This window comes from Streptomyces sp. JH34 (genome assembly GCF_029428875.1).
GTDB lineage: Bacteria > Actinomycetota > Actinomycetes > Streptomycetales > Streptomycetaceae > Streptomyces.
This window is the reverse complement of record NZ_JAJSOO010000001.1, coordinates 6,774,741-6,831,356: the sequence shown is the minus strand read 5'-3', so window position 1 is coordinate 6,831,356 and position 56,616 is coordinate 6,774,741. Positions and strand designations below refer to the sequence as shown.

Annotated in this window: 52 protein-coding genes and 1 pseudogene (2 of these 53 running past the window's edge); 21 read left to right on the top strand and 32 right to left on the bottom strand. The window is 71.4% G+C overall.

What is annotated here, in order from left to right; genetic code table 11:
• On the bottom strand, positions 1-1,207 hold the beginning of the coding sequence (locus LWJ43_RS30720; RefSeq protein WP_277335434.1) for a GH92 family glycosyl hydrolase. 1,229 nt of this gene lie to the left of the window's left edge; the window shows 1,207 of its 2,436 coding nt (coding positions 1-1,207); the start codon lies at positions 1,205-1,207; its stop codon lies off the left edge, out of view.
• Positions 1,208-1,496: 289 nt separating this feature from the next.
• On the opposite strand from LWJ43_RS30720, the gene LWJ43_RS30715 reads away from it, so the two are divergent.
• Positions 1,497-2,228, top strand: a complete 732-nt coding sequence (locus LWJ43_RS30715) for a VOC family protein (RefSeq protein WP_277335433.1) — start codon at positions 1,497-1,499, stop codon at positions 2,226-2,228.
• Between the two features lie 127 nt (positions 2,229-2,355).
• Here LWJ43_RS30715 and LWJ43_RS30710 read toward each other — a convergent pair whose 3' ends face one another.
• From LWJ43_RS30710 to LWJ43_RS30695, 4 genes are all read right to left on the bottom strand, one after another.
• On the bottom strand, positions 2,356-4,257 hold the full coding sequence (locus tag LWJ43_RS30710; protein WP_277335432.1) for a rhamnogalacturonan lyase: 1,902 nt from the start codon (positions 4,255-4,257) through the stop codon (positions 2,356-2,358).
• A 37-nt stretch (positions 4,258-4,294) separates the two neighbouring features.
• Positions 4,295-4,633 carry a YkvA family protein gene (locus tag LWJ43_RS30705; protein ID WP_277335431.1) on the bottom strand — a complete coding sequence of 113 codons (339 nt, stop codon included), beginning with the start codon at positions 4,631-4,633 and terminating at the stop codon, positions 4,295-4,297.
• Between the two features lie 41 nt (positions 4,634-4,674).
• Entirely contained in the window at positions 4,675-4,932 is a 258-nt protein-coding gene (locus tag LWJ43_RS30700; RefSeq protein ID WP_277335430.1) for a WhiB family transcriptional regulator, read from the bottom strand.
• A gap of 149 nt (positions 4,933-5,081) precedes the next feature.
• Positions 5,082-5,909 carry a helix-turn-helix domain-containing protein gene (locus LWJ43_RS30695; RefSeq protein ID WP_277335429.1) on the bottom strand — a complete coding sequence of 276 codons (828 nt, stop codon included), beginning with the start codon at positions 5,907-5,909 and terminating at the stop codon, positions 5,082-5,084.
• A gap of 191 nt (positions 5,910-6,100) precedes the next feature.
• On the opposite strand from LWJ43_RS30695, the gene LWJ43_RS30690 reads away from it, so the two are divergent.
• Entirely contained in the window at positions 6,101-6,559 is a 459-nt protein-coding gene (locus LWJ43_RS30690; RefSeq protein ID WP_277336037.1) for an ATP-binding protein, read from the top strand.
• Between the two features lie 15 nt (positions 6,560-6,574).
• Here the strand turns inward: LWJ43_RS30690 and LWJ43_RS30685 are convergent, their stop codons facing one another.
• From LWJ43_RS30685 to LWJ43_RS30625, 13 genes and pseudogenes are all read right to left on the bottom strand, one after another.
• On the bottom strand, positions 6,575-7,282 hold the full coding sequence (locus LWJ43_RS30685; RefSeq protein ID WP_277335428.1) for a ribonuclease H family protein: 708 nt from the start codon (positions 7,280-7,282) through the stop codon (positions 6,575-6,577).
• 25 nt (positions 7,283-7,307) lie between these two features.
• Positions 7,308-8,102 carry an SDR family NAD(P)-dependent oxidoreductase gene (locus tag LWJ43_RS30680; RefSeq protein WP_277335427.1) on the bottom strand — a complete coding sequence of 265 codons (795 nt, stop codon included), beginning with the start codon at positions 8,100-8,102 and terminating at the stop codon, positions 7,308-7,310.
• A gap of 147 nt (positions 8,103-8,249) precedes the next feature.
• Positions 8,250-8,747, bottom strand: a complete 498-nt coding sequence (locus LWJ43_RS30675; RefSeq protein WP_277335426.1) for a peptidylprolyl isomerase — start codon at positions 8,745-8,747, stop codon at positions 8,250-8,252.
• A 148-nt stretch (positions 8,748-8,895) separates the two neighbouring features.
• On the bottom strand, positions 8,896-9,504 hold the full coding sequence (locus LWJ43_RS30670) for a lamin tail domain-containing protein (RefSeq protein WP_277335425.1): 609 nt from the start codon (positions 9,502-9,504) through the stop codon (positions 8,896-8,898).
• 341 nt (positions 9,505-9,845) lie between these two features.
• A complete protein-coding gene (locus LWJ43_RS30665; protein ID WP_277335424.1) occupies positions 9,846-10,079 on the bottom strand; it encodes a hypothetical protein in 234 nt (77 codons plus the stop codon).
• A 99-nt stretch (positions 10,080-10,178) separates the two neighbouring features.
• Positions 10,179-10,598, bottom strand: coding sequence for a DUF6221 family protein (locus LWJ43_RS30660; RefSeq protein WP_277335423.1), 420 nt, complete (start codon positions 10,596-10,598; stop codon positions 10,179-10,181).
• 179 nt (positions 10,599-10,777) lie between these two features.
• Positions 10,778-11,786 (bottom strand): annotated as a pseudogene (locus LWJ43_RS30655) (PP2C family protein-serine/threonine phosphatase); the annotation flags it as partial.
• 154 nt (positions 11,787-11,940) lie between these two features.
• A complete protein-coding gene (locus LWJ43_RS30650) occupies positions 11,941-12,855 on the bottom strand; it encodes a PfkB family carbohydrate kinase (RefSeq protein WP_277335422.1) in 915 nt (304 codons plus the stop codon).
• Positions 12,852-13,841: a zinc-dependent alcohol dehydrogenase family protein gene (locus tag LWJ43_RS30645; RefSeq protein WP_277335421.1), complete on the bottom strand. Its 990-nt coding sequence runs from the start codon at positions 13,839-13,841 to the stop codon at positions 12,852-12,854. The genes LWJ43_RS30650 and LWJ43_RS30645 overlap by 4 nt, the downstream gene beginning before the upstream one ends.
• The gene (locus LWJ43_RS30640) at positions 13,841-14,713 is read right to left on the bottom strand and encodes a carbohydrate ABC transporter permease (RefSeq protein WP_277335420.1); all 873 of its coding nucleotides are present in this window, start codon (positions 14,711-14,713) and stop codon (positions 13,841-13,843) included. The genes LWJ43_RS30645 and LWJ43_RS30640 overlap by 1 nt, the downstream gene beginning before the upstream one ends.
• Positions 14,710-15,675, bottom strand: a complete 966-nt coding sequence (locus LWJ43_RS30635; protein WP_277335419.1) for a carbohydrate ABC transporter permease — start codon at positions 15,673-15,675, stop codon at positions 14,710-14,712. The genes LWJ43_RS30640 and LWJ43_RS30635 overlap by 4 nt, the downstream gene beginning before the upstream one ends.
• Entirely contained in the window at positions 15,672-17,030 is a 1,359-nt protein-coding gene (locus LWJ43_RS30630; RefSeq protein ID WP_277335418.1) for an ABC transporter substrate-binding protein, read from the bottom strand. The genes LWJ43_RS30635 and LWJ43_RS30630 overlap by 4 nt, the downstream gene beginning before the upstream one ends.
• Positions 17,031-17,163: 133 nt before the next feature.
• Positions 17,164-17,925, bottom strand: a complete 762-nt coding sequence (locus tag LWJ43_RS30625; protein WP_277335417.1) for a DeoR/GlpR family DNA-binding transcription regulator — start codon at positions 17,923-17,925, stop codon at positions 17,164-17,166.
• 441 nt (positions 17,926-18,366) lie between these two features.
• Here LWJ43_RS30625 and LWJ43_RS30620 point away from each other — a divergent pair, with 441 nt between their 5' ends.
• The 3 genes from LWJ43_RS30620 to LWJ43_RS30610 all read left to right on the top strand — a co-directional run bounded on the left by LWJ43_RS30620 (position 18,367) and on the right by LWJ43_RS30610 (position 21,688).
• Positions 18,367-20,082, top strand: coding sequence for a lysyl oxidase family protein (locus LWJ43_RS30620; RefSeq protein WP_277335416.1), 1,716 nt, complete (start codon positions 18,367-18,369; stop codon positions 20,080-20,082).
• A 144-nt stretch (positions 20,083-20,226) separates the two neighbouring features.
• Entirely contained in the window at positions 20,227-21,012 is a 786-nt protein-coding gene (locus tag LWJ43_RS30615; protein WP_277335415.1) for an SAM-dependent methyltransferase, read from the top strand.
• 25 nt (positions 21,013-21,037) lie between these two features.
• Positions 21,038-21,688 (top strand): class I SAM-dependent methyltransferase, encoded by a 651-nt coding sequence (locus LWJ43_RS30610; RefSeq protein WP_277335414.1) that lies wholly within the window; start codon positions 21,038-21,040, stop codon positions 21,686-21,688.
• A 15-nt stretch (positions 21,689-21,703) separates the two neighbouring features.
• Here LWJ43_RS30610 and LWJ43_RS30605 read toward each other — a convergent pair whose 3' ends face one another.
• The 6 genes from LWJ43_RS30605 to LWJ43_RS30580 all read right to left on the bottom strand — a co-directional run bounded on the left by LWJ43_RS30605 (position 21,704) and on the right by LWJ43_RS30580 (position 30,188).
• A complete protein-coding gene (locus tag LWJ43_RS30605; RefSeq protein WP_277335413.1) occupies positions 21,704-24,406 on the bottom strand; it encodes a SpoIIE family protein phosphatase in 2,703 nt (900 codons plus the stop codon).
• An 86-nt stretch (positions 24,407-24,492) separates the two neighbouring features.
• The gene (locus LWJ43_RS30600; RefSeq protein ID WP_277335412.1) at positions 24,493-26,607 is read right to left on the bottom strand and encodes an MMPL family transporter; all 2,115 of its coding nucleotides are present in this window, start codon (positions 26,605-26,607) and stop codon (positions 24,493-24,495) included.
• 180 nt (positions 26,608-26,787) lie between these two features.
• Positions 26,788-27,534, bottom strand: coding sequence for a YqjF family protein (locus tag LWJ43_RS30595; RefSeq protein ID WP_277335411.1), 747 nt, complete (start codon positions 27,532-27,534; stop codon positions 26,788-26,790).
• A 44-nt stretch (positions 27,535-27,578) separates the two neighbouring features.
• Complete coding sequence (locus LWJ43_RS30590; protein ID WP_277335410.1) at positions 27,579-28,592, bottom strand: NAD(P)/FAD-dependent oxidoreductase; 1,014 nt, start codon at positions 28,590-28,592, stop codon at positions 27,579-27,581.
• Positions 28,589-29,116: an isoprenylcysteine carboxyl methyltransferase family protein gene (locus tag LWJ43_RS30585; RefSeq protein ID WP_277335409.1), complete on the bottom strand. Its 528-nt coding sequence runs from the start codon at positions 29,114-29,116 to the stop codon at positions 28,589-28,591. The genes LWJ43_RS30590 and LWJ43_RS30585 overlap by 4 nt, the downstream gene beginning before the upstream one ends.
• A gap of 13 nt (positions 29,117-29,129) precedes the next feature.
• Positions 29,130-30,188 carry a type III polyketide synthase gene (locus tag LWJ43_RS30580; protein WP_277336036.1) on the bottom strand — a complete coding sequence of 353 codons (1,059 nt, stop codon included), beginning with the start codon at positions 30,186-30,188 and terminating at the stop codon, positions 29,130-29,132.
• Positions 30,189-30,307: 119 nt separating this feature from the next.
• Here LWJ43_RS30580 and LWJ43_RS30575 point away from each other — a divergent pair, with 119 nt between their 5' ends.
• On the top strand, positions 30,308-31,195 hold the full coding sequence (locus tag LWJ43_RS30575; protein WP_277335408.1) for a UbiA family prenyltransferase: 888 nt from the start codon (positions 30,308-30,310) through the stop codon (positions 31,193-31,195).
• Between the two features lie 39 nt (positions 31,196-31,234).
• Here LWJ43_RS30575 and LWJ43_RS30570 read toward each other — a convergent pair whose 3' ends face one another.
• Genes LWJ43_RS30570 through LWJ43_RS30560 form a run of 3 tightly spaced genes read right to left on the bottom strand, consistent with a single transcriptional unit; the run spans position 31,235 to position 34,430 of the window.
• On the bottom strand, positions 31,235-32,134 hold the full coding sequence (locus tag LWJ43_RS30570) for a carbohydrate ABC transporter permease (protein ID WP_277335407.1): 900 nt from the start codon (positions 32,132-32,134) through the stop codon (positions 31,235-31,237).
• Positions 32,131-33,093, bottom strand: coding sequence for a carbohydrate ABC transporter permease (locus LWJ43_RS30565; protein WP_277335406.1), 963 nt, complete (start codon positions 33,091-33,093; stop codon positions 32,131-32,133). Before LWJ43_RS30565 ends, LWJ43_RS30570 begins: the two co-directional genes overlap by 4 nt.
• Complete coding sequence (locus tag LWJ43_RS30560; RefSeq protein ID WP_277335405.1) at positions 33,090-34,430, bottom strand: extracellular solute-binding protein; 1,341 nt, start codon at positions 34,428-34,430, stop codon at positions 33,090-33,092. The genes LWJ43_RS30565 and LWJ43_RS30560 overlap by 4 nt, the downstream gene beginning before the upstream one ends.
• A 462-nt stretch (positions 34,431-34,892) precedes the next feature.
• Between LWJ43_RS30560 and LWJ43_RS30555 the strand changes: the two genes are divergently transcribed.
• From LWJ43_RS30555 to LWJ43_RS30535, 5 genes are all read left to right on the top strand, one after another.
• Positions 34,893-35,807, top strand: a complete 915-nt coding sequence (locus LWJ43_RS30555; RefSeq protein ID WP_277335404.1) for an AurF N-oxygenase family protein — start codon at positions 34,893-34,895, stop codon at positions 35,805-35,807.
• 9 nt (positions 35,808-35,816) lie between these two features.
• Positions 35,817-37,475: an FAD-dependent oxidoreductase gene (locus LWJ43_RS30550; RefSeq protein ID WP_277335403.1), complete on the top strand. Its 1,659-nt coding sequence runs from the start codon at positions 35,817-35,819 to the stop codon at positions 37,473-37,475.
• A 230-nt stretch (positions 37,476-37,705) separates the two neighbouring features.
• Complete coding sequence (locus tag LWJ43_RS30545; protein ID WP_277335402.1) at positions 37,706-38,218, top strand: MarR family winged helix-turn-helix transcriptional regulator; 513 nt, start codon at positions 37,706-37,708, stop codon at positions 38,216-38,218.
• Positions 38,219-38,450: 232 nt separating this feature from the next.
• A complete protein-coding gene (locus tag LWJ43_RS30540) occupies positions 38,451-39,896 on the top strand; it encodes a glyceraldehyde-3-phosphate dehydrogenase (RefSeq protein WP_277335401.1) in 1,446 nt (481 codons plus the stop codon).
• 186 nt (positions 39,897-40,082) lie between these two features.
• The gene (locus LWJ43_RS30535; RefSeq protein ID WP_277335400.1) at positions 40,083-41,120 is read left to right on the top strand and encodes a rhamnogalacturonan acetylesterase; all 1,038 of its coding nucleotides are present in this window, start codon (positions 40,083-40,085) and stop codon (positions 41,118-41,120) included.
• 136 nt (positions 41,121-41,256) lie between these two features.
• Here the strand turns inward: LWJ43_RS30535 and LWJ43_RS30530 are convergent, their stop codons facing one another.
• The 3 genes from LWJ43_RS30530 to LWJ43_RS30520 all read right to left on the bottom strand — a co-directional run bounded on the left by LWJ43_RS30530 (position 41,257) and on the right by LWJ43_RS30520 (position 45,362).
• Entirely contained in the window at positions 41,257-43,422 is a 2,166-nt protein-coding gene (locus LWJ43_RS30530) for a SpoIIE family protein phosphatase (RefSeq protein WP_277335399.1), read from the bottom strand.
• A gap of 92 nt (positions 43,423-43,514) precedes the next feature.
• The gene (locus tag LWJ43_RS30525; protein WP_277335398.1) at positions 43,515-44,735 is read right to left on the bottom strand and encodes a GDSL-type esterase/lipase family protein; all 1,221 of its coding nucleotides are present in this window, start codon (positions 44,733-44,735) and stop codon (positions 43,515-43,517) included.
• A gap of 27 nt (positions 44,736-44,762) precedes the next feature.
• Positions 44,763-45,362, bottom strand: coding sequence for a TetR/AcrR family transcriptional regulator (locus tag LWJ43_RS30520; protein WP_277335397.1), 600 nt, complete (start codon positions 45,360-45,362; stop codon positions 44,763-44,765).
• Between the two features lie 498 nt (positions 45,363-45,860).
• Between LWJ43_RS30520 and kdpF the strand changes: the two genes are divergently transcribed.
• The 8 genes from kdpF (at position 45,861) to LWJ43_RS30480 (ending at position 54,519) form a co-directional block, all read left to right on the top strand.
• A complete protein-coding gene (kdpF, locus tag LWJ43_RS30515; protein ID WP_037828142.1) occupies positions 45,861-45,950 on the top strand; it encodes a K(+)-transporting ATPase subunit F in 90 nt (29 codons plus the stop codon).
• 8 nt (positions 45,951-45,958) lie between these two features.
• On the top strand, positions 45,959-47,623 hold the full coding sequence (gene kdpA, locus LWJ43_RS30510) for a potassium-transporting ATPase subunit KdpA (RefSeq protein WP_277335396.1): 1,665 nt from the start codon (positions 45,959-45,961) through the stop codon (positions 47,621-47,623).
• Entirely contained in the window at positions 47,620-49,719 is a 2,100-nt protein-coding gene (gene kdpB, locus LWJ43_RS30505) for a potassium-transporting ATPase subunit KdpB (RefSeq protein WP_277335395.1), read from the top strand. The genes kdpA and kdpB overlap by 4 nt, the downstream gene beginning before the upstream one ends.
• Before the next feature lie 21 nt (positions 49,720-49,740).
• Complete coding sequence (locus LWJ43_RS30500) at positions 49,741-50,418, top strand: potassium-transporting ATPase subunit C (RefSeq protein ID WP_277335394.1); 678 nt, start codon at positions 49,741-49,743, stop codon at positions 50,416-50,418.
• Between the two features lie 540 nt (positions 50,419-50,958).
• Positions 50,959-51,948: a polysaccharide deacetylase family protein gene (locus LWJ43_RS30495; RefSeq protein ID WP_277335393.1), complete on the top strand. Its 990-nt coding sequence runs from the start codon at positions 50,959-50,961 to the stop codon at positions 51,946-51,948.
• 196 nt (positions 51,949-52,144) lie between these two features.
• Positions 52,145-52,960, top strand: a complete 816-nt coding sequence (locus LWJ43_RS30490) for an SAM-dependent methyltransferase (protein WP_277335392.1) — start codon at positions 52,145-52,147, stop codon at positions 52,958-52,960.
• Between the two features lie 141 nt (positions 52,961-53,101).
• Positions 53,102-54,295 carry a cytochrome P450 gene (locus LWJ43_RS30485; RefSeq protein WP_277335391.1) on the top strand — a complete coding sequence of 398 codons (1,194 nt, stop codon included), beginning with the start codon at positions 53,102-53,104 and terminating at the stop codon, positions 54,293-54,295.
• A complete protein-coding gene (locus LWJ43_RS30480) occupies positions 54,292-54,519 on the top strand; it encodes a ferredoxin (RefSeq protein ID WP_277336035.1) in 228 nt (75 codons plus the stop codon). Before LWJ43_RS30485 ends, LWJ43_RS30480 begins: the two co-directional genes overlap by 4 nt.
• A gap of 17 nt (positions 54,520-54,536) precedes the next feature.
• Here the strand turns inward: LWJ43_RS30480 and LWJ43_RS30475 are convergent, their stop codons facing one another.
• Complete coding sequence (locus LWJ43_RS30475; protein WP_277335390.1) at positions 54,537-55,205, bottom strand: DUF998 domain-containing protein; 669 nt, start codon at positions 55,203-55,205, stop codon at positions 54,537-54,539.
• Between the two features lie 195 nt (positions 55,206-55,400).
• Here LWJ43_RS30475 and LWJ43_RS30470 point away from each other — a divergent pair, with 195 nt between their 5' ends.
• Both LWJ43_RS30470 and LWJ43_RS30465 read left to right on the top strand, forming a co-directional pair.
• On the top strand, positions 55,401-55,664 hold the full coding sequence (locus LWJ43_RS30470; RefSeq protein WP_277335389.1) for a DUF5133 domain-containing protein: 264 nt from the start codon (positions 55,401-55,403) through the stop codon (positions 55,662-55,664).
• 102 nt (positions 55,665-55,766) lie between these two features.
• Positions 55,767-56,390, top strand: a complete 624-nt coding sequence (locus tag LWJ43_RS30465; RefSeq protein ID WP_277335388.1) for a TMEM175 family protein — start codon at positions 55,767-55,769, stop codon at positions 56,388-56,390.
• A 48-nt stretch (positions 56,391-56,438) separates the two neighbouring features.
• On the opposite strand, the gene LWJ43_RS30460 is transcribed toward LWJ43_RS30465, so the two are convergent.
• Positions 56,439-56,616: the 3' end of a hypothetical protein gene (locus LWJ43_RS30460; protein ID WP_277335387.1), read on the bottom strand. The gene runs 185 nt beyond the window's last position; 178 of the gene's 363 nt are visible here — the last part of the coding sequence; its start codon lies off the right edge, out of view; the stop codon is at positions 56,439-56,441.

The window sequence follows — 56,616 nt, the reverse complement described above, 5'->3', positions numbered from 1 at the left end:
ACCCGGAGAAGTTGCTGTACTGGGCCCTCTGGCCGCCCGTCACACGGTGCGGTCTCCCGTCCATGCCGGGGTACCGGCCGTCGGTGTCGCTGATCAGATTCGGCTGCGTCAGTGAGTGGTACAGCGCGGTGTAGAAGGTGGTGCGCTGCGCGTCACTTCCGCCACCGACGCGCGCGGAGGTGAGCTCGCGGTCCCAGGCGGCCGATCCGGCGCGGGCCACGTCGTCGACGCTCGCCCTCGGCGCGATCTCCTTGCGGAGGTTGGCCTCGGCGCCCGCCTGACTCACGTAGGAGATCCCGATCCGCATGCGCACGTCGTCGTCGGCCGCGGTGTCGAAGCGGACCCAGCCTCCGGATCCCCGGCCGGCGCGGTCCGCACCCGTGGCGTACCCCTCACCACCGCCTCCGCTCGTGGAACCGGGTGCGAGGGTGCCGTCGCGCCAGGTTCCCGTGGTGGCGAAGTCACGGTCGAAGGACGCGCTGAAGTAGAGGCGGTAGTAGCTCTTGCGGTTGTTGGTGCCGCCGTTGGCGCGCCGGCCGCAGAACGCCCCGGTGAGCACCGAACCGGTCACCTTGCGGTGCGCGGTGTCGATCTCGATCTCGGCGTCCTCGCTGCCGTTCAGGGAGTTGGACACGCGGAAGAGCAGGTTGGCGGGCTTGTCCGCCGGGAAGCTGAAGTCGGCCACGCCCGCGCGCTCGCTCACGGCCAGGTCGGCGGTGGCGCCCGAGTCCAGGCCGACGGTGTAACGACCGGGCACGGCACGCTCGTCGGCGTGCGAGAAGCCGGAGGCGTAGACCGCGTCCTTGGTGTCGGCGGACGGCGAGGAGGTGACGTCCCCGACGAAGGGCATGACGGGCACGTCACCCGCGGCACCGGGGTTGCATCCGGCTCCGTTGACATGGGTGAGGCTGAGGCCGCGCATGCGCGTCACACCGTACTCGTAGCCGTTGGCCGCCCCGGTGCTCGTCTGGTCGCCCGTGGTGCTGGTCGGCGACCAGGCGATCATGCCGTACGGGCGGACCGCTCCGGGATAGGTGTTGCCGCCGTTCGCCGTACCGATCATCGGGTCCACGTAGGCGGTGGGACGCGTGACGAGCGCATCGGCCTGGGCGGCCGGTGGCAGAACGGCGCCGGCGAGGGTGCCGGTGAGGACGATCGCGGCGGCCCGTGCGGCGAGACGCCGGGTCGCGGACGGTCTGGAGGGCATGTTCTCGGATACCTCCGACAGAGGGACAACGTTGTCAACAGTGCTCTGAACACGGTGCGGACGGCGTTGATCGGTGCGCCGCCGAGCGTAGGTCCCCACGGCGTGCGAGGGAATGCCGCGGACCGATCCGGCCGGTGAACGCGTCGTGAACGGGCCCGCGGAGCCCGGGCCCGCCGAGCGAGCGGGCCCCGTCGGCAGTCGTATCACGCCGCGGACTCCGTCCCCCTGACACCATGACAACTGCCGCGCACCAGCACCGCACCGCACCGCACCGCCACAGGGGAGCACCATGATCCGCTGGATGTACGCCTTCATCGACCGCCCCGTTGCGGCGGCCGCCACCGCCACCGCCTTCTGGAGCGCGGTCACGGGCACGCGCGCCTCCGAACCGTGGGGCGGACAGGGTGAGTTCACCACGCTCCTCGCCGACGGGGCCGACGCCTGCCTCGCCGTGCAGACCGTCGGGGGACGCGGCGGCCTGCACCCGGATCTCGCGGTGGAGGACGCACCCGCGTTCACGGCGCGTGCGTCGGAGCTGGGTGCCGTGGTGGTCGGCCGGCGGCCCGAGCTGTCGGTACTCCGCTCCCCCGGTGGCCAGGCCTTCTGCGTGGTGCCCTGGCGGGGCCGGCTGGACCGGCCGCCGGTCGTCACCCACCCGGGCGGATTCACGAGCCGGCTGGACCAGATCTGCCTGGACGTCCCGCCGGCGGTCTTCGCGGCCGAGCTCGCGTTCTGGACGACGCTGACGGGCTGGGACGCCGCTCCCGGCGTCCACCGCGAGTTCCACACACTCCGCCCGCCCCTCGACGTACCCGTGCACCTGCTCCTCCAGCGCCTGGACGAGCAGCGCCCCGCATCGGCGCATCCGGACGTCGCCTGCTCGGACCTCGTCGCCGGCCGGGCACTGCACGAACGCTTGGGCGCCGCGTTCGTACGCGACGGGGACGGCTGGACGGTCATGCGGGACCCTGTCGGCGGCGTCTACTGCCTCACGGGCCGCGATCCCGTCACGGGCCGGTAGCGGCGGCTCGCCGCCGGGCCGCGCCACCGCGGTTCCCGGCCCCGGGCCCGCACTCGCCGGGCGCCGCCGCCGGGCGGCATCGGGCGGGTGTGAGCGGGCCGCGCCCGTGGCGCGGCCCGCCCGGGCTCTACGGCGTGGTGATGCTCGGCCGGGGTGGGGTCGCCATCCCGCTGCCGATCGCGAAGCTGGGGTGCGGGGGCTGGTTGTAGGCGGTGTTCTGCCAGGCCAGCGCGGTCCGGTACATGGTGTCGTGGAGCAGTGTGGTGATCTTCGTGCCGGTCTCGACCGGCGTGGAGTAGATCCGCAGCGCCGTGTTGTTGGTGGTCGGCCAGACGACCTCCTCGCGCCAGTCGCCGAAGAGGTCACCGGAGATCGCGGGCGTGGCCTTGGTGCCGTTGTCGGAGTGGACCGAGGCCCCGGTCAGCAGACGGGTGTCCGAGGAGGTGCCGTACTTGTCGATGTGGGTGCCGTCGAGGAGTTCGCGGGTCGTGTCGCCGTCCCACCAGGACAGGAAGTTGGAGCTGCTGGGCTTGCGGGTGGCGACCACGTCGCCCTTCGGGCCGCGTACGCCGGAGACCGCCGACGACCAGGACTCGGCACCGGCGCTGCCGGACCAGATGTCGCCGGAGACACCGCGCCCGTTGTCCCCGCTCGCCGGCGTGGACCAGAGGATCTGCCCGGTTCTCGCGTCCGCCATCCATGAGGACGGCTTCGAGCTGTCCTCGTCGACCTTGAACTCCTCGAGGCCCGCCCTGGACGGATCGAGGTCCCCGACGTGCATGGCGTCGCCGTGGCCGTTCTTCGTGGTCCACAGTCCGCTGCCGTTGTCGTCCACGGCCATGGCGCCGTAGACGATCTCGTCCTTGCCGTCGCCGTCGGCGTCGGCGACGGACAGCTGGTGGTTGCCCTGGCCGTCGTATCCCTTGCCGGAGTTCGTCGAGCTGTTGGTGTCGAAGGTCCAGCGCCGGGTGAAGGCACCGCCCCGCCAGTCCCAGGCGGCGATGACACTGCGCGTGTAGTAGCCGCGCGCCATGATCAGGGACGGCCTGGAGCCGTCCAGATAGGCCGTGCCGGCCAGGAAGCGGTCGACCCGGTTGCCGTAGGAGTCGCCCCATGAGGACACCGTGCCGCGCGCGGGGACGTAGTCGACGGTGCCCATCGCCGCGCCGGTCCTCCCGTTGAACATCGTCAGGAACTCGGGTCCCGACAGGATGTATCCGGAGGAGTTGCGGTAGTCGGCGGAGGAGCTGCCGATCACCTTGCCGGTGCCGTCCACGCTGCCGTCGGCGGTCTTCATGGCCACCTCGGCCTGACCGTCGCCGTCGTAGTCGTACACCTGGAACTGGGTGTAGTGGGCGCCGGAGCGGATGTTGCGCCCGAGGTCGACCCGCCAGAGCCGGGTGCCGTCGAGCTTGATCCCGTCGACGATCGTGTTGCCCGTGTAGCCGGACTGGGAGTTGTCCTTGGCGTTGGTGGGCTGCCACTTGAGTACGAAGTCGAGGGCGCCGTCGCCGTCCAGGTCGCCGACGGAGGCGTCGTTGGCCTCGTAGGTGTAGGCGACCCCGTCAGGTGTCGTCCCGCCGCCGGGCGGGCTGATGGGTACGTCCTTGTATCCGGCGCGGAACTGGATCGCGTGCACGGAGTCGCCCTGTTCCACCCCGGCGACGACCGCGCGGACCGTGTAGTCGGCGGTGGCGGGCGCACCGGAGTGGAAGTAGTTCGTCGAGGCGGTGACCGGTGAGGTGTTGACCTTGGTACCGGCCCGGTAGACGTTGAACGACACGTTGTCGGGGTCGGTGCCCAGCCAGCGCCAGCTGACGAGGTTGCCGCTGTCGGTGGGGACGCTCACGACGCCGCGGTCCAGCGCCTCGGCCTGGCGTGCGGTGGCAGCCTGGGAGACCGGGCCGAGTGCGACGAGTCCGCCGGCGGCGAGCAGCCCTGCCGCCAGAGCGCCGGCCAGCGCGCGGGTACGGGTGGTACGGCGTCTGCGGCGGGGGCGGGAGTCGGGGTGGGGAAGCAGAGGCTCCACGAGAGGCACCTTCTGGCAGGGGACGGCTTACGCCCCCTCAGTTGCCGCCGGAAGCCGAAAGGTTGCCCCCGGGTTCCGTTCCGGTCGCGGTCCGCTTCCCCCGCCCCGCGCCGGCCGCGTGCGCCGCGGTGTGCAGCGAGCGCAGCGCGAGCAGCAGGAAGCCGATGTCGTCGAGGTAGACGGGGTCCGGCAGCAGGTCGACGGGAGACACCGTGTAGATCAAGGCCGCCCACACGAGCGCCTTGTTGTGCAGCGGGACGCCCGCGTCGACGAGCAGCTTCCTGGCCCGGATCACGCGGACCAGCAGGACGGCGGCGGCAACCGCCGTGAGCAGGACCGCGACCGCGCCGACGACGAGCCAGACCGAGGTGTCCACGGCTCACCGTCTTCTCTTGTGGCGTCGGGCGCCGGGGGAGGTCATCCGTGGCTCCTGGCCTGCTGCCGGGCGCGGCGGCGCTTCAGGGCACGGCGTTCGTTCTCGTCCATGCCTCCCCACACGCCGGAGTCCTGTCCGTTCTCCAGGGCCCATTCCAGGCACGGTTCCCGCACGGGGCAGGTCCCGCAGACGGCCTTGGCCTCCTCGGCCTGTACGAGCGCGGGGCCGGTGCTGCCGATCGGGAAGAACAGGTCGGGGTCCTCTTCGCGGCACGCCGCGTGCATGCGCCAGTTGTCCATGACTCTCACTCCTTCTCACAGGGAACGGTCCGTCGGTCTCCGCTGAATTCCGCTTCCTTTCCGGGTTCCGTATGTGCGCGTGACCGTCATCCGGCATTCGAAACCACAACGGGCCCGGCTCCTTCGGAGGTTCCCGCCCTGCGGGTGCCTCACGGAAGGGGCGAACCCGGGTGCGGCGCCCTCGCGCACGCGCCGTCGAGCCTGATGCGGTAGTCCGTGACGGCGGCCGGTTCGCCGATGACGTCCACCCGCGCACCGGGGGTCTCCAGGACCGCCCGGTCGCCGATCTCCGGGGCCGGGACGCGCAGCAGGTGCAGCGGCGGGACGCCGGTCATGGGGTGCGGCGGGAAGTCGAGCGGTACCACCTGGACAGTGAGGTGCTGCCGGTGTACGGCCTCCTCCAGCACCGTCCGCTGTTCGGCCATCACCGCGGGGCCGCCGACCGTCGTGTGGAGGGCGGCTGCGGGGAACAGGGCCCAGAGGGCCGCGCCGCGCTCCCCCAGTCGGCGCTGCCGCTCCGCCAGCAGTTCGATGTGCCGGTCGAGCCTCGGTGGCGGATCCGCGGTCAGGGTCCGGCGCAGGGCCGCCTCGTAGGCCGGGACGCGCAGCAGTTCGGGGACGAGCGCGGGATGCCAGGTCCGCACGAGCGCGGCGGAGGACTCGATGCCGATGACTTCCTGCTGCCACGGCTCCATCGTGTCCCGCCACCGGTGCCACCAGCCGGGCAGGTTCGCGGCCGCGAGTCCCGTCATGATCGGCTCCGCCTCCGCGGCGGACACCGCGTAGCGCTCCAGGAGAACGCGGACCTGATGGGCGTCGAGCCCGGTCTCGGCACGCTCGATGCGCCGGACCGTCGCGGGGTGGGCACCCAGTGCCACAGCCGCTGCCTGGAGACTGATGCCCGCGCGTTCCCGCAGGATGCGCATGCGCTCCGCCAGGACGCGGTGCTCGACGGTGGGGCCTGACCGGGGCCTCATCCACCCGCCCTCCTCGCACGCTCGGACAGATGCTGATTCCGGGGCTGTGAGCCCCGATCAGGAACCATCCTGACATTCTGCCCCTTGCAAAGTATGCAATTTGCACGGAGAGTACGTACATGTCGGAAATAGTTACGTGCGCGCGTCCGGCCCCGTCGGGTTCGGGCGGGCGTAGCGCACTGAGCTGGTGGATCCCCCGCCTCCCCCGGGGCGTCCCCGTCGCGAGGCACCGCGTGCAGGAAGCCATGCGGGACTGGGGAGAGCCGGACGAGCGCGTCGAGACGGCGGCCCTGGTCGTGACCGAGCTGGTCGCGAACGCGGTGGAACACACCGCGGGCCGGCGGATCCGGTGCCGCCTCCTGCGGACCTCCGGCCGCGTGCGGATCTGCGTGTGGAACCGTGGCAGGCTGCACGTGCCCGACCTGCCCGGACCGCGGAAACCCGAGCCGTCGGACGCCCCGCCGGGCGGGCCGTTCGGTTCGGAGGGCCCCGGCCCGGTGGCCTCCGGCGGGCCGGACGGCACCGGCGACGGCTTCGACCTCGCCTCGGTGGCCGAGGGCGGTCGGGGCCTGATGCTCGTGGACGCGCTGGCGACGCGTTGGGGTACCGGCACCAGCGTGTCCGGCCGACTCGTGTGGGCCGATGTCTGAACCCTGCCGGACGGCTCAGGCGAGCGCCGTCCGGCACTCCGGGTGACCCCAGCCGTTCGGGTTCTTGGCGATCATGTCCTTGGCCGCGTACGGCTTCCCGCAGTGGCACCGGCCCGCGAACTTGGCACGGATCGTGCCGCTGCCCGAGCTCTTCCTGGCCGTGGAGCCGGCCGCTGAGCCGCTCCTGGCCGCGCCCGGGCCCGACGTCCGGCTCTTCGTCGAGCGGGCCGGGGCCGGCACCGGCATGTCCGCGGTGCCGTGCGCGGTCCCCGCGGCCCGCTGGGAGACCGCGACCTCGCTCGCGGCCTGGTCGGCCACGGCGTTGAGCGGATCGCCGTCCACCTGGTGCGCCGGCACGTAGCGGAAGGTCACGCTGCGGCCGCCCAGCAGTTCGTCGATGCCGACCACCAGCTCCCGGTTGGCGACCGGCTTACCGCCCGACGTCTTCCAGCCGTTCCGCTTCCACCCCGGCAGCCACTTGGTCACCGCGTTCATCGCGTACTGCGAGTCCATGCGCACCTCGACGGGCACGGCGGGATCGGTCGACCTCAGCAGTTCCAGCAGGGCGGTGAGCTCCGCGACGTTGTTGGTGGCGGTGCCCAGGGGGCCCGCCTCCCACCGCTGGGGATTCCCCTGGCCGTCTGCCACGACCCATGCCCAGGCAGCAGGTCCCGGATTGCCCTTGGATGCCCCGTCACACGCGGCGATGATGCGCTCGTCCATGCCCCGATCATGCCAGCCCGGGAGGTCAGGGCACGATCGAGTCGATGTACCCGCCGTCCACCCGCACGGCCGCGCCCGTGGTGGCGGACGCCTGCGGCGAGCTGAGGTAGACGACGAGGTTCGCGATCTCCTCGGGCTCGATGAGTCGCTGGAGCAGGGACTGGGGGCGGTACTCCCGCATGAACGCGCGCTGGGCCTCGTCCCACGGGAGGTCCTCGCCGACGAGCTCGTGGACGAAGTCCTCGACACCGCCGGTGTGGGTGGGTCCGGCGATCACGGAGTTCACCGTCACCCCGCTTCCCGCGGCCTCCTTGGCGAAGCCGCGGGAGACGGCGAGCAGCGCTGTCTTCGACATGCCGTAGTGGATCATCTCGGCGGGGATGACGACCGCGGAGTCGCTGGCGATGTTCTGCACGCGGCCCCAGCCCCGCCCGGTCATGCCGGGCAGATAGTGGCGGATCAGACGCACCGCACTGAGGACGTTGGTGTCGAAGTAGGTGCGCCACTCGTCGTCGGTGATGTCCAGCGGCGGCCGGGAACCGAAGATGCCGAGGTTGTTGACGAGGATGTCGGCGGCGGGCACGGCCTCGAGGAGCTCGGCGGCCCCCTGCTCCGTGGCGAGGTCGCAGGCGACCGTGAGCGGGCCGGCGTCCGGCACCGCGCAGCGCAGCACGTCGGCCGCCACGTCGAGGCGGTCGCGGCTCCGCCCGGTGAGCACCACGCGTGCTCCGGCACCGGCCAGCCCGGTGGCGATGGCGAGGCCGATGCCCTGGGAGGAACCGGTCACGACCGCGGTCCTGCCGGCAAGATCGATACGCATGTCGCGGTCCTCTCGTCCCATGTTTGCGGTCCATCGGGTGCACCAGGTCGTCTCCACCCTGGCACCTCCCGGCAGGGGACGCCTTCCGGCCGACGTGGCACGGGGCTCCCGAACCGGTGGAACCGGCCGGGAGCCCCGTGGCGTGCGTCAGAGAACGCCGGAACCGGAGACGGCGATCTGCGCCTTGGTCTTACCGGTGGAGGAGCCGTAGGTCTCGATCTTGCGGACGAGCGCCATGCTCTCCTCGTCGGCGACCTCGCCGAACACCACGTGCTTGCCGTCCAGCCACGGGGTGAGGACGGTGGTGATGAAGAACTGCGACCCGTTGGTGTTCGGGCCGGCGTTGGCCATCGAGAGCAGACCCGGCTTGTCGTGCTTCAGGGTGAAGTTCTCGTCGGCGAACTTCTCGCCGTAGATGCTCTTGCCGCCGGTGCCGTTGCCCCGGGTGAAGTCACCGCCCTGGAGCATGAAGTCCGGGATGACACGGTGGAACGGGGAGCCGGCGTAGCCGTAGCCGTGCTCACCGGTGGCCAGCGCGCGGAAGTTCTCCGCGGTCTTGGGGGCAACGTCGTCGAAAAGGTTGAACACGATCCGGCCCGCGGGCTGGTCGTCGATGGTGATGTCGAAATACGCCTTGATGGTCATGGGTCCATCCTGACATCACCCGCCGTCCCCCGGTGCACAGACCCCGCCCCCGGCGGCCGTGGGCTGCACGAATACGGCGTACCACGGGGGTGAGCCGTGGTACGCCGTTTCAGTCAGGGAGAACGCCGCGTCCCCCTATCGGTGCGGGTCAGCGGTTGCCGCGGTGACCGCCGTCGCGGTGACCACCGTCGCGGTGACCACCGTCGCGGTGACCGCCGTCGCGGTGACCGCCGTCGCGGTGACCACCGTCGCGGTACCCACCGTCGCGGTACCCACCGTCACGGTGACCGCCGTCGCGGTACCGGCCCCAGGACTTGGAGTCGACCTTGTGCCCGCGGTTGTCGCGGAGCGTGGCGGTGTCCCGGTTGTCCCACACGTACTGGCGACGGTCCTGGTACACGTCGTGCCGGGTGTCACGGCCGACACCGGTGTGGACGCGGACGGAGGAGCGGCCGGGCAGCCGCATGTCGAACGTGTACGTGCGGCGGCTCTCGTCGCTGAGCGTCCAGCCACGGAGGTTGACGGCGTGACGGCCGGTGTTGGTGACGGTCACCCACTCGGCGTTCAGGCTGCGGTTCGAGCCGTTGTCGCGGCCGGGGCTGTCGTACTGGACCTTGCCCAGGACGACCGCCGAGCGCTGCGCCGGCCGGTTGTGGCCGTGGTCCCGGCCATCGGCCGTCGCCGGCAAGGCCGCTGCGGCGAGCAGGGCGCCTGAGGCGAGAACGGTGGCGGTGATCCGTCGTGCGGAACGGGACATGAAAACCCCTCATCGTGCAGGCCCGGAATGGAGTGCCGGGCGTTTTCCGACCCCGGCGTCGTGCCGGGAACGCAAACTTTGTCCCGCTTCGGAGGTGGCCGAAAGGTGCCCTGGTTCGTGTGACAAAGTGCGGACATTTCTGTCACACACGGCTGCACGCGGCACGGATTCCCGCGGTCGTAGACCTGTCAACCGTTGATCGCTGCACCGACCCTTTCGGGGGGCTGTTCACAGGGCCGCCACAACTCGTTCACCTCGAACCCACTCCCCCTGGCGACCCGGTCCGGACCGGGTGGATCCGTGTAACAAAAGCGACAGCGCTTACCTGGACAAAGGTTCCATTACCGGCGGGAAAGAAGCTCGCGCGTTCGAGCTTTCAGCATCCACCGCGACGGGGCGAGACGAGCGCGCTGACCACCGCTGGTGACCAGCGCGTTCACGGGTGACATCGGGTCCAGGGCCATCGTCCTGGCCAGCAGGACGCCGACGGCCAGCGGGAGGAGGGTCACGGCAAGCGCGGTACCGGCGCTGGTCAGGGTCTGGATGCGGGGGCGCGTCGGCGCGTCGGGGAGCATGGTTCCCATTCCACCGGCCGGGGCCCGTGCCGGGATCGGGTCGGGTACTCAGAGGGGCCGCCCCCTGGTACTCAGTCCGGCGCGCGGCCCCGCCCGTCCTCATCCCTGGGAGGAGGGACCCCAGTGGGAGAACCGGGGCAGCCACTTCACCCGGTAGTCGGGATGCCCGGCGTGCTCGGCGGCCATCTGCCGCACGACGAATCCCAGCCCGACGGCGCGCCCCGAGGTGAAGTCCTGGGCCGGGCGGTCGGTGTCCAGGACCGCGATCTCCTCGTACTCGTCGAGGAGGACCCTGGTGGTCTCGATACGGCGCAGGGTGCGCGCGGGGTCCTGGAAGGCGATGTGCCGGTCGTAGCCGCGCGACCGCACGACGAAGGCGATCCCGCTCGTGCGGTCGTGCACCTCACCGGGTGCTTCGGCCGGCGTCCGCCAGCCGTCGCCCCCCGCCTCCCGTGCGATGCCCTCCTCCTCGGCGAGGCGTGCCCGCACGAATGCCAACAGGTCCGAGTTCTCTGCCATCTGGTTCCGCATCCTTCTCCGTCACAGACCGCGGCGCATGATCCACTCACCGCCACGGGCCCGTTCTGCCCGACCAGCAGAGGATGCCTCACCCGCGTTCCGAGGGCGCAGTCCGCACCGGGCGCGTTCCGTATGACGGACGGTTCACGCGGTCGGCGCACGGTCGCTGCCGGCGTGGCTCAGTGGACCGGGGCCCGGCGGGCCGCCATGAGCAGCGCGATGTCGTCGGGCCGGTCCTCGTCCTGACGGGCCTGCCCGATGACCCGGTCCGCCGTCTCGGCGAGCGGCAGCCGGCACGCCTCGGCGAGGGTGGCGCACAGACGCTCGATGCCTTCGTCGATGTCAGCACCCGCCTTCTCCATCAGCCCGTCCGTGAAGAGTGCCAGGACGGCTCCGGCGGCGAGCCGCAGTTCCGTGACGGGGTACGAGGCGTCCGGGTCGACCCCGAGCACGACGCCGCCGGGGAGGTCCAGGACCTCGGTACTGCCGTCGGGATGCCGCAGGACGGGCTGGGGGTGCCCGGCACGGACTGCTCGGAAGACACCGGTGGCGGGGTCGAGCAGCACGAAGCAGCAGCTGGCGAACTGCCCAGGGTCCAGGCCGATCAGCAGCCTGTTTGGTGGCGCCCATGATCTCGTGCGGTTCGTGCCCGATCAGCGCGAAGGCCCGTACGGCGCTGCGTAGCTGGCCCATGGTGGCGGCCGCCGCGACACCGTGCCCCTGGACGTCCCCGATGACCAGGGCGAGTCGGGCGGCGGTCTCGATGACGTCGTACCAGTCGCCCCCGACCTCGATGTCCTGGGTGCCGGCGAGATAGCGCCCGACGGTGTCGACGTGGTCGACGACGGGCAGCCGGTGGGGCAGCAGGGCCTCCTGGAGTCCCCCGGGCGAGCGCTGCCTCGGTGTCGTAGCGCCGGGCACGTTCGAGTGCCTGGGCGATGAGACCGGCCAGTGCGGTGAGGACGGTGCGTTCCTCCGGGCTGAAGCCGCGGGGCCGGTCGAAGCCGAGGACGCACGAGCCGACGGGGCGGCCCGAGGCGATGAGCGGCAGGCGCGGGCGCCGACACTGGCGTCCAGGGGGATGCCCGGGTACGCGGCGGCCAGCTGATCCATGGACTCGGAGAACAGCGGCCGTCCGCTCGTGAGCGTCTCGACGCCGGGGATGCGGGAGCGCAGGTAGACCCCGTCCCCGTACCCTCCGACGGCGTCGACGGCACTCACCACGGACCGGGCGAGCACCAGCGACAGCTCGTCGGGGGGTGGGCTGCCTCCGGCGCTCCACGTCACACAGCCAGGATGCGCACCCGCGCGCGGGTGCGCATCCTGCGCCTTGCGCGCTCCTTCAGGTACCGGCGGGGACGGAGGGCTCCGTGCCCGCCCGGGCGCACACCGAGGCGGCGGCCTGGGAGGCGGCGGACAGCATGTCCCGCACCTCCTCCGGATCCGGTGCCGCGGTGAAGGAGCCGCGGGCGCCCAGCCGGCTCAGCAGGCCGGCGGCGAACGCGTCCCCCGCCCCGATCGTGTTGACGACCTCGACCGGTGTGGCCGCGACGGACACCGGTGGCGCGGTCGCCGTGTACGCGGTGCTGCCCCTGGCGCCCCGGGTGAGGACCACGAGCCGTCCCCCGGCCGCCAGATCCCGGCAGGTCTCCTCCGGGTCGGTGCCCGGCCACAGCCGCTCGAGGTCCTCGTCGCTTGCCTTCACGACGTGCGCGAGCCGGCAGAGTTCGCGCAGCGCGGCCGCGCCGTGGTCCGCGCCCAGGGTGCGGTCCCGGCGGACGTTGGGGTCCACGACGAGGAGGGAGTGCTCGGCGGCCGCGCGGGCGGTCGCCCGTACGGCCGAGGCCGCGGGCTCCACGACGGCCGCGAGTCCGCCCACGTACACGGCCCCGAACCCGGCGGCGCGGGTGGACAGGTCCGGCAGTTCGAACGTCGCCGTGTCCTGGAGGTGGAAGTGGTACCCCGTGCCCCCGGCGTCCGGTTCGGCGACGGCCAGCGCGGTGGGCAGGCCGGTGCGTTCGCACAGCGTGAGGTCGGCCCCGGCGGCCCGAAGGCGCTCCTCGATCATGCGGGCGAAGCCGTCGCCTCCCAGTCCCCCGGCGAAGGAGACCGGGGTTCCGAGCCTGGCCAGCCCGACGGCGACGTTGGCCGGGGCACCGCCGAACTGGGCCGCCCGTACCCCGCCGTCGCCCGCCACGGGTACGAGGTCGACGAGCGCCTCACCCACCACGAGGACGGCGCCGGGCCCTCCCGTCACGGCTCGACCACGATCTTGCGGCCGACGCCGGCCTTGAAGCGGTCGACGGCCTGCGGGTACTGGTCCAGGGGCAGTCGGTCGCTGATGAAGACCGCGGGGTCGAGGATCCCGGTCGCGAAGAGGGCCGCGGCGCGCTCGTAGCTGTGCAGGACGGCCATCGACCCGGTGATGGTGATCTCCTGGTTGTAGATGCGGTACGGCTCGATCACCGCCGTCGTCGCGTAGTCGGCGACCCCGAACTGGAGGAAGGTCCCGCCCTTGGCGACGCGTCCCAGGCCGTCCTGGATCGCGGCGGCGTTGCCCGTCGCGTCGATGACGACGTCCCAGCCGCCGGGGCGGTCGAGTTCGTCGGCCCCGGCCGCCGAACGGGAGCAGCCGAGGAGGCCGGCCGTGGCGAGGCGCTCCGGGTTGACGTCCAGGACGTCCACACCCGCCGCCCCGGTGCGCTTGGCGAGCTCCAGCATCATGAGGCCCATGGTCCCGGAGCCGTAGATCAGCACCTCTGCGCCGAGCGTGCTGTTCAGCACGTCGTAGCCGCGGACCGCGCAGGACAGCGGCTCGATCAGGGCGGCGTCCTTGACGTCGATGTGGTCGGGCAGCTTGACGCAGTTGGCTACGGGGGCCACGGCGTACTCGGCGGCTCCGCCTGAGACGGTGACACCGATGGCGGCCCAGCGTTCACAGAGGTTGCCCCGTCCGCTGCGGCAGTAGCGGCACTCGTGGCAGTGCAGGGAGGGGTCGACGGCGACGCGGTCGCCGACGGCCAGTTCCGTGACCTCGCGTCCGACGCCCACGATCTCCCCGGCGAACTCGTGGCCGGGGACGAGCGGCAGGGACGGTGCGAACTCGCCCTGCAGGATGTGCAGGTCGGTGCCGCACAGTCCGCAGGAGGCGACGGCGACGACGACCTCGCGCGGGCCGGGGGTGGGGTCGGGGACGGTGGTGACGGAGACCTTGCCGGGGGCTTCGACGATCGCTGCCCGCATTATTTCACTGCTCCAAGAGACAGGCCCTGGACGAGTTTGTCCTGGGCGGCGTAGCCGGCGGCGAGCACCGGCAGGGACACGACGACGGACGCGGCGCACAGCTGGGCGAGGAAGAGGCCCTGGCTGGTGACGAATCCGGTGAGGAAGACGGGTGCGGTCTGGGCGACGACGCCGGTGAGCACCCGTGCGAAGAGCAGTTCGTTCCAGCTGAAGATGAAGCAGATCAGGGCGGTGGCGGCGATGCCGGGCGCGGCCATCGGCGCGACGACCCTGGCCAGGACGGTCGGCAGTCGCGCGCCGTCCACCTGGGCGGCCTCGATGACGGACACCGGGACGTCCGCGAGGAAGGACTGCATCATCCAGACCGCGATCGGCAGGTTCATCGAGGTGTAGAGCAGGACGAGGAGCCAGATGTTGTCGAGCAGACCCGCGTTCTTGGCGAACAGGTAGACGGGGAGGAGTCCCGCGACGACGGGCAGCATCTTCGTGGAGAGGAAGAAGAACATCACGTCCGTCCACTTGCGTACGCGCCGGATGGAGAGGGCGTACGCGGCCGGGAGCGCCAGCAGGAGCACCAGGACCGTGGAGAAGAAGGAGGCGCCCAGGGAGTTGAGCAGCGGCGGCCAGGGGGTGACGCCCGTGTCGGCGCCGAAGAAGGCCCGGTAACCGTCGAGGGTGAGCGGGGCGAAGAGGGAGGGCGGGTTGGTGGCGGCGTCGGACTCCGCGTGCAGCGAGGTCAGCAGCATCCACAGCGCGGGCAGGCAGAAGGCGAGCCCCGCGGCCCAGGCCAGCAGGCCCAGCGCGGCGGAGCGACGCCTGGCCCTGCGCAGGACACCTCGTGCGGACGGGGCGGGGACGGTTGCGGCGGTCATGCGCGGTTCGCCTCCTCACTGAAGAGGGACGAGACGGTCCGGAGCGCGAAGGTGGCGATGATGATCGTGCCGATCACCACGACGACCCCGGCGGCGGACGCCAGTCCGTATTCGTGGGCCTGGTAGAAGGTCTGGTAGATCGTGTAGGGAAGGTTGGCCGTGTCGAGTCCGCCCGCGGTGATCGTGAACACGGCGTCGAAGTTCTGCACGATGTAGACGGCGCCGAGCAGGACGCCGAGTTCGAGGTACCTGCGCAGGTGCGGCAGGGTCAGGTAGCGGAAGGTCTGCCAGGCGCTCGCCCCGTCGAGACGCGCGGCCTCGACGACCTCCGCCGGCCGGCTCTGGAGTCCCGCGAGCAGGATCAGCATCATGAACGGCGTCCACTGCCAGACCAGGGCGGCGATGACGGCGAGGAGGGGCATGTCCGCGATCCAGTCCGGCTGGCTCGGGGTCGTGTCGCCGAAGAGCTCACCGACCCAGCTGAGCGCGCCGTTGAGGAGTCCGTACTCCGGGTTGTACAGCGCGTGCTTCCACAGCAGCGCGGCGGAGACGGGCACGATCAGGAACGGCGTGATGAGCAGGGTACGGACCAGCCCGCGGCCGAAGAAGGTCCGGTCCAGGAGCAGTGCGAGGGCCAGTCCGAGTACCACGGTGGCGATGACCACGCCCGCGGTCAGCAGGATGGTGGTGAGGACCGAGTCGCGGAGGGCGGCGTCGGTGAAGACCGACGCGTAGTTGTCCAGCCCGCTGAAGGCGCGCTTGTCGGGGCTGAGGGAGTTCCAGTCGAAGAGGGAGATCACCAGGGTCGCCACGAACGGCAGTTGGGTGACGACGATCAGGAAGACCAGCGCGGGCAGGAGCGGGGCCCTGGTGACCCAGGCCCGGGCTCCTGTACTCCTGCGGGCGGGAGTGGGGGCCGGCCGGGGTGGTGACTGCGGGGTGGTGCCGACTGCTGTGGTCATCGGTACTCCTTGGCGACCTGCTCGGCCAGCTTCTGGGAGGTGGCCAGCGCCTTGTCGACGGACTGGCGGCCGGCTATGGCCGCGCTGATCTCCTGGGCGACCCGGGTGCCGAGGTCGGTGAACTCGGGGATGCCGACGAACTGGATGCCGGGTACGGGGCGCGGCTGGGTGCCCGGGTTCTTCGGGTCGGCGCCGGAGATGGCCTGCTCGGTGACGTCCGCGAACGCGCCGGCCTCCTTCCGGTATGCGGGGTTCTTGTAGGTGGAGGCCCGTTTGCCGGCCGGGACGTTGGCCCAGCCGCTGGTCTCGCCGACGAGTTCCTCGTACTCCTTGCTGGAGGCCCAGGACACGAACTTCCAGGCGTCGTCGGACTTCTTGGACGCCTTCTGGATGCCCCAGGCCCAGGTGTAGAGCCACCCCGAGCTCTTGGTCTCCTCGACCGGCGCCGGTACGTAGCCGATCTTGCCCTTCACCGGGGAGCCGGCGGCCTCCAGCGAACCGGCGCCGGCCGTCGCGTCGTACCACATGGCGGTCTTGCCCTGGGTCATGTTGTTGAGGCACTCGGCGTACCCGGACTGGGAGGCCCCGCGCTCCCCGTGCTCGCGTACGAGGTCGACGTAGAACTTCGTGGCCTTCTTGAACTCCGGCGAGGTGAGCCGCGGTTTCCAGTCCTCGGTGAACCAGGTCCCGCCCATGGTGTTGACGACGGTGGTGAGCGGTGCGACGAGTTCGCCCCAGCCGGGCAGTCCGCGCAGGCAGATCCCCTTCATCCCGGGTTCGGCGCCGTCCGCCTCCGCCGCGAGGCCCGCCACCTCCTTCCAGGTGGGGTGCGGGGGCATCGTCAGCCCCTTGGCCTCGAAGACGTCCTTGCGGTACATCAGGAAGGACGACTCGCCGTAGAAGGGCTCGGCGTACAGCGTGCCCTCGGCGGTGAGCGATTCCCTCAGGGGTTCGAGGATGTCTCCCTGGTCGAACCCGGTGTCCTGCTCGGCGTACGTGTCGAGCGGGTGCAGCCAGTCGTTCTTCGCGAAGAAGGGCACCTCGAAGTTGCTGATGGTGCCGACGTCGTACTGTCCCGCCTGGTTGGAGAAGTCCTGGCTGATCTTGTCGCGGACGTCGTTCTCCGGGAGCACGGTGAAGTGCACCTTGATGCCGGTCTCCGCGGTGAAGTGCTCGGCGGTGAGCTTCTGCAGCTCGACCATCTGAGGGTTGTTCACCATGAGGACGTTCAGGGCGTCACCTCCTCCGAAGGCGGTTCCGCCGGCTCCGGCGCAGCCGGCGCCGAGAAGGGCCATGGCTGCCGTGCCCGCGACCGCACGCACGCGGGTCCCGCGGCGTCGTTGCTGGTGGGGCATAAAGTCTCCTGATCGTTCGTAGCGGCTCGTTGATCGGTGCCCGTGGTCCTCGGTCCTCCTGACCGTTCCGGGCATGACGGGGCCGGCCTCCGGCCTCCCGAGGGGGACGAGGCGGTGCGGGGGCGGGTCCGGGTCAGACCCGGATCACGTTGGGGCCGAGCAGGGAGTAGCGCTGGGCCTCGGCGGAGGGCAGCCCGGTGTCGGTGACGACGGCCTCGAAGTCGCCGACACCCGCGAAGCGGCAGAAGCTGACCGCTCCGAACTTCGAGTGGACCCCGGCGAAGACACGGCGCCGGGCGCTGCGCATGGCCTGCGCCTTGACCTCGCCCACCGCCGGGTCGGGGGTGGTCAGCCCGTACTGGCGGGAGATGCCGTTCGCTCCGACGTAGGCCAGGTCGATGACGAAGTCGGCGAGCATGCGGGTGGCCCAGTGGTCGACGGTCGCCATCGTGCTGCCGCGGAGGCGCCCGCCGAGCAGGAGTACGGCGGTCTTCTCGGCGTCCGCGAGGACCGTGGCGACGGCCAGGGACGCCGTGACCACGGTCAGCGGCCGGTCCGTGGGAAGGGCTTCGGCGATGAGCTGCGGGGTGAAGCCCTCGTCGACGAACACCGTCTCGGCGTCACCGAGAAGGTCGGCGGCGGCCTTCGCGATCCGTGACTTCTGCGGCACGTGGTGGGTGGTGCGCATGGCCAGGGTGGTCTCGAACCCCGCGCTCTCGACGGGGTACGCACCACCGTGCGTGCGCCGCACGAGACCGTGCTCCTCCAGGGTGTGCAGATCGCGCCGGATGGTCTCCTTGGCCACCTCGAACCGTTCGGCCAGCCGGTTCACGTCGACCGCCCCGTCCTGTCGGGCCGTCTCGAGTATTCCCCGTCGGCGTTCCTCGGTGCCCACGACACATCCCTGCACTAGTACGGATCCGGTGCGGTCCCGGCGTCCGTTCGGGCCCACGCATCGTTTGTACAAGCTGAAACGGCAGTACGACCAGCACCTTCGCGTCACGGCCTGCGCCCGTTCACGCCCGTTTCACCACGGGTTTCCGCACTGGTGGCCCGGGACACGGCGGCGACAGGGCGTCCGGAGTGCGCCCGCTTGACCCACGGAGGCGCCCGTTCGGCGCCCGTATGCGGTCACACGGCGTCAGGGCTTGTAGCACGGGCGGCCCCGGAGGACAGGTGGAACGGCCGGTAAATGTCTGATTGCCTACCTCAAAACATGATTTCGGCCAACAATCCGCGTCTCGGGCCCCTGAGGACAACCTCGGGCCAGGCAGTCGCCTCTCATGGGCAGAAGCGACTCCACCGCCCCCACCGGGCACCAGGACATCGGAGAACGATGAGCACCAGAACCCCCCGCAACCGGCTGTGGCGCCCGGTGGTCGCCGCCGCCGCGGCGATCGCCGTGACCGCGGGCGTCGCCGCCGCCACGCCCGACACGAAGAAGGCGGCCACGGTCCCGCGGCTCGGCCTGGTCGCCGCGTCGAATTCGGTGACGCTCGACTCGTGGAAGGAGGAGCCCGGCGTCTACCTGGACCTCGGGACCTACCTCACCGCCTCCGGTGCGCCGTTCGAACTGCGCGTGACCAGGAAGAGCTACAAGGACCCGGTCGTCGCGACCCAGATCCTCCGCACGGGGAAGAAGACCCGTACCAAGGTCCTGCCCGCGGGGCTGGTGAAGGACTTCTCGGGGCTGCCCGGCTTCATCGGCGTCACGGTCCGGGACACCGCGGGCAGGACGGTCGCGACCCGCACGGAGTCGTTCTGCCCGAACAACGCCTCCGGCCGGATCGAGCCCGGCGCCCCGGCCACGTCGAAGTATCCCGAGAGCTGTCCCGTGAACCCCTTCACCCTCGGCTCGGTGTGGGGCGTCGAGAACGGCTGGGCGTCCAACACCTACGCCGGTTACTACTCGGCGCCGGTCGCCCTCCCGGCCGGGAAGTACACCGCCGAGGTGTCCGTCACCAAGCGCTACCGGGACATCTTCCAGATCGCCGACGCACCGAAGACGGTCAAGGTGACGGTGCGCGAGCGCAGTTGGGAGGAGGAGAGCCCCGCTCCCTCCCCGGCCGCCCGCTCAGCGTCCGGGCACGCGGGCCACGGGGCCGGACACTCGGCCCACGCCGGCCACGGCGCGAAGCGCCCGCCCGCCCCGGTCGCCGCGACCACCGGCGCCGGCACCTCGTACAACGTGGGCCACGGGCCCTACGCGCCCGCGCCCGCGGCTCTGCCCTGGGCCGCCGCACGCCAGGGCTTCCGGGCGTCGGAGGGCGACGGCCCGGGACGCACGGACGGCTCCCGGCAGGCACCGGCCGTGCGGCCGAACGCCCAGCGTCCGACGGGCCGGGCGGCCGTGCCGGACGTCCCCAAGCCCGACCTGCGTTCCCTGCCCGCCTACGGCATCACCATCGGCGCGGGTGACGCCGGAGCGCCCGGCAAGGACTACCTGGCCTTCAGCGCCAACGTGTGGAACGCGGGCCCCGCGCAGTTGGTCGTGGACGGCTTCCGGAAGCCGGGCAACGCGCTCATGGACGCGTACCAGTACTTCTACGACGCCTCGGGCAAGCAGGTCGGCTACACCCCGACCGGCACCATGGAGTGGGACCCCCGCCCGGGGCACGAGCACTGGCACTTCACCGACTTCGCGAGCTACCGGCTGCTCAAGGCCGACAAGAGGGAGACCGTGCGCAGCGGCAAGGAGGCCTTCTGCCTGGCCAACACCGACGCGGTCGACTACACGGTGAAGAACGCCAACTGGCACCCGGACAACACGGATCTGTCCACGGCCTGCGGCCAGGAGAACTCCATCTCCGTGCGGGAGGTGCTCGACGTGGGTTCCGGTGACACGTACACGCAGGACCTTCCCGGGCAGTCCTTCGACATCACGGGACTGCCGAACGGCACGTACTACATCCAGGTGCTGGCCAACCCGGAGAAGCGGCTCAAGGAGACCGACCTCAGCAACAACAGCGCCCTGCGGAAGGTGGTCCTCGGCGGGAAGCCGGGTGCCCGCACGGTGAGCGTGCCCAAGCACGACCTGGTCGACGCCCCCTGACGCGTCCTCCGTCGCGCGGCCCCCGGGAAGACTCCCGGGGGCCGTCCGCGTGGCCCGGCGGCGCCTCAACTGCCGCTCACAGCAGAGTTGCTGTGGCAGAATTCGCCGGCGGAGCGGTCCACCTCATCTGCAACGGAGCTCGTCATGACGACTGGGACACCTCATCCCCCGATCGACACCAGCAGGCCCCACTCGGCACGCGTCTACGACTCGCTGCTCGGCGGCAAGGACAACTACCCGGTGGACCAGGCCGTGGCCGAGCAACTGCCGGCCGAGGCGAAGACCGGAGCCTTCCAGAACCGCGCCTTCATGAACCGCGCGACGGCCTGGCTGGCCGGCGAGGGCGTCGACCAGTTCCTCGACATAGGCACGGGCATCCCGACCGCGCCGAACCTGCACCAGATCGCCCAGGAGATCAATCCGTACGCGAAGGTCGTCTACTGCGACAACGACCCGATCGTCCTGCGGCACGCGGAGGCCCTTCTGATCAGCCGGCCGGAGGGGGCGACCGACTACGTGCACGCGGACGTGCTCGAGCCCGCCACCATCGTCGAGGCGGCCCGCAAGGTCCTGGACTTCGACCGCCCGGTCGCCCTCTCGCTCCTGGGGCTCCTCCACTTCCTGCCCGACGACGTCGACCCGCGGGGCATCGTGCGCACGCTGGCGGCCGCCCTGGCCCCGGGGAGCTACGTGGTGCTGTCCCAGGGCGCGTCGGACGTGAACCCCGAGCGCGGAGAGAAGGGTGCGGCCGAGTACGGCAAGGGCGGCATCCGGCTCGCGCTGCGCACCCGCGCCGAGTTCGCCCGCTTCTTCGAGGGCCTGGACATCGTCGAGCCGGGTCTGGTGACCGCTCCCGAGTGGTTCCGCGGCACGCCTGCGCCCGAGCAGGAGCTGAGCGGCGTCTACGTCGCGGTCGCGCGCATTCCGTAGTGACGGCCCGGAAGGGGAGGTCCTCATGACCGAAGGTCGACGGCACGCCGCGGCCGAGGCGTTCGACGCCATCGGCGCCGACTACGAGCAGGCCTTCGCCGGCTCGTCCGCGCACCGCGCCTCCCTGGACCGGCTGCTGGCACGGCTGACCCCGCGCAGCAGGGTGCTGGACGTCGGCTGCGGCACGGGCCGGCCGACCGCCGACGTACTCGCCGCCGCCGGGCACGAGGTGCTGGGCGTCGACGTCTCGCCCGTCATGGTGGGACTGGCGTCCCGTCGCGTCCCCACGGCCTCCTTCCGCTGCGCCGACATCCGGGCGGTCCCGCTGGAGGAGGAGGGCTTCGACGCGGTCTGCGTCTACTTCTCGCTGCTGCAGATGACGCGTGACGAGCAGCGTTCGCTCGTCCGTCGCCTGGCGGGGGCGCTGAGGCCGGGCGGTCATCTGGTGCTGGCGACCGTGCCTCTGGACGTGGAGGACGTGAGCGCCGTCTTCATGGGCCAGGAGGTGCGGGTGACCAGCTTCGGTCCCGAGGCCTTCAGGGCGCTGGCCACCGGGGCCGGTCTCTCCGTCGTGGACGAGGAGCGGACCGTCTTCACCCCGTCCCACCCGGGGGCGGTGTCCGAGCCCCACCTCTTCCTGCACTGCCGCCGGGAAGCGGCCGCTCCGGGAGCGTGACGCGGCCGCACCGCGTCACGGCTGCCCGTCGGTCCCGGGCTGCAGGACCTGTTCCGTCCAGATCACCTTGCCGCCGTCGTCGGTGTAGCGCGTGCCCCAGCGTTCGGCCAGTTGGGCGACGAGGAACAGGCCTCTGCCTCCCTCGTCCATGGTGGCCGCCTGGCGCAGATGGGGCGAGGTGCTGCTGCGGTCTGACACCTCGCAGATGAGCGTCCTGTCACGGATCAGCCGGACGCGGATGGGCCCGGTGGCGTAGCGGATGGAGTTGGTGACCAGTTCGCTCAGGATCAGCTCGGTCGTGAACGCCTCCTCGACCAGGTCCCACTCGGCCAGTTTGCGGGACACGTCGGAGCGGACCCGGCCGACCGCCGAGGGGTCGGAGGGGACGTCCCACTCGGCCACGTTCTCCGCGGCGAGGCGGCGGGTGCGGCCGACCAGCAGCGCGACGTCGTCACGGGCCCTGGCGGGTACCAGGACGCGGAGGACGGCCTCGCAGGTCTCCTCCGGTGACCGGTCGGGGTGCCCGGACAGGGTCCGGCGCAGCAGTTCGAGCCCTTCGTCGATGTCGCGGCGCCGGTCCTCGACGAGCCCGTCGGTGTAGAGGACCAGCCTGCTGTTCTGTGCGAGCTGTACGTCGAGGGTCTCGAAGGGCATGCCGCCGAGGCCCAGGGGCGGGCCGCCGGGCACGTCCGCGAAGACGGCCTCACCCTCGGGACCGACGATCACGGGCTGGAGGTGGCCGGCCCGCGCCATGGTGCAGCGGCCGGAGGCCGGGTCGTAGATCGCGTAGAGACAGGTGGCCCCGGTGACCCCGGATCCGTCGGAGCCGTTGGCCGACTCGTCCAGGTCGATGCGGGTCACCAGTTCGTCCAGGTGCCACAGCAGTTCGTCGGGGGGCAGATCCAGGCTGGAGAAGTTGTGGACCGCCGTGCGGAGGCGTCCCATCGTGGCGGCCGCGTGGAGCCCGTGTCCGACCACGTCACCGACGACGAGGGCGACCCGGGCGCCGGGCAGCGGGATGATGTCGAACCAGTCGCCGCCGACACCGCCCAGCCCGCCGAGTCCGGCCTGCGCGGGGAGGTAGCGGTAGGCGGCGTCGATGGCACTCTGGTCGGGCAGCCCCTGCGGCAGCAGACTGCGCTGCAGGGTGACCGCCACGTTGTGCTCGCGCGAGTAGCGGCGCGCGTTGTCCATGCTCACCGCGGCACGCGCGACGATCTCCTCCGCGACGGACAGGTCCTCGTCCTCGAACGGCTCGGGGCGCTGCGCGCGCCAGAACATGGCCACGCCGAGGACCACGCCCCTGGCCCGCATCGGGACGGCGATCAGCGAGTGGAATCCGCACTCCACCATGCGCTCGGCCCGTTCGGGGTGCTGCTGCTGCCAGCCGGAGAGCCGTGCCAGGTCGGTGTCGAGGACGGACCTGCCCCTGAGCAGGCCGGCCCCGATCTCCGTGGACGGCAGGAAGCGGATGACCGAGCCCAGCGGATGCAGGCCCGTGTCGTCGCGGGCGCCGCTGAACGCCGACCGGCGCAGGCCGTCGGTGGTGGCGCGCACGGCCGTCGGTTCCTCTCCGCGCAGAACGCCCTCGGCGAGGTCCACGGTGGCGTAGTCGGCGAACCTCCCGGTGGCGAACTGCGCCAGTTCCTCGCACGTCCGTATGACGTCCAAGGCGGTGCCGATCTCCGTTCCCGCGTCGTAGAGGAGCTTCAGCCTGCCGCGTGCCGTGGCGGCCTTGCCGGTGAGGGCCTGCAGTTCCGTGGTGTCCCGGAGCGTCGTGACGGTGCCGGGAGGGCCGCCGTCCCGGTCGGTGGTCCGCTGGCTGACGGCGAGCAGACGGTCGCCCACGGAGTGCACCTCGTCGGTCGCGATGCGTCCCGTGGTCAGGATCCCGGTGATCACCGGGTTGAGGCCGAGTTCGGGCACGGGCGTGCCCTCGGCGTCCGGACGGATCCCGAGGAGCCGTCGTGCCTCGTCGTTGGCGAGCAGGAGCCGTCCGTCGCCCCCGACGATGACCACGCCCTCGCGCACGGCGTGCAGAACGGCGTCGTGGTGCTCGTACATCCGGGTCATCTCGGTCGGTCCGAGGCCGTGCGTCTGACGTTTCAGACGGCGGGTGACGAGGGCCGTGCCGCCCATCGCGAGCAGCAGTATCCCGGCGGCCGAACCGAAGAGGAGGGGGAACTGGTCCTCGGCGACGCCGCTGACCTTGCTGATCGTGATACCGGCGGACACCAGGCCCACCACGCGGCCGTTCGCGCCGGTCACGGGTACCACGGCCTGGACGAGCGGACCGATGGTCCCGTCGATCTTCTCGGTCACGACCCGGCCTTCCAAGGCGGGCCCCACGTCGCCGACGAACTTCTTGCCGATGCGGTCGGGCAGCGGGTGCGTGTACCGGACGCCATCGAGGTTCAGGACGACGACGAAGTCGACGCCGGACCCCTTGCGCGCCGCCTCGGCCTTCGGCTGGAGCACGGCACTGGGGTCGGGGCTCTTCAGTGCGGCTTCCATGCCCGGGCCGTTGGCGAAGGCCTCCGCCACGGCGACCGAGCGGTTGCGTGCCTCGCGTTCGCTGTCCGCGTGGGACTGCAGCACGAGCGCGGTCGCGGAGGCAGCGACGAGCAACACCACGATCGCCACCTGCAGGAGAAAGACCTGACCAGCGACGCTTCTCATTCGGAGAAACGAACGCGGGCGGCCGTAGCGTCCGGCCATGCCCCCCTTTTTACACCCTGGTCATACGCCGGGCGAGCGGTGCGGCGCGGCTGCCCCGGAAGCCGTGGCGGCCCGGGACCGGCCCTTCAGACGCCCGCGGGTTCCCGTGCCTCCCCGCCGTCCTCGTGAGCGAGCCGGTGCGGCCACCAGACACGCGGCCCGATGTCGAGGAAGAGGGAGGTGACCAGCACGGACCTGACGACCAGGGTGTCCAGGAGGACGCCCAGGGCGACCGCGAACCCGATCTCCGCGAAGGCCACCACCGGAAGGGTCCCGAGTGCGGCGAAGGTGCCGGCCAGGACGAGGCCCGCCGAGGTGATGACCGCCCCGGTGGCGGCGAGCCCGGTGACCACGCCCGCGCGGGTGCCCTGGTGCAGGGCCTCCTCGCGGATCCGGGTGGTCAGGAAGATGTTGTAGTCGATGCCGAGGGCCACCAGGAAGACGAACACGAACAGCGGGAAGTCCGTGGTCTCACCGGCGTAGTCGAAGACGTGGCGGAAGGCGAGGGCGCTGACACCGAGGGCGGCGGTGAAGGACAGCACGACGGTGGCGATCAGGATCAGGGGTGCCAGCAGGGCGCGCAGCACCAGCGCCAGGATGATCAGTACGACCAGCAGCACGAGGGGGATGATCAGCAGGTTGTCGTGCCGGGTGGCGTCGTCCATGTCGAGTGCCGCCGCCGTGTCGCCGCCGACCCGCGCGTCGGCTCCCGGGATCCGGTGCACGGCGTCGCGGACCCGCTCCACGGTGCGCTCGGCCGCCTTGCTGTCCCCGGCGTCGGACATGGTCGCTTCGAAGATCACCCGGCCGTCGTTCTCGGGACGGGCGCCGGGCGGCACGACGAGGGATCCCGGCAGCACCCCGCGGGTCCCCTCGACGGCGGCACGCACCTGACCGCTCCGGTCCGCCGCCGCGATGACGACCAGAGGGCTGCCGACACCGGCCGGGAAGTACCGCTCCTGGATCTGCTGCCCCGCGATGGAGTCCGGTGTGCCGGGGAAGGAGTCGGCGTTGCTGAGTCCGGCCGCGCGCAGCTGGACGAGCCCCACGGACAGGGCGGCGAGCACCAGTACGGTGACCACCCAGACCCTGCGCGGGTGCACGGCCAGCCGTTGACCGGTCCGCGCCCAGAACCCGTGCTCGGTGGGCTCCGGTGTGCCGAGGTGCGGGACCACGGGCCAGAAGACCCAGCGGCCGAAGATCACCAGGAGGGCCGGGAGGAGGGTGAGCATGGCGATCAGCGCGATGGCCACCCCGATCGCGGCCACCGGTCCGAGGCCACGGGTCGAGTTCATCTCGGCCACCACGAGGACGAGCATGCTCAGCACCACGGTGCCGCTGCTGGCCAGCACGGCGGGCCCGGCGCGGTGCAGGGCCCGGGCCATGGCCTCGTGGCGGTCCTCGTGGCGCCGCAGCTCCTCGCGGTAGCGGGCGACGAGCAGCAGGGCGTAGTCCGTGCCGGCACCGAAGACGAGGACGGTCAGGATGCCCGCGCTCTGACCGTTCACGGTCAGTCCGGCGTGCGCCGCGAGCAGGTAGATGACGGCCTGCGCGGTGAGGAGCGCGGCGACGACCGAAACGACCGGGAGCACGAGCAGCGTCGGGCTGCGATACGTGATCAGCAGCATCACGATCACCACGGCGAGTGCGGCGAGGAGCAGGGTCGAGTCGATGCCCGAGAAGGCGTCGGCCGAGTCGGCGGCGACCCCGCCGGGGCCCGTGATGTGCACCGCGAGCCCGCCGCCTCCGTCCCCCACGATGTCCCGTACGGAGTCGACGGCGGGACCGATCCGTTCCCAGCCCTTCTCGTCCATGGTGATCGGCACGAAGATCTGGGCGGCGGAGGGACCGGCCTTCCTGTCGTAGACGGGGCCGCGGGTCTCCTCGCCCCGTACGCCGTGCGCGCTGAGCGTCATGAGCTGCCGCTCGTCCCCGGCGATCCGGCTACGGTCCGCCGCGGTCAGGCCGCCGTCGCGGGCGTACACGACGATGGCGGTGATGATCTCGGGCCGGAACTCCTTGGACTCCTCCCAGACCTGCGTGGACTCGGCGCTGGTGGGGAGCCAGGAGGCCGCGTCGTTGTCCTGCGCTCCCATGAGCTTCCCCGCGAGCGGTGCCGCGACGACGAGGACGACGAGCCACAGCACCACGACGAGCCATTTGGTGCGGCGTCCGCACAACAGCCGGGCCACTCCACGCATGCCGATCCCGCCCCTTCGTCCTGTCCCGTGGCGGCGAGACTAGAAGGGGCGCGAGGGCACGGGACGATGACATGCCGTGCCCACCGGGTGCCGGCCACGGTCGGAGCAGTGCACACGTCCGTGAACCGTCGCCCGTACGGCTCGGCGCTCACCCCGGGGTGGCGGTCGGCCGGGCGGCGGTCACCGGTGGGCGGGGCGGCCGAAGCGCACCCGGACGCCCGGTGAGTACAGGACGCTCGACGGCTCGCCGGCGGGTGCCGGCAGACCGGCCGCCGTCACCAGGTTCTCGTCGCACTCCAGGAGTCGTGCGCGGTGCAGGGGCCAGCGGGGGTGTGCGTTCGGGAGGTACACCGCGCGCCCGTGCAGGGTGCTGTGCATGCCCCAGCGCGCGGTGAGGAAGTGCTCGAGCTCGCTGGGCGCCTCGATGCGCCCGCCGGTGCGCAGCACGATCCGGCTGTGGGCGCCCCGGGGGCCGGGGAGACGCCGTCTGCTGGTGTAGGTGAGGGTGTCGGCGTCGCGCCGGACCGACATCCGGGACCATACGTACGGAAGCCGGAAGACGGTCCGGGCGAACACCACGGGGATCAGCCTGGAGGCGTCGAGCGAGCGGAAGACCACCCCGCGTCTGCCGTGCGCGTCCCGGGAGTACAGCCGGACGTTGGTCTCGGGGAAGGTACCCAGGTAAGGGATACCGGGGATGCGGAACCATCCGACGCGGTGCATCCGGAAGGCGACCAGTCCGACGTAGGTGACCCCGTCGAGGGTGTCGGGCACGGTTCCGGCGGGCAGGAGCGGCGCCACGTCCCGGGGGTCGGCCGCCCAGTGCAGGAACGCCAGGTCCAGCCAGGACTGCGTCATCAGCGGGTTCATCGCCGGGTGCGGCGGGTCGGGGGTGACGGGCTGCGGCGTACGGGGTGTGGGCGGCACCCGGACAGGATGGCAGAGCGGGCGGGGGCGCGCGTGCGGGACCGCTACTGCAGGGCGCGCACCGCCGCGCCGAACAGCACGGGCAGCCGGTGCGCGGCGGGCACGATCAGCCCGGCGGTCGCGGGGTGCGCCGCGGCTCCGAGCAGGGCCCCGGTGAGCAGCCGGTGCCGTCGCGTCAGCCGCGCCCAGCGGGCCGGGTAGGCCTCGGGCCGGCCCACGGCGAGGCAGTCGACCGCGGCCGACGCGGTCGCCACCGCCAGGGCGATGCCCTCGCCGGTGAGCGCGTCGACGTAGCCCGCCGCGTCACCGGCCAGCAGGACCCGCCCGGCTACCGGTGCGCTCGCGACCTGGCGCAGGGGGCCCGCGCCGCGTACGGGACCCGCCTCCAGGCCCCGGAGCGTGCGGGCGAGCGCGGGGAAGGCGGTGAGGTGCTGCTCGTGGGAGCGCCGGTGGCGGCTGAGTACGGCGACCCCCAGCAACTCCTCCCCCACCGGTGTCACGTACGCCTCCCCACGGCGCGACCAGTGCACTTCCACGAAGTCCGTCCAGGGGGCGATGCGGTAGTGGCGGCGCAGCCCGTACCGGCGGGGCGAGGGGCAGGGGCGTTCCAGGCCGAGTGAGCGGCGCACCGGGGAGTGCAGGCCGTCGGCGGCGATGAGCCAGCGTGCCGTCAGGCCCGCCGTGGTGACGCCGTGGTCGTCCTGGCGCACCTCCCCCGCCCGCCCCACGACGACGCGCACCCCGAGTTCCACGGCGCGCCGGTGCAGGGCGGCGTGCAGCTCGGTCCGGCGCACCCCGAGCCCGGGCCCGCCCCGGAAGACCGCCACCGCCCGCCGTGCGCCCTCGACGTACCGGATCCCCCGGAGCGTACTTCCCGCCGGGGTGACCCCCAGCGCGCGCAGGGCGGCCACCCCGCTGGGCATGATCCCTTCGCCGCAGGCCTTGTCCACGGGCAGGGGGCGGGGTTCGACCACGACGGCCTCCAGACCGGCCGTGGCGGCCCGGATCGCCGCCGCCAGTCCGGCCGGTCCGCCGCCCGCCACCAGGATGTCGATCACGCGCGCGCCTCCGCTCCCGCCGGGGCGGCCAGCGCGCCGTCCTCGCACCGGATGCGCACGGCCATGAGCGCCGCGTTGAGCACGGTGAACACGACGGCGGTCACCCACGCGCCGTGGACCAGCGGCAGGGCCGCTCCTTCGGCGGCGACGGCCACGTAGTTGGGATGGCGCAGCCACCGGTAGGGGCCTCCGGTCACCAGGGGCAGCCCCGGGACGACGATGACCCGGGTGTTCCAGCGACGCCCCAGGGTGCGGACGCACCACCAGCGCAGGGCCTGGGCCACGGTCACCACCGCGATCATGGTCCAGCCGAGGAGCGCCGGGAATGCGCGTCCGGCCAGCCAGGTCTCGGCGAGACACGCGACGAGCAGCGCGGTGTGCAGGGCCACCATCGCGGGGTAGTGCCCGCGGCCGGCCTCGGTGCCGCCCCGGGCCAGGCTCCAGCGGGCGTTGCGGAGCGCCACCGCGAGCTCGGCGACCCGCTCGGCGGCGACGGCCAGCACGAGGGCCGTGTACCAGATCATGCGTTCCTCCGGACTACCAGCGCAGCAGCACCAGTTCGCAGCAGAAGCCGGGCCCCATGGCCATCAGCAGGCCGGGCGCCCCCGGCTCGGGCCCGCGCTGTTCCATGGTGTCCCGCAGGACGTGCAGGACCGAGGACGAGGAGAGGTTCCCGGTCTCGGCCAGCGAGCGCCAGGTGAAGTCCAGGGCTCCCTCGGGCAGTGACAGGACGTCGGTGACCGCCTCCAGGACCTTGGGGCCGCCGGGGTGACTGATCCAGCGGGCGATGTCCTTGGGCTTCAGCCCGTGCTCCTCCAGGAAGCCCGTGACGTCCTCGGCGAGGTACCGGCGCACGACGTCGGGGACTGCGGGGTCGAGCACCACGGTGAAGCCGGAGCCGCGGATGTCCCATCCCATGACGTGTCCGGTGTCCGGGTACAGACGGCTGCGGGTGTCCACCACCTCGGGGCCGTCCACCCGCGCCGGGTGGGATCCGCCGACGAGGACGGCGGCCGCGGCACCGTCACCGAACAGGGCGGTCGCGACCAGGTTGGCGGCGCTCGCGTCGTCGCGCTGGAAGGTCAGGGAGCAGAGTTCGACCGAGAGCAGGACGGCGACCTGTCCGGGCCGGCCGAGCAGGTAGTCGTGCAGCCGCGCCACCCCGGCGGCCCCCGCCACGCAGCCCAGCCCGAAGACGGGGAGGCGTTTCACGTCGGGGCGCAGACCGAGACGTCCGACGAGTCGTGCGTCGATGGAGGGCGCCGCGATCCCCGTGACCGAGGTGAACATCAGCAGGTCGACGTCGGCGGGCCGCAGCCCCGCCTTGCGCAGGGCGCCCCGGACGGCTTCGGCGCCCAGGTCGACGGCGGCGCCGATGAACACGTCGTTGGCCGCCCCGAATCCGTCCAGTCCGGCGTAACCCTCCAGGGGCAGCACCGTGTTCCGGGTGCGCACGCCGGCGTTCGCGTGGATCCGGTCCAGCACCCGCCGGTCGGACCCGTCCGGCAGGCAGGTGCGCGCCACCATGTCGGTGACGGCCCGCTGGGTGTGGCGGTGCGGTGGCAGGACTCCGTGCACCGCCGCGATCCGGGTCACCCTGGCCACCGCTTCGGAGAGGTCATGGACCACATCCTGCCTACAGCTCGGGTCAAATCGGAGCATATGCGACGCGCGGCTGCCGTGTTCGTGCGCCCTGGGGCCCCTACGATCGCCCCGTGGACACCACGGACCGGCCGCCGGCACCCGCTCGCGCCACCCGTCTGCCGCGCGGGTGGGCGGGTCTCGCGCTGTCCTGCCATCCCGGACCGGTCGTGGCGGTGACGGTCCTCGTGTCGGCACTGGCCGTCGGCTCGGGTCCGGGGAGCGGCCGTCCGGCCCTGATCACCGGCGCGGTGCTCACCGGGCAGCTCTCGGTGGGCTGGTGCAACGACGCCTACGACGTGCTTCGTGACGCCGAGGCCGGCCGCCTGGGGAAACCGGTCGCCCAGGGCGCGACGAGCCCGGGCACGGTGTGGGGCGCGGCGTTCACGGCGCTGTTCCTGTGCGTGGTGATGTCGTTCGCGTGCGGTGCCGCGGCGGGGACCGCGCATCTGACCGGGGTCGCGGCGGCGTGGGCGTACAACCTGAGGCTCAAGGAGACCGTGCTGTCGTGGCTGCCGTACGCGATCGGTTTCGGCAGCCTGCCGTGCCTGGTCGCCCTCAGCCTGCCCGGGAGTACGTGGCCCGCGTGGTGGGCGGTGGCGGCGGGCGCGCTGCTCGGTGTCGCGGCCCATCTGGGGGACGTCCTGGCGGACATCGAGGCGGATCTCCGGGCGGGCGTCCGCGGCCTTCCCCAGCGGCTGGGGGCGGCACGCACCCGGCTGCTGCTCCCGCTGCCCCTGGCCGCGGCCACCGCGGTGCTGGTCCTGGGCCCCCCGGGGGCTCCCGGCGGACCCGCTGTCGCAGTCCTCTGCGGGGTGGCGGTCTGCGCCGTGGTGGTGACGACGGTGTGCGCCGGCCCGCGGCGGGGCGGGAGTTGGCGCAAGACGGCGCTCGCGGGGACCGTCGTGGTGGCGTCCGCCGATGTGGCGCTGCTGCTGACGCGGGGTACGGGGGTCGCCTGACGGGCCGTACCGGACGGCCCGTCAGGCGTGCCGTGCCCGCTACTGGCCTGCCAAACCGGTGTGCGCGATGCCGCGCACGATCTGCCGCTGGAAGAACGCGAAGACGATCAGGAGCGGCAGTCCGGCGATCACGAGGGAGGCCATGATCTGGGCGTAGCGCACCCCGAAGGTCGACTGGACGCTCACGAGGCCGACGGGCAGGGTCATGCCGCCCGGGTCGGTGGTCACGAGGAACGGCCACAGGAAGTTGTTCCAGGTGGAGATGAAGGTGAAGATCGCCACGGCCGCCAGTACGGGCCGGGAGAGCGGTATGACGATGGTCCAGAACACCCGCCAGCGGCCGGCGCCGTCGACGAAGGCCGCCTCCTCGAGTTCGCGCGGTACGCCCTCGAAGAACTTGACCAGGATGAACACCATTGCGGGCACGGCGACCTGGGGCAGGATGACGCCCCAGTAGGTGTCGACCAGGCCGAGCTGGACCATCTCCCGGAACAGCGGCGCGATGAGGACCTGCGGCGGCACCATGATTCCGGCGAGCACGAGACCGTGGAGCAGCCGCTTGCCGCGGAAGTCGGTGCGGGTGAATCCGTACGCGGCCATCGCGCAGGTCACCACGGTCAGCACGGTGGTCGTGACGGAGATGTAGGCCGAATTCATCAGCCAGACCATCAGGTCGCCCGACTCCCAGACCTTGCTGTACGCGTCGAACGTCACGCGGGAGCCGGTCCAGGAGAACGGTGTCCTCGTCGTGTCGCCCTCGGGCTTCAGGGAGGTGGCGACCGCCCAGGCGAGCGGCAGGAGCCAGGCCGCGGTGAGCAGCAGGGCCACGACGAGCAGGGCGATCCTGCCGGGCGTCCAGCGCGGGCGGCGTCCCCCCGCGTCGGCGGACCGGCCGGAGCCCGGGGCGGGGCGGGTGGTGACGGTGGCGGAACCGCTCACTTCGCGGCCTCCTCAGCTCGGCGCCGGGACAGCAGCGGCTGCACCAGGGAGACGGTCAGGATCAGGGCGAAGAAGATGTACGAGACGGCCGAGGCGTAGCCGATGCGGTAGCCCGTGAAGCCCTGCTGGTAGACGTACTGGAGGATCGGCCGGGTGGACTCGTCGGGGCCGCCGCCGGTCATGATGTAGACCTGGTCGAAGATCTTCAGCGAGGCCAGTACCTGGAGGACCACGACCAGGCCCGTGGTGCGGCGGAGCATCGGCAGGGTGATGTGCAGGAGCCGTTTCCAGGCGCCCGCCCCGTCCAGTTCGGCGGCCTCGTACAGATGCGCCGGGACGGCCTGGAGGGCGGCCAGGTACAGCAGGAAGTTGAAGCCGACGGTCCACCAGACGGTGGTCGCCACGATGCTGAGCATCGCGTACCGCTCGTCGGTCAGCCAGCCGATCTCCGGTGTCAGTCCGACGGTGGCGAGCAGTTGGTCGGCGAGGCCGAAGCCGGACGGGAAGATCATGTTCAGGAACAGCAGGCAGACGACGCCGGAGGGCAGCAGGAACGGCGCGAACCAGCTGAGCCGCCACAGCCACTGCACCACGCGCAACTGGTGGGCGAGCAGGGCCAGCACGAGGCCGACGACGACGAGGGGGACGGTGGACAGGACCGTGAACCAGACGGTGTTCCACAGCGAGGACCAGACGTCCGGGTCGCGCACGGCCTCGGCGTAGTTGTCGAGGCCGACGGACTCCCCGCCGGAGCCGGTGATGTTCTCGCTGGTCAGGCTCATTCCCAGTCCGGACACGAGGGGCCAGATCAGGAACAGGGCGTACACGACGAGGAAGGGCGCCACGAACACCAGGCCGTGCTCGGTCCACTTCCTGCGCACGCCCCGGGCCGGACCACCGGTCGTCCCCTGTGCGGGCTTCGCCACGGGTGCCGGCGCCGCCGCGGTGGTGGAGGTCATGACGCGGCTCCCGGGAGGGGGTTGCGGGTGTCGAGGAGGGTCCGCAGCCGGGCCTTGGCCTCGGTCAGGGCGTTGCGCGGGCTGCGGGAGCCGGTGAGCACCCCGGAGAACACGGCTCCGAGCTCGATCCACAGGCGGGAGGCGGAGCCGGCGAACCACGCGGGTTCGTCCAGCGCCACGTCGTCGATCACCGTGCGGTACTCGGACTGCGGCTTCAGGGCGAGGTAGGCGGGGTCGTCGAGCACCGGCAGATAGGCGGGGACGTGGCCGCCCTGGGCCCAGGCCACGGAGTTCTTCAGCATCCAGGCGACGAGGGTGTGGGCCGCCTCGTTCGTCGCGCCGCCCCGGTCCTTCTGGTGCGGCAGGACGAAGGCGTGGCAGTCGGCCTGGGTGGCCGCGGTGCCGAACAGCGCGGGGATGCGGGTCATGGAGAACGGGAGGCCGGTGGTCTTGAAGGTGGTGATCTCCCACTCGCCGTTGAGGTGGAACGCGGTCTTCCCGCCGTTGAAGACGCCGATCGACCCCGCGTAGTCGACGCGGCGCACCATCAGCCCCTCCTCGACGAGCCGGGCCAGGTACTCCAGGACGCGCAGCGCCTTGGCGTCGTCGAGCGCGAGGCGCTTCCCGTCCGGGGAGAGCACCGTGCCGCCGGTCTGGGCGTAGAAGCTGGAGAAGAGCCGCCAGGGGGTGATGCAGTCGGGGCCGAGCGTCTCGGTCACCAGCCCGGGCTGCCCGGTCGCCTTCTTCGCCGCGCGCAGGGCGTCGGCGAAGTCGTCCGCGCCGCTGATCGGCTTGAGCCGGCCCCCCGACATGAGACCGGCCTTCTCGCAGACCTCGGTCTGGTAGTAGAGGACGAAGGGGTGGGTGTCGAGCGGGACGGCGTACTGCTTGCCGCCCGCCTGGCCACGGCGCCAGATGTCCGGGGGGAAGTCCTTCTCGTCCACACCGAGGCCGGCCAGCAGGTCGAGGTCGAACGGGTCGAGGAGCCTGCCGGGGGCGAAGCCGGCGAGGCGGGCGAGGTGCAGGGCGGCGAGTTCGGGGGCCCTGCCGCCGGCGCCTGCCATGCCGAGCTTGGTGTAGTACGGGGCGCCCCACTGCAGGGTGGCGGCCTCCAGCGCGATGTCGGGGTGTCCGGCCCGGAAGTCGTCCAGCATTCCCCGCATGTTGACGCCGTCGCCGCCGCCGAACAGGTGCCAGTACCGCAGCAGGGTCTGTCCCGGGCCCGCGGCGGTCGCGGGCGCGGCGCAGCCGGACAGGGAGCCCAGTGCTCCGGCGGCGGCCAGGGCGCCGGCACCGCCCGCGAGGGCTCGGCGCCGGCTGAGGAGGGGTGGTTGCATGGCGGCTCGTCTCGACTCGTCGATGAGGTCCGGGGCGCATGAGGAGAAGGGCGGAATGTTCGATATTTCGACCCCTGCCCGTCACTTCGGACGGGACCGTAGGCCCGGGGCAACGCGGCGTCAATGACTCGCGCTGAAATTGCGAACGATGTTCGACATCGCGAACAAGAGTCCACCGCGGAGCCCTCGGTCATCGATCGGGAACGCGCGGGCGAGGGTGCGGGCGAGGAGATATCGCGGGGATCGGCGCACATTTCTTACTGGGGGGTAGGCCCGCCCGGCCTCCTTGCTATACCTTCCGTCTAACAAGGGAGACGGAAGGCTGCCCGGCGGAGCCGGCACCGGTCCTTCACCTGGCGCCGCCATCGTCTCCGTTCGCCAGGGCGGCACATGACGGGCCGTCACCGGCGACGCACATGTGACAGCACCAAGGACATCGCTGACGAACCGAGGAGCCGCACCATGGCAAGCAGCACCGTTCGACCGGAAGCAGAGGACCGGCCGCCCGAGGACCACCTCACCCGCCGCCTGCTGGACTCGGCCGCCACGCTGGCCTACGACCCCGCCACCGAGGTCGACTGGGACACGCCGCTGGACAAGGAGTTCCACGGCGCGAGCCCCGAGTGGAGCACCCTGTACGGCACCTCGTACTGGAGCGAGCTGACCGAGGCGCAGCGCAAGGAACTGACGCGCCAGGAAGCCGCGTCCGTGGCCAGTACCGGCATCTGGTTCGAGATGATCCTGCAGCAGATGGTCCTGCGGGACGTCTACGCGAAGGACCCCACGAGCACGGACGTCCAGTGGGCTCTCACGGAGATAGCCGAGGAGTGCCGGCACTCCATCATGTTCGCCCGCGGCGCGCAGAAGCTGGGCGCTCCGCCGTACCGGCCGCACCGGTTCGCGGTGGAGCTGGGGAGGGCCTTCAAGACGCTGGCGTTCGGTGAGGCGGCCTACGCGGCGATCCTCGTCGCCGAGGAGGTCCTCGACGTCATGCAGCGCGACTGGATGCGGGACGAACGGGTGGTGCCCTTCGTCCGCACCATCAACAACATCCATGTCGTCGAGGAGTCCCGGCACATGAAGTTCGCCCGGGCCGAGACCCGCAAGCACCTCAGCGGTGCGGGCCCCGTGCGGCGCCGGATCAACGCCCTCGTGATCGCGATCGCGTCGTACGTCATCGTCACCAGCATGGTGAACAAGGACGTCTACGCCAACGCCGGACTCGACGGGAAGCGCGCCCGGGACGAGGCGAAGGCCAATGAGCACCACAAGTCGATGATGCGCTCGAGCTGTTCGGGCCTGATGGACTTCCTGGCCTCCGCCCGACTGCTCACCAAGCCCGCACTGGTGTTCTACAAGCGTGCCCATCTGATCTGAGCGGACGACATGACCTACGCCATCACCCAGACGTGCTGCAGCGACGCCACCTGTGTCTCGGTGTGCCCCGTCAACTGCATCCATCCGACGCCGGAGGAGCCCGACTTCGGCCGGACGGAGATGCTGTACATCGACCCCGGGTCCTGTATCGACTGCGGCGCCTGCGCCGACGCCTGCCCGGTGGAGGCGGTCTTCCCCGTGGACAGCCTCCCCGCCGCACAGGCGGAGTACGGTCCGGTCAACGCGGAGTACTTCGCGGGCCGGGAAGCCGGACAGGACCCCGAGGGGCCGAACTTCCACGTGTGGGGCGAACCGTCCTTCAAGCGCAGCCTGCCGTCGGACTTCGCACCGCTCCGGGTCGCGGTGGTGGGCACGGGGCCGGCGGGGATGTACGCGGCCGAGGACCTGCTGCTGCACACCTCGGCCGAGGTGACGCTGATCGACCGGCTGCCCGTGGCGGGCGGGCTCATCCGCTACGGCGTGGCGCCCGACCATCTGTCCACGAGGAAGGCCGGCGACACGTTCGCCAGGTTCCACGCGCATCCACGGGTACGCATGCACCTCGGTCTCGAAGTGGGCCGTGACATCACGCCGGAGGAACTCGCCGCACACCACGACGCGGTGATCTACGCCGTCGGTGCCTCGGCGGGCCGGCGGCTCGGCATCCCCGGCGAGGACCTGCCCGGCAGCATCTGCGCGACGACGCTCGTCTCCTGGTACAACGCCCACCCCGAGGTCGCTCCGGACGCCGTGGACCTGTCCGCGGAGCGGGTCGTCGTGGTCGGCAACGGGAACGTCGCCCTCGACGCGGCACGGATCCTGGTCTCCGACCCGGAGGCGCTGGCCAGGGGCGACATCGCCCGCCACGCGCTGGAGGCGCTTCGCGCCGGCTCGGTGCGCGAGGTGGTGCTGCTGGGGCGGCGGGGGCCCGAGGACGCGGCGTACACCGCGTCCGAACTGCTCGCGCTCAAGCACCTGGAGGGTGTGGAGCTGGTCGTCGACGACCACGACCCGCGGACCGGCGCGGCGATCGACGCCGCCGCGCCGGGCGACCGGGCCGCACTGCTGCGGGACGTGGCCCGGGAGGCGGTGGACTGGACTCGTCCGCCGACGGCGGGGCGACGCATCGTGTTCCGCTTCCACTCCGCGCCGCTGGAGGCGGTCGGGGAAGGGGCGGTCGGCGCGGTCCGGGTCACGGACGGCGCGGACGCGCAGGACGGCCGGGAGATTCCCGCCGGACTGCTGCTGCGGGCCGTCGGGCAGCGCGGACTGCCGGTCACCGGGCTGCCGTTCGACGAGGCGACGGGCACCGTGCCGCACGAGGCCGGCCGGGTGGCGGGCCGGCCGGGGACGTACGTCGTGGGATGGATCAAGCGCGGCCCCTCGGGCGGCATCGGGGCCAACCGGACCTGCGCGGCCGAGACCGTGGGCACACTGCTGGACGACGCCGTCGGCGGCGCGCTGCCCGCCCCGGAGCACGGGGCCAAGGCGTTCCGGCGGCTCGCGCGCCGCCGCAACCGGCACATCGTGGACGCCCGCGGCATGGCGGAGATCGAGCGCGTCGAGCTGGCCCTGGGCCGCCGCGACGGCCGGCCCAGGGTCAAGCTGGCGACCCTCCCCGAGCTGGTGGCGGCGGCGAGGGGCGGTCGTCGCCGGATTCCCGGCTGAGCCGGACCGGGCCGGCCCGGCCCGCCGAGGACATCGGCGGGCCGGGCTTTCGCGTGTCCCCTCGACGTTCCACGAACTGACCGTCAACTCCTCTTCCAGCAGCGGGCATTACGCGCTTAGGTTAGGCTTGCTTCACCGAGCTTCGTCGTCGTTGCGAGAAGACCCGACCCGTGCGGGTCGTCGTGTTCGGATCCCGGCTGTCACCACGTGTCGCCACGTCAGGAAGAACCATGCACCAGCAGAGCACCCCGTCCCCGGGGACCGCGCACGGTTCCCGGACCGCCGGCCTGACGCCGTCGAGCGTGCTGGACCTCAACGCCTATCTCATGTACGCGACGGGCAAGGCCGCGCGCCGGAGACTCACCGACACGCTGACGGCTCACGGACTGCGGCTGTGGCACCTGACCGTCCTGGCCATGCTCGAGGACGCCGGCCCCCTGTCCAAGGGGAATCTCGCCTCGCGTCTGGACATGAACCAGAGCGATCTGACCAGGACCGTCACCGACCTGGAGGCGGCAGGCTACGTGGAGTGCGCCCGCGACCCCTCGGACCGCCGTCGCATCGAGGTGACCCTGACACCCGCGGGCGGGAGCGCCCTGACCCGGTTGGACTCCGACGTGTCCGCCACCGAGGCGGACCTCCTCGCCCCGCTCACCCACGAGGAACGCGACCGGTTCGCCGCTCTGCTGCGACGTGTCCACACCCATCTCGAACAGGACCGGGACAACCTGCCCACGCGGTGAACCGGCCGGCCGCGCGGCAGCCCCGGTTCCGCTCACGCCGGTTCCCGCCACTGCGAGCGGGGACGGGCGGGCCGGCCGGCTCGTCCGCGAACGGGAGGCCGGGACACCAGGCTGTCCTTTCCATCCCAAAGCGACATTTCGACCTGGCCGGGGCCGGCAAGGGCACCGACCACTTGATCAAAAGTCGGGTGCGGTTAACATATGAGCACCGCCTAGCTCGAAAGATGGACTTGTGACTGCCACCGAGGACTCGTTCACCAATTGGAAGACCCGCGAGGAGATCGCGGAGTCGATGATCCCGCTCATCGGGAAGCTGCACAGGGAGCGGGACGTCACGATCCTGATCCACAGCCGTTCCCTGGTGAACAAGTCGGTGGTCAGCATCCTCAAGACCCACCGGTTCGCCCGGCAGATAGCCGGCGAGGAGCTCTCGGTCACCGAGACGATGCCTTTCCTGCACGCGCTCATCTCGCTCGACCTCGGCCCGTCGCAGATCGACCTCGGCATCCTCGCGGCGGCGTACCGGACCGACGACCGCGGTCTGTCGGTGGGCGACTTCACCGCCGAGGCCGTGGCCGGCGCGACGGGCGACAACAAGACGGAGCGCCGCGAGCCGCGCGACGTGGTCCTCTACGGCTTCGGCCGCATCGGCCGGCTCCTGGCCCGGCTGCTCATCGAGAAGACCGGCTCCGGCAACGGCCTGCGCCTCCGCGCCATCGTCGTGCGCCAGGGCGCCGGACAGGACATCGTGAAGCGCGCCTCACTGCTGCGCCGCGACTCCATCCACGGCCAGTTCCAGGGCACGATCACCGTCGACGAGGCGAACAGCAGGATCATCGCCAACGGCAACGAGATCCAGGTGATCTACTCGGACGACCCGACCGCCGTGGACTACACGGCGCACGGCATCAAGGACGCCATCCTCATCGACAACACGGGCCGCTGGCGCGACCGCGAGGGCCTCTCCCGGCACCTCCGCCCCGGCATCGCGAAGGTCGTCCTGACCGCCCCGGGCAAGGGCGACGTCCCCAACATCGTGCACGGCGTCAACCAGGACATGATCAAGCCGGACGAGCAGATCATCTCCTGCGCCTCCTGCACCACCAACGCCATCGTCCCGCCGCTGAAGGCGATGGCCGACGAGTACGGCGTGCTGCGCGGCCACGTCGAGACCGTCCACTCGTTCACCAACGACCAGAACCTGCTGGACAATTACCACAACTCCGACCGTCGCGGCCGGTCCGCGCCGCTCAACATGGTCATCACCGAGACGGGTGCCGCGTCAGCCGTCACCAAGGCGCTGCCCGACCTCGACGCGAAGATCACCGGCAGCTCGATCCGCGTCCCGGTGCCGGACGTCTCGATCGCGATCCTGAACCTGCAGCTGGCACGGGGAACCAACCGCGAGGAGGTCCTCGAGTACCTCCGCAACGTGTCGCTGACCTCACCGCTCAGGCGTCAGATCGACTTCATCACCGCCCCCGACGCGGTGTCGAGCGACTTCATCGGCTCGCGCCACGCGTCGATCGTCGACGCGGGCGCCACGAAGGTCGAGGGCGACAACGCGATCCTCTACCTCTGGTACGACAACGAGTTCGGCTACTCCTCCCAGGTCATCCGGGTGGTTCAGCACGTCTCGGGAGTCGAGTACCCGACCTACCCGGCCCCGGCGGCCTGATTTCTCCGGCCGGCGGCTCCCCCGTGCGGGGAACCGCCGGCCGCGGCCTTTCGAGGCGCTCCGGGCGTCCCACGCACCGTGCCACCCCCCCTCCCCCTGTGCCCTCTTCCGCGCATCCTCTTGTGAGGGCATCACACCACGGTTATGGTCCGTCCCGGTTGAGTCGATTCAAAGGGACGGTCCACGATGCTCGGAACCTCTGGGAAGCAGCACACCAGGACGGTCGTACCGACCAGCCCCACGACGGTCTGTCACTTCGAGGTGGATCCCGGCACGTACGACGTGGAGATCCGGATCGGCGGCGACGCGGCGGGGAGCACCCGCGTCAGTGGTGGGGCACGGCGTTCGCTGCTGCCCGAGACCGTCACCGCTGCGGGCGAGCGGGTGACACTGAGCTTCACGATGAACGTGCGCGTCCCCGAGGGCGAACCCACCCGGCCCGTGGAGGGCCTCACCCGGCCCGACGCCGCAGCCATCGGGCCCGACAGCGGATCTCCCGGCGCCGGCTCCCCCGGCCTCAACCTCCTCATCGGCGGATCCGACCCCGCACCCGCCGAGATACGCGTCACCCGGGCCGGCGAGACCCTCCAGCTCTTCCTCGTCGGGGACTCCACGGTCTGCGACCAGGCACACGTCCCCTACACCGGCTGGGGTCAGCAGCTGACGCAGTACTTCCGCCGGGGCCTGTCGGTCGCCAACTACGCCTCGTCGGGCGAAAGCACGGTCTCGTACCTCGAGGACCCGCGTCTCTTCGCCACCGTCCTCGGCCTGATGCACGAGGGGGACCTCGTTCTCGTCCAGCTCGCACACAACGACAGGACGACCGACGGAGCGACGTACCGGTGCAACCTGGAGGCCCTGGTGGACGGTGTCCGTGGCGGTGGGGGCCGGCCGGTGCTCCTCACCCCCATGGTCCGGCACGCGTTCGGACCCGACGGCACGCTGGGCAACGACTCCGCCCTCCTGGTGAACGCCCTCGGCGTCGACCACCCCGCGGTGATCCGATCGGTCGCCGCGTCCCGCGGGGTCCCGCTCATCGACCTCACCGCCGCGAGCAGGGCGGTGGTCGAGTCGTCGGGTGCCGAGCGCTCCCGTGCCCTCTACCTGTGCGACGAGGAGCAGGACCACACCCACACGTCCGAGCACGGCGCCGGCGTTTACGCGGATCTGGTCCGTGCGGAGTTGCTCTCCCAGGGTCTGGTGCCCCGGCATCTGTTCAGGTGAGCCACCCGGGGGCGGCGGACGGTCGCCCGCGCGGCGCAACCTCGACATCGGCGGCGCGCGTCGCGGCTCCCCGCACCCGTGCGCACCACCGTGCCCGCCCGGACAGAGCCGGGTGGCGACGGACCCGCCTCCGGACTCAGGCCGGGTCCGTCTCCTCCGGTCCCGGCAGCGGCTGTTCGGCCCAGATGGTCTTGCCCGTGCCGGTGTACCGGGTGCCCCAGCGCCCGGTGAGGCTCGCGACGAGCAGGAGACCGCGTCCGCCCTCGTCGAACATCCGGGCGCGGCGCAGATGCGGGGCGGTGCTGCTGCCGTCGAAGACCTCGCAGATGAGCGCGTTGTCCCTGATGAGGCGGAGCCGGATGGGATCGCCGCCGTAGCGGATGGCGTTGGTGACCAGCTCGCTGACGACCAGTTCGGTGGTGAAGACCGCGTCGTCCAGGCCCCAGGCGGTGAGTTGGGCGGCGGCACGCCTGCGTGCGTCCGACACGACGGACGGGTCGGAGGGAAGGTCCCACGAGGCGTAGTGGTCTGCGTCGAGTCGCCGGGTACGGGCCAGCAGCAGGGCCACGTCGTCGGTCGGCTGCTCGGGAACCAAGGTCTCCATGACGGCGTCGAGGGCCTCTTCGAGGGATTGTGCGGGGCGGCCGACCAGGTCGCGCAGCTCGGCGAGGGCCTGTTGGGTGTCCCTGCCCGCCATCTCGATGAGGCCGTCGGTGTAGAGGGCGACCCGGCTGCCCTCGGGAAGCTCGAACTCGACCGCTTCGTAGGGCGGTCCGCCCACTCCGAGGGGCGGGCCGGGTGGCAGCCGCAGCTGTTCGGCGGAGCCGTCGGGGCGGGTGACGACCGGCTCGGGGTGACCGGCCCGCGCCATCGTGCAGTGTCCGGTGGCCGGGTCGTACACGGCGTACAGGCAGGTCGCCCCTGCGACCTGTCCTCCCTCGGGACCGTCCGCCGGCTGTTCGCGGTCGAGGGTGAGCGCCAGGTCGTCGAGCTGGGTGAGCAACTCGTCGGGTGCGAGGTCGACGTCGGCGAGCGTCCGTACGGCGGTGCGAAGCCTTCCCATGGTGGCCGAGGCGTGGAGACCGTGGCCGACGACGTCACCGACCACCAGGGCGACCCGTGCGCCCGACAGCGGGATGACGTCGAACCAGTCTCCGCCGAGGCCCGCACCGTTGGCTTTCGGGAGATAGCGTGCCGTGACCTCGACGGCCTTCTGACGGGCGGCCCTCCGAGGCAGCAGGCTGCGTTGCAGGGCGAGCGCCGTGGCCCTCTCGCGGGTGTAGCGCCGGGCGTTGTCCACGCATACGGCTGCCCGTGACACGAGCTCGGCCGCGAGCTGCAGGTCCGCGGCACCGAACGCCCCCGGTGTGCGGTGCCGGCAGAACAGGGTGGTGCCGAGTGTGATGCCGCGCGCCCGCAGCGGCACCACCATCACCGAATGGATCCCGTGGTCACGCATGCTCCGCGACCGCACGGGTTCGTCCGTCGACCAGCGTCGCAGTGCGTCGTCGTCGAGGACCAGGCGCGTGGGCTCCCCCTGGATCAGCGTGCGCCCCACCACGGAGTCACGCTCGTAGGCCTGGATGTCACCCACCGTGACGATGGACTCGGGACATCCTTCGAGGACGGAACGCTGGGCCGCCCGGTGGAAGCTGATCGGGTCCCGGTGCAGCACCGAACCCGCCTCGTCGCCCGTCAGCACCTCGGACAGCAGGTCGACGGTGACGAAGTCCGCGAAGTCCTCGACGGCGAGCTCAGCCAGTTCCTCGGCGGTACGGCCCACGTCGAGGGTGCTGCCGATCCGCATGCTGGCCTTGTTCAGCACGGCCAGGCGACGGCGTGCCCAGAACTGGTCGGTGGTGTCGAGTGTCACGACGGCCACTCCCTGGACCTCGCCGGCGGCGTCCCGCACGGGCGACAACGCCGCCTGCCTGATGTGCTCGCTGCCCTCCATCATCAGGTGTGTCTCGTACGGTTCCCCCTGGCCCGTCCGCAGCACACGGTCGATGGCTTCCGCGAGCCCCTCCCCGCCCTCCAGGACCAGTCCGGGCTCGATCTCCCCGGGCAGCAGCCCCAGGAGTGACTCGGCAGGCCTGTCGACCGACGCCGCCGCCGCGCGGTTGGCCAGGGCGATCAGCTGGTCCCGGCCGAAGTAGACCACCGGCACCGGCAGCTGGTCGAGAATCGCGGAACACTCCTCGGCGGGGAGTGCGTGGGCTGTGGGCCCGCATCCCGCGGTCGCCGGTGTGGGCGCACCGCTGTCCTCGGGCGGGTCCGCGTGCTCCGTCCCGTCCGTGCTCATGGGCCCATCACTCGTCCTCCTCGCTCAGGCAGGCCGCCCGCGAACGCACAGGTGCGACCTTGGTTCAAGAATGCCCTCGTGTGTCACGCCTCTCAACCGGCCCCTCCCCTCGCCACAGCCGACCGGCGCCGGTCACCGGCGACGGCGAGCGGGCCGCCCGCGCGGAACGCCAGCCGCGCGAAGCGTTCGCCGATGCGGCGGTGTGTGGCCGCGTCGGGGTGCAGCGCGTCGGGGAGCGGCAGGTCGACGGAGTCCGCCTCGCCGTAGAGCTCACGGCCGTCGAGGAGGTGCAGGTGCGGGTCCTCCGCGGCCCGCTGCGCGACGATGCGGGCGAGTTCGTCCCTGATGGTGCGCAGGGTGAGCTTCCCCGCAGCCGTCTCGGCGGGGTCCCCGGCCGCGCTGAAGCTCAGCCTGCCCTCGCTCAGAGCGCTGTGGTCCGGCGCGCTGGGGCCGGGAGTGGTCTCGTGTATGGGGCACAGGATGGGCGAGACGACCAGCAGCGGTGTGGTCGGGTGGCCCTCGCGGACGGTGTCGAGGAAGCCGTGGACAGCGGGGGTGAAGGCGCGCAGGCGCATCACGTCGGTGTTGACCAGGTTGATGCCGGCCTTGACGCTGATCAGGTCCGCGGGTGTGTCGCGCAGGGCGCGGGCGGTGAAAGGGTCGAGCAGGGCGCTGCCGGCGAACCCGAGATTGACGAGTTCCACCCCGCCCAGGGAGGCGGCGAGAGCGGGCCAGGTGGTGGTGGGGCTCGCGGCGTCGGAGCCCTGGCTGATCGAACTGCCGTGATGCAGCCACACCGCGCGGTCCGCGACGGGGACCGGTTCGACGGGGGCATCGGTGCGCAGGGCGACCAGTTCGGTGGTCTCGTTGTGCGGCAGCCAGATCTCGACGTCCTTCATGTCCGCCGACAGACCGCCGAAGTGGACGGTACCCACTGGTCCCGGCCGGGTCTCGGCGGTCCCGGCGGCCATGTCGATGGTGAGGGTGTTGCCCCCGTTCACGCCGGCCCGGCCCACGAGACGGCCGTCCACCAGCAGGTCGTAGACCCCGTCCGGCCGGGGCGGTGCGCCCACGTACACGCGCTTGGTGGGCAGGGTGTCCAGCTCGACGCGGGTGGCACGGGTGCGGAGGACGACACGGACGCCGGAGGGCTGGGCCTCCGCCATGGCCAGCTGGCCGTCGGTGTTCTGGGCGCGGGCACGGGCGGGCAGCCGGTGCGGCAGCAGACCGTTCGCGGTGCGCTCCAGTTCGAGCGCACCGCGCAGGAGGTCGTCGGTGAGGGGGGTGGTGATCAGCGGGGGTCGGGTGCTCATGGTCGGCCGCCTGTCCGGGGGTGTGTGTCAGATCGGGTCGTGAGGGGCCGCGCCCGGCTCAGGGGCGGGCCAGTTCCGCAGGAGGGCGTCGAGGGCGTCCAGGACCCGGGTCCACGTCTCCTGCGTGCCGGGGGAACTGTGGTCGAAGCCTCCGCCCGACTCCAGGCTGATGTAGCCGTGGAAGACGCTGCCCAGCAGCCGGACCGCGTGCGTCCGGTCCGGTTCCGCCAGGTCGTAGCCGCGCAGGATCGCCCGTGTCATCTGCGCGTGCCGGACGCCCGCGCTGGCGGCGGCCACGTCCGGGTCCAGCCTGAGCTGGGCCGCCGCGTACCGGCCCGGGTGCTCCCTGGCGTAGTCGCGGTAGGCGTTGGCGAAGGCCTCCAGCGCGTCCTTGCCCGCTCGCCCGGCCAGGGCCGACGCGACACGGTCGGCCATCTCCTCCAGGGCCAGCAGGGCGATCCTCGTCCTGAGGTCCTGGGAGTTCTTCAGATGCGAGTAGAGGCTCGCGTCCTTGACGCCGAACTGCCGGGCCAGCGCCGCGACGGTCACCTTGTCGAAGCCGACCTCGTCGGCCAGCTCCGCCCCGGCCCGCGTCAGGCGCTCCGCCGTGAGACCTGCCCTTGCCATGACCACCCCTTTCGACTGATTCGATTATGCGTTTACCTAGGGGCATTAGGCAAATCACCTAGCAGCCTAAGTTTCGTGTCCTTCACCAGGCACGTCGAGAACCCGCACGGACACGGCCCGTCCCGAGGAGGGCCCCAGGTGCCCGCTCGGGTACAGGGCGATCCCGAGCCCGAGGAACAGCTCCCGCCGGGCGGCGTGCGAGTCCGCCAGACCGGGAGGGGGCGGACGGCGGCGACGGCACCGTCCCACCCCTTTCCCGCAGCCGCTCGGCTCTGCCTACGTACGGACCGCGTCAAGAAATTCGAGGTGCCCGTATGGAGCCCGTCAACGGCACACGACGCACGGCCGGCCCCGCGGTTCACTTCTGTGCGGCCACTCAGGCCGATTCCACTCCATTCACTTCACACAGGAGCTCACGATGGCCGATCTGGCCTTCGTCGCCACCACGGTCGCGGTTTTCGCGCTGGTGGCTCTCATTGCGAGGGGGGTGACGAAACTGTGACCGCCGAGAACATGTCCGGCCTGGTCGTGGCCGTCTCCCTCCTGGTCTACCTCGTCCTCGCGCTTGTGTACCCGGAGAGGTTCTGACGCTCGACATGAGCCCCGTAACAGCTGGTGCGCTCCAATTGCTCGCACTGATATCCGCGCTCGCCCTGGTATACCGTCCGCTCGGCGACCACATGGCCCGGGTGTACTCGTCGGAAAAGCATTACAGGCCGGAGAAATGGATTTATCGCGCCGTCGGAGCCGATCCTTCGGCCCAGATGCGCTGGCCCGCCTATCTGCGCGCCGTACTGGCGTTCTCCGCGGTGAGTGTGCTTTTCCTCTACGCGCTCCAGCGCCTCCAGGGAATCCTTCCCGGCTCGCTCGGCTTCGTGTCGATCGACCCGGACCAGGCCTTCAACACCGCGGCGTCCTTCGTGGCGAACACCAACTGGCAGTCGTACTACGGCGAACAGGCCATGGGTCACGTGGTCCAGACCGGCGGCCTGGCGGTCCAGAACTTCGTCTCGGCGGCGGTCGGGATGGCCGTGGCGGTGGCACTCGTACGGGGGTTCTCGCGCTCCCGCACCGGCGAACTAGGTAATTTCTGGGCGGATCTGGTGCGCGGCACCGTGCGCGTCCTGCTGCCGATCTCCGTGGTCGGCGCGGTCGTGCTGGTGGCGTGCGGTGTCATCCAGAACTTCTCCGGCATCCACGAGGTCGGGCAGTTCAAGGGCGGCGCACAGCAGTGGAACGGCGGCGCGGTCGCCTCGCAGGAGGTCATCAAGGAGCTGGGGACGAACGGCGGGGGCTACTTCAACGCCAACTCCGCGCACCCCTTCGAGAATCCGACCCCCTTCTCCAACCTCTTCGAGATTTTCCTGATCCTCCTGATCCCGTTCGCCCTGACCCGGACGTTCGGCCGCATGACCGGGAACCTCCGGCAGGGTTACGCGCTCCTCGCGACGACGGCCACCATCTGGATCGGGTTCACCGCCCTGATGATGTGGACCGAGTTCGCCCACCACGGCCCGGCCCTGGAGCTGGCCGGCGGGGCGATGGAAGGCAAGGAGGCCCGCTTCGGCATCGGAGGTTCGTCGATCTTCGCCGTGGCGACCACCCTGACGTCGACCGGTGCGGTCAACTCCTTCCACTCCTCGTACACGGGCTTCGGCGGCGGCATCACCATGCTGGGCATGCAACTGGGCGAGATCGCGCCCGGTGGTGTCGGTTCGGGCCTCTACGGCATGCTGGTCACGGCGGTCATCGCGGTGTTCATCGCCGGTCTCATGGTCGGCCGCACACCGGAGTACCTCGGCAGGAAGATCGGTGTCCGCCAGATCAAGCTCGCGGCGTGCTACATCCTGGTCACCCCGGCGCTGGTCCTCGGCTTCACCGCGGTGGCGCTCGCACTGCCGACCCCGGCCGACTCCATGACCAACAACGGTGCGCACGGATTCTCCGAGATCCTCTACGCCTACACCTCCGGGGCCAACAACAACGGCTCCGCCTTCGCCGGGCTCGACGCCGACACACAGTGGTTCAACACCACCATCGGCATCGCGATGCTGCTCGGCCGCTTCCTGCCGATCGTGTTCGTCCTGGCACTGGCCGGCTCGCTCGCGGAGCAACGGCCCGTCCCCGACACCGCGGGCACCCTGCGGACCGACAAACCCCTCTTCGCGGGTTTGCTGGTCGGCACGATCCTCGTCCTCACCGGTCTGACCTACTTCCCGGCCCTGGCGCTGGGTCCGCTCGCGGAAGGGCTCGCCTCATGAGCACCCCCACCTCCGTCCGTGCCTCGCACGAGGGCCTGCCCGGCGCCGCCACCGGCAAGTCCGGCCGTGTCGGCGGGGGTCTCTTCGACCCCCAGCAGTTGCTCAGGTCCCTTCCCGACGCGGTGAGGAAGCTCCACCCGCGTGTGATGGTCAAGTCCCCCGTGATGTTCGTGGTGCTGGTCGGCTCGGTGGTCACCACCCTGCTGGCCGTCCAGGACCCGGGCGACTGGTTCGGCTGGGCCATCACGGCCTGGCTGTGGCTGACGACCGTGTTCGCCAATCTCGCCGAGGCTGTCGCCGAGGGCCGCGGCAAGGCCCAGGCCGACACCCTGCGCGAGGCGAGGACGGACACCGTCGCCCGCCGCCTGGAGGGCCGCGACGAGAAGGAGGTGCCCGGCACGGAGCTGCGCGTCGGTGACCTGGTCGTCTGCGAGGCCGGTGACATCGTCCCCGGCGACGGTGACGTCGTCGAGGGGGTCGCGTCCGTCGACGAGTCGGCCGTCACGGGCGAGTCGGCCCCGGTGATCCGGGAGTCCGGCGGCGACCGCAGCGCCGTCACCGGCGGCACGAAGGTGCTCTCCGACCGGATCGTCGTCAGGATCACCACCGAGCCGGGCAAGACCTTCATCGACCGGATGATCGCCCTCGTCGAGGGCGCGGCCCGGCAGAAGACACCCAACGAGATCGCACTCGACATCCTGCTCGCCTCGCTGACGATCGTGTTCCTCCTCGCCGTCGTGACGCTGCAGCCCTTCGCGATCCACGCGGGCGCCGGACAGTCCCTGATCGTGCTCACCGCGTTGCTGGTCTGTCTGATACCGACGACCATCGGGGCGCTCCTCTCCGCGATCGGGATCGCGGGCATGGACCGGCTCGTCCAGCGCAACGTCCTCGCCCTGTCGGGGCGCGCGGTGGAGGCGGCGGGTGACGTCTCGACGCTGCTGCTCGACAAGACCGGCACGATCACGCTGGGGAACCGGCAGGCCGCGGCCTTCGTGCCGGTGCGAGGTGTGACCGAGCAGGAACTGGCGGACGCGGCGCAGTTGTCCTCGCTGGCCGACGGGACCCCGGAGGGCCGCTCGGTCGTGGTGCTCGCGAAGGAGAGGTACGGCCTTCGTGAACGCCACCCGGACGAGCTCGCCCGTGCCGCCTGGGTCACCTTCACGGCTCGGACCCGTATGTCGGGCGTGGACGTGGACGGCCTCAAGGTCCGCAAGGGTGCGGCCGGTTCGGTCGTCGCGTGGGTGCGGGAGCGGGGCGGTCACGTCGCCGAGGACGCCGGCCTCCTCGCCGACCGGATCTCGGAGGCCGGCGGGACTCCGCTCCTGGTCGCCGTCGAGGACCGGGAAGGCGCCCGGGTCCTGGGCGTCGTCCACCTCAAGGACGTCGTCAAGGGCGGGATGCGGGAGCGGTTCGACGAACTGCGCCGCATGGGCATCAGGACCGTCATGGTCACGGGCGACAACCCCCTGACCGCGAGGGCGATCGCCGAGGAGGCGGGGGTCGACGACTTCCTCGCCGAGGCCACCCCCGAGGACAAGATGGCCCTCATCAAGCGGGAGCAGGCGGGCGGCAAGCTCGTCGCGATGACGGGCGACGGCACCAACGACGCCCCCGCGCTCGCGCAGGCGGACGTCGGCGTGGCGATGAACACCGGCACCTCGGCCGCCAAGGAGGCCGGGAACATGGTGGACCTGGACTCCGACCCGACCAAGCTCATCGAGATCGTCTCGATCGGCAAGCAACTCCTCATCACCCGGGGGGCCCTGACCACCTTCTCCATCGCCAACGACGTCGCGAAGTACTTCGCGATCATCCCGGCCATGTTCGCCGTGGTGTATCCGGGGCTGGACAAGCTGAACGTGATGGGCCTCGCGTCGCCGGAATCCGCGATCCTGTCCGCCGTCGTCTTCAACGCCCTGATCATCATCGCCCTCGTACCGCTCGCCCTCAAGGGAGTCCGGTACCGGCCGACCGGCGCGGACACGATGCTCCGCCGCAATCTCGGGATCTACGGACTCGGCGGCCTGGTCGCCCCGTTCGTCGGGATCAAGGCCATCGATCTGCTCATCTCCCTCGTTCCCGGGCTCTCCTGAACCAGAAACGGCTGATCAGCCATGAACACCAGTCTCAAGAACACCGCCCGGCTGCTCGGGGCGGGGCTGCGTGCCCTGCTCGTCCTCAGCGTCGTCTGCGGAGTCCTCTACCCGCTCGCGGTCACCGGCGTCGCCCAGGCGTTCTTCAGCGGCCGGGCCGACGGCTCCGAGATCGGTGACGGAAGCGGGCGCACCGTCGGGTCGTCCCTGATCGGGCAGAGGTACGACCTGCCGAAGCAGGACCCTGACGACCCGGACGAGGTGGCGAAGCCGGACCTCACCTGGTTCCAGCCCCGTCCCTCGAACGGCCTGGGCAGCAACAGCGTCAACCCCAGGTACTCGCTGATCCTCTCCGGTGCCACCAACCGCGCGGCGGACGACGCCGGCCTGGTGACATGGGTGAAGGAGGCGAAGGCGGCGGTCGTGGCGGACAACTCCACCCCCACCCACAGGGTGAGGGCCGAAGACGTGCCTGCCGACGCTGTGACGTCCTCCGGCTCGGGTCTCGACCCGCACATCTCCCCGGCGTACGCGAGGCTCCAGATCCACCGCGTCGCCGAGCGGAACGGCCTCGCCGTCCAGCGGGTCGCGAAGCTCGTGGCCGAGCACACCGAGGGACGCGCCCTCGGCTTCATGGGCGAGCCCCGGGTCAACGTCCTGGAACTCAACATCGCGCTCAGGGAGGCGACCGGAGGCTGACACGGCGCGGGACCGCCGCGACCGAGGCGGGCTTCGGCCGTTGCGCCGCGGGCCGCCTCGGTCGTGACGGGCGGTCTCTCTCACGCCGACCGCACCGGGCCCCGCACAGGCTTCGAAACTTTCGCGAGACTCCGACCGCCACATCAAATCCGTACCCATCGAACACCAGGTGCGTGAATACCCTCAGCGACTCACTACGCCTCCCAACAGGAACAATGCTCTATACGTACTCACCCACTTCGGAGCGACCCTTTCGTAACCAGTGTCGAAACCATTGACATCAGACAGCGGCAGTTCAACACTGTTCGCCGTCGACAGACCTCCATCACTGTCGATCCGGGTCCCCCGACCCGGCACCCCGACCGGTCGCCGGGCAGGACACGGAGACCGGCCGAATCCGGCTGGGACGCACGACACCGACGCGCGGTCGCTGTCAGCACCGGTTCACGGAGCACCCGCCAGGGCGTCCCACCGGCTGACACCGGGCCGCCCACCCAGCGCTCCTCATCCATCCGCCCGGGACGAGAAGGACTCACCCCCATGCGCATGCGAACACGTCTCTCCTTACGGTCCGTGGTCACGGCGCTGGCCGTCGCCGCGACGGCCGCGACCGCCACGGTCACCGTGGACACCGCGCCCTCCCATGCCGCGACTGCCGCGGCCTGCAACGGCTACGTCGGGCTGACCTTCGACGACGGCCCGTCGAGCAGTACCCCGGCCCTGCTCGACGCCCTGAAGCGGAACGGGCTGCGGGCCACCATGTTCAACCAGGGCCAGAACGCCGCCGCCGGCCCGTCCCAGGTGCGGGCGCAGGTAGACGCCGGCATGTGGGTCGGCAACCACAGCTACACCCACCCGCACCTGACCCAGCAGACCCAGATCCAGATAGACTCCGAGATCTCCCGCACCCAGCAGGCCATCGCCTCCGCGGGCGGGGGAACACCGAAACTGTTCCGGCCTCCGTACGGTGAGTCCGACTCGACGGTGCGGGCGTCCGCGGCCAAGTACGGTCTGACGCAGATCATCTGGGACGTCGACTCCCAGGACTGGAACGGCGCGAGCACCGACGCGATCGTGCAGGCCAACGCCCGGCTCACCGACGGTCAGGTCATCCTCATGCACGACTGGCCTGCCAACACGCTCGCGGCCGTACCGCGCATCGCGCAGGGCCTGGCGAGCCGGGGGTTGTGCGCCGGCATGATCTCCCCGCAGACCGGCCGCGCCGTGGCTCCCGACACGGGCGGCGACGGCGGGGACGGTGGCGGTGGCTGCACCGCGACGGTGACCGCGGGCCAGAGATGGGGCGACCGCTACAACCTCGACGTCTCGGTCACCGGCGCCGCCGACTGGACCGTCACCATGAAGATCCCCTCCCCCGCCAAGGTCCTCTCCACCTGGAACACCACCGCGACCTACCCCGACGCGCAGACACTCACCGCCAAACCCAACGGCAACGGCAACACCTGGGGCACCACCGTCCAGGCCAACGGCAACTGGACCTGGCCCACCGTCAGCTGCACCACCGGCTGACCACCGGGCGGCCCACAGCGGTCCTTGGGGGCGGCGGCCCACCCGCCGCCCCCAAGGGCCGGCACGTAGGTGACATCCGGGATGGAGCGCCCGGGCGCTCATGCCCAGTCGGCCTCGGACCGCCACCTCTGGCACACACGTTCCCTATTCTGTCCGCAAGCTGATCGACCACTGCCGCGCACACCAGGAGTACGCCATGTCCCGACCGGAGAACGATGCCTCCACCCTGCGCATCGACACCAGCAGACCGCATCCCGCCCGGATGTACGACTGGTTCCTCGGTGGCAAGGACAACTACCCGGTGGACGAGGCACTGGGCCGGCAGATGCTCGCCGTGGAGCCGGGGGTCCCGGTCATGGCGAGGGTGAACCGCGCCTTCATGCACCGCGCCACCCGGTGGCTGACCGGTCAGGGCATCCGGCAGTTCCTCGACATCGGTACGGGGATCCCCACCGAGCCGAACCTCCACCAGGTGGCCCAGCAGGCGGCACCGACGACGCGGGTCGTCTACTGCGACCACGACCCCATCGTCCTGGCACACGCCGAGGCCCTGCTGAAGGGCACCGAGGAGGGTGCGATCGACTACGTGCAGGCGGACGCCCGTGACGTGGACGCCATCCTCCAGCACGCCGGCAGGACGCTTGACTTCACCCGGCCCGTCGCGCTCTCGCTGATCTCCCTGCTGCACTTCGTGAGCGACGAGGACGGCGCCTACGAGCTGGTGGACCGGCTGACCGAGGTGCTCGCACCGGGCAGCTACGTGGTCATCTCCCACCTCACCGCGGACTTCCACCCGGCGGCGGCTCGCAAGGTGGACGAGATGTACAAGGCGAACACGCTCACCCTGGCACCCCGCACCCGCGACCAGTTCGCCCGTTTCTTCGACGGACTCGACATCACCGAGCCCGGCATCGTGGCGGCCGAGGCGTGGCATCCCGGGCTCGGCGAGCCGGTGGCGGGGCAGGACGACATCATCAGCGCCGGCTATGTGGCGGTCGGCCGCAAGCCGTAGCCTGCCCCGTTCTGGACGGCCGACGGCGCGCCGGCCGTCCCGGGGCGACGGCCCCGGGATGGCCGACAAGGCGCTGTTGACCACGTCGTCGGCGCCGCCTGATGCTCGGATCATCCACCGCGCATCAGGGAGGCCCACACGATGACGGAAGCAGTCGGACGGACGCCCGTGCCCTACCCCTTCAACGAACCGGCCGGCCTGGGGCTGGCGGACGCCTACGAGGAAGCTCTGGTGACGCCCGGGCTCGTGCGGGTGCGGATGACGTACGGGGAACCGGCGTGGCTGGCCACCCGCTACGCGGACGCGCGCCTGGTCCTCGGCGACCGGCGGTTCAGCCGGGCGGAGGCCCTGCGCCACGACGAGCCACGCCAGTCGGAGGGCCGGCGCGACAGCGGCATCCTGAGCATGGACCCTCCCGGACACACACGGCTGCGCACTCTTGTGGCGAAGGCGTTCACCGTGCATCAGGTGGAGAAGTTGCGCCCCTGGGTACGGGAGCTGGCCCACGGTCTCCTGGACGAGCTCGAGGCGATGGGGCAGCCCGCCGACCTGGTGGAGCACTACGCGCTGCCGATCCCCGTCGCGGTGATCTGCCGCATGCTCGGTGTGCCCGAGGAGGACCGTCCGAGGTTCCGGGTGTGGAGCGACGCCGCTCTCTCCACCAGTTCCCTGACCGCCGAGGAGTTCCTGCGCAGCCGCGAGGAGCTGCGCGCCTACATGGGATCGCTGATCGAGGAGCACCGGCGAAGCCCCCGGCCGGACCTGATGACGGGTCTGATCGAAGCGCGGGACACGGGAGACAGGCTGAGCGAACTGGAACTGGTCGACCTCTGCGTCGGCATCCTCGTCGCCGGCCACGAGACCACCGCGACCCAGATCCCGAACTTCGTCCACGTGCTGCTCGACCACCCCGGTCAGCTGAAGCTGCTGCGGGAGCGCCCCGAACTGATCCGTGGGGCGGTGGAGGAGCTTCTGCGTTTCGTGCCCCTCGGCAGCGGCTCCGGATTCCCCCGGTACGCCATGGAGGACGTGGAGGTCGGTGGCACCCTCGTGCGGACCGGTGAGCCCGTACTCGTCGCGGTCGGCGCCGCCAACCGCGACGCCCTGAAGTTCGACGGGCCGGGCCGGCTCGACGTCACCCGGACCGGGGTCCAGCACCTCGGTTTCGGACACGGGGTCCACCACTGCCTGGGTGCACCTCTCGCCAGGCTGGAGCTGCAGGAGGCCCTGGAGGCGCTGCTCGTACGCTTCCCCGGCCTGCGCTCGGCGGGGGACGTGCACTGGAAGAACCAGATGCTCGTGCGGGGCCCGCGCGAGATGCCGGTGGGGTGGTGAGGGCCGTGGCGTGGACGACGGAGGTGGACCGCGGTCTGTGCATGGGTTCGGGTATGTGTGCGGGGATGACGCCCGACCTCTACGCGCTGGACGACGAGGACCGGGCGAGGCCCGTGCGTGACCGGATGGCTCCCGACGACCGGGCGCTCGACGCCGCGGACTCGTGCCCCGCGTCGGCGATCCTGGTGCGTGACGGGGACGCGCTGATCGGGCCGCGCCCCTGACGACGCGGACTGCGGAGTCAGTCCGGCTGTCCTGGGTCACCGGCGTGCCGGAAGCACGAGACGACCACGACGAGCGGCCAGAACGACTGCGCGAACGTCAGGACGCGTTCGGCGGCCCCCGCCGTGTCGAGCGTGTACAGGGCGAGCAGGAACCAGGCCCCGCCGAGCCACATCAGGGCGGCCGCCGTGGCGGAGGGCGCGGGCCGCAGTCCCCACGGTGCCGTCCTGCCGGAGGGCCGGGCCGCCGGGCGCGGCCACGTGTCGCCGGCGGCAGCCACGACACGCCGACGCGAGGCCCGGCGTCGCACGGCCAGGACGGGCCACACCGCGAGCAGCGAGAAACCCACGGCCACGACCACACCGTGGGCGAACGACCCGCCGCTGGTCGGTGCGGGGAACAGGGCGAGCAGCATCGCGGAGAGTCCTCCCCCGGCCAGCGCCGCCCGCCCGGAAGGCGCGGCGGGTCGCAGTCCGGACGCGGTGACCACGTGGCAGGCTCCCAGGGCGAGCAGCGCCGGCGTCATCACCCAGTACCCGGCGGCCCCGTCGGACGCGAGGATGCTGATCGTCGCCGACGCGGGGTCGTAGCCGGGCCCCTGGAGCTCGGCCGAGACCGCCCAGCCGCCGACGAGGAGGACCGGGGCGCACACCGAGGAGAACAGGACCCACCAGGGGACAGATCGCATCGGTGAACGGTAGAACGCCCAGGCCGTGACAGCCCGGTGCACACGCTGGCGCGCCACTGCGTACTCCGCCCGTGAGCGGGTAGGCGCCTGATGCCGGATCACCCGACGGAGTGTGAACCGCACCGCTGTGCCTGCCTGGCCCGGTGCCCCGGCCCCCCGCATCGGACGTGGATCTAACCCGGAGGAGAACCCGCTGTGCTGACACCCAGCCCGCAGGACCTGAGAGTGGCTCTGGCCCGTTACGCCGACGCACGGATCGAGGACGCGCGGCGCTCCACGGACGTCACGGCCCGGGCGGTGGAGGACGCCGCCTACACCCTGTGCGTGATGACCGGCACACAGGCGGTTCCGCAGGCCCTGCACACGGCCGACACCATGCTCGGGGTGCGGCCCGCGGTCTCCCCCGCGCTCCGCCGGGCCGTAGGCACCCGGCGGGACGACAACCTCCAGGCCGTCTGAGACCCGGCCGCACGCGGGCGCCGGTGCCCGGACTCGGCGCCCGGCATGCCCGCCGTCGGCCTAATCCGCCCGGTGCCGACTCGGCACCGGGACGCTGGGCGGGTGGACGACACCCGAGCGGGCGACGGGAAGAACGCGGAACGGCTGACAGCCCTGTCCGACGGGATCTTCGCGATCGCCATGACCCTGTTGGTGCTCGATGTCCGCGTACCACCGGACCTGTCCGCCCAGGGCTTCCGGGACGCCGTCCGCGGTGTGCTGCCCGATCTCGGCGCCTATGCTCTCAGCTTCATGATCCTCGCGGCCTTCTGGCGTGACCACCGCCGGATCGTGGAGCTGGTCCCCCGGTTCGAGGGGCGGTCGCTGAAACTCGCGCTCGTCTGGCTCGGCGCCATCGCGCTCATCCCGTTCCCGACCTCCTTGCTGTCGGAGTACGCCTCCGAGCCCCTGGCGGTCGCCGTCTACGCGGGCGCCGTGTGCCTCACGAATCTGCTCGAACTGGCGGTGCTCCGTACGGGACTGCGCGGGCGATGGCCCTCCGATCCCGCCACGGAGAGGACCGCTCGCTTCGTGGCCACCGATCTGGGGAACACCGCCCTGGTCTTCGGCGCCACCGTGCCGCTCGCCTACGCCCTCTCACCGGTGGCCGCCATGTGGTCCTGGCTGGCGCTCCTGCCGCTCAAGGTGACGCTCGGCCGGCGCTACCGCCGGGCGCAGCCCTCCTGAGACGCGGCCGGGCGTCACCGACCTCCGTCGGTGACGCCCGGCCTCCTGTCATCCCTGGCCGGCAGTCAGCGATTCGTAGTACGCGCCGAGCTGCCGCAGGTAGAAGAGGTCCCCGGTGTCCTGATCGCGCTCGAAGCGCGGGGCGTCCTTGATCTGGTCCTTGGTGCACCCGACCTTGATCACCCGTTCGGCTTCGTCGACGCCGGTCACCATGCCCGCGGGCACG

Excerpts from the sequence above, each read along its gene's own strand:
- LWJ43_RS30695 (WP_277335429.1), bottom strand. The coding sequence starts at position 5,909 with ATGAGGCCCCGGTCAGGCCCCACCGTCGAGCACCGCGTCCTGGCGGAG.
- LWJ43_RS30615 (WP_277335415.1), top strand. The coding sequence starts at position 20,227 with ATGACGACTGGGACACCTCATCCCCCGATCGACACCAGCAGGCCCCAC.
- LWJ43_RS30605 (WP_277335413.1), bottom strand. The coding sequence starts at position 24,406 with ATGGCCGGACGCTACGGCCGCCCGCGTTCGTTTCTCCGAATGAGAAGC.
- LWJ43_RS30620 (WP_277335416.1), top strand. The coding sequence starts at position 18,367 with ATGAGCACCAGAACCCCCCGCAACCGGCTGTGGCGCCCGGTGGTCGCC.
- LWJ43_RS30670 (WP_277335425.1), bottom strand. The coding sequence starts at position 9,504 with ATGTCCCGTTCCGCACGACGGATCACCGCCACCGTTCTCGCCTCAGGC.
- LWJ43_RS30550 (WP_277335403.1), top strand. The coding sequence starts at position 35,817 with ATGACCTACGCCATCACCCAGACGTGCTGCAGCGACGCCACCTGTGTC.
- LWJ43_RS30525 (WP_277335398.1), bottom strand. The coding sequence starts at position 44,735 with ATGAGCACCCGACCCCCGCTGATCACCACCCCCCTCACCGACGACCTC.
- LWJ43_RS30535 (WP_277335400.1), top strand. The coding sequence starts at position 40,083 with ATGCTCGGAACCTCTGGGAAGCAGCACACCAGGACGGTCGTACCGACC.
- LWJ43_RS30585 (WP_277335409.1), bottom strand. The coding sequence starts at position 29,116 with ATGATCTGGTACACGGCCCTCGTGCTGGCCGTCGCCGCCGAGCGGGTC.
- LWJ43_RS30560 (WP_277335405.1), bottom strand. The coding sequence starts at position 34,430 with ATGCAACCACCCCTCCTCAGCCGGCGCCGAGCCCTCGCGGGCGGTGCC.
- LWJ43_RS30555 (WP_277335404.1), top strand. The coding sequence starts at position 34,893 with ATGGCAAGCAGCACCGTTCGACCGGAAGCAGAGGACCGGCCGCCCGAG.
- LWJ43_RS30665 (WP_277335424.1), bottom strand. The coding sequence starts at position 10,079 with ATGCTCCCCGACGCGCCGACGCGCCCCCGCATCCAGACCCTGACCAGC.
- LWJ43_RS30635 (WP_277335419.1), bottom strand. The coding sequence starts at position 15,675 with ATGACCACAGCAGTCGGCACCACCCCGCAGTCACCACCCCGGCCGGCC.
- LWJ43_RS30545 (WP_277335402.1), top strand. The coding sequence starts at position 37,706 with ATGCACCAGCAGAGCACCCCGTCCCCGGGGACCGCGCACGGTTCCCGG.
- LWJ43_RS30495 (WP_277335393.1), top strand. The coding sequence starts at position 50,959 with ATGCGCATGCGAACACGTCTCTCCTTACGGTCCGTGGTCACGGCGCTG.
- LWJ43_RS30630 (WP_277335418.1), bottom strand. The coding sequence starts at position 17,030 with ATGCCCCACCAGCAACGACGCCGCGGGACCCGCGTGCGTGCGGTCGCG.
- LWJ43_RS30645 (WP_277335421.1), bottom strand. The coding sequence starts at position 13,841 with ATGCGGGCAGCGATCGTCGAAGCCCCCGGCAAGGTCTCCGTCACCACC.
- LWJ43_RS30700 (WP_277335430.1), bottom strand. The coding sequence starts at position 4,932 with ATGGACAACTGGCGCATGCACGCGGCGTGCCGCGAAGAGGACCCCGAC.
- LWJ43_RS30485 (WP_277335391.1), top strand. The coding sequence starts at position 53,102 with ATGACGGAAGCAGTCGGACGGACGCCCGTGCCCTACCCCTTCAACGAA.
- LWJ43_RS30675 (WP_277335426.1), bottom strand. The coding sequence starts at position 8,747 with ATGACCATCAAGGCGTATTTCGACATCACCATCGACGACCAGCCCGCG.
- kdpA (WP_277335396.1), top strand. The coding sequence starts at position 45,959 with ATGAGCCCCGTAACAGCTGGTGCGCTCCAATTGCTCGCACTGATATCC.
- LWJ43_RS30530 (WP_277335399.1), bottom strand. The coding sequence starts at position 43,422 with ATGAGCACGGACGGGACGGAGCACGCGGACCCGCCCGAGGACAGCGGT.
- LWJ43_RS30500 (WP_277335394.1), top strand. The coding sequence starts at position 49,741 with ATGAACACCAGTCTCAAGAACACCGCCCGGCTGCTCGGGGCGGGGCTG.
- LWJ43_RS30490 (WP_277335392.1), top strand. The coding sequence starts at position 52,145 with ATGTCCCGACCGGAGAACGATGCCTCCACCCTGCGCATCGACACCAGC.
- LWJ43_RS30640 (WP_277335420.1), bottom strand. The coding sequence starts at position 14,713 with ATGACCGCCGCAACCGTCCCCGCCCCGTCCGCACGAGGTGTCCTGCGC.
- LWJ43_RS30565 (WP_277335406.1), bottom strand. The coding sequence starts at position 33,093 with ATGACCTCCACCACCGCGGCGGCGCCGGCACCCGTGGCGAAGCCCGCA.
- LWJ43_RS30520 (WP_277335397.1), bottom strand. The coding sequence starts at position 45,362 with ATGGCAAGGGCAGGTCTCACGGCGGAGCGCCTGACGCGGGCCGGGGCG.
- LWJ43_RS30715 (WP_277335433.1), top strand. The coding sequence starts at position 1,497 with ATGATCCGCTGGATGTACGCCTTCATCGACCGCCCCGTTGCGGCGGCC.
- LWJ43_RS30680 (WP_277335427.1), bottom strand. The coding sequence starts at position 8,102 with ATGCGTATCGATCTTGCCGGCAGGACCGCGGTCGTGACCGGTTCCTCC.
- LWJ43_RS30600 (WP_277335412.1), bottom strand. The coding sequence starts at position 26,607 with ATGCGTGGAGTGGCCCGGCTGTTGTGCGGACGCCGCACCAAATGGCTC.
- LWJ43_RS30610 (WP_277335414.1), top strand. The coding sequence starts at position 21,038 with ATGACCGAAGGTCGACGGCACGCCGCGGCCGAGGCGTTCGACGCCATC.
- LWJ43_RS30660 (WP_277335423.1), bottom strand. The coding sequence starts at position 10,598 with ATGGCAGAGAACTCGGACCTGTTGGCATTCGTGCGGGCACGCCTCGCC.
- kdpB (WP_277335395.1), top strand. The coding sequence starts at position 47,620 with ATGAGCACCCCCACCTCCGTCCGTGCCTCGCACGAGGGCCTGCCCGGC.
- LWJ43_RS30475 (WP_277335390.1), bottom strand. The coding sequence starts at position 55,205 with ATGCGATCTGTCCCCTGGTGGGTCCTGTTCTCCTCGGTGTGCGCCCCG.
- LWJ43_RS30685 (WP_277335428.1), bottom strand. The coding sequence starts at position 7,282 with ATGGACGAGCGCATCATCGCCGCGTGTGACGGGGCATCCAAGGGCAAT.